Source organism: Aeromonas sp. 82P (genome assembly GCF_051919365.1).
Taxonomy (GTDB): Bacteria; Pseudomonadota; Gammaproteobacteria; order Enterobacterales; family Aeromonadaceae; genus Aeromonas; species Aeromonas veronii.
Genome location: NZ_JBQBEV010000001.1, coordinates 247501 through 304298 on the forward strand (window position 1 = coordinate 247501; position 56798 = coordinate 304298).

General features: G+C 60.1%; 50 protein-coding genes, 4 tRNA genes, 3 pseudogenes and 1 riboswitch (2 of these 58 only partly in view). Of the genes and pseudogenes, 34 read left to right on the forward strand and 23 right to left on the reverse strand.

Going from position 1 to position 56798, the window contains the following annotated elements:
- Positions 1-55, forward strand: the final stretch of a protein-coding gene (locus ACTG2S_RS01125) for an RNA recognition motif domain-containing protein (protein WP_005357072.1). The gene continues 437 nt to the left of window position 1, outside the view; 55 of the gene's 492 nt are visible here — the last part of the coding sequence; its start codon lies beyond the left edge, outside the window; the stop codon is at positions 53-55.
- Positions 56-62: 7 nt separating this feature from the next.
- Here ACTG2S_RS01125 and murI read toward each other — a convergent pair whose 3' ends face one another.
- The 3 genes from murI to ACTG2S_RS01140 all read right to left on the reverse strand — a co-directional run bounded on the left by murI (position 63) and on the right by ACTG2S_RS01140 (position 3973).
- Positions 63-866 carry a glutamate racemase gene (gene murI / locus ACTG2S_RS01130; protein WP_439981883.1) on the reverse strand — a complete coding sequence of 268 codons (804 nt, stop codon included), beginning with the start codon at positions 864-866 and terminating at the stop codon, positions 63-65.
- A 115-nt stretch (positions 867-981) separates the two neighbouring features.
- Complete coding sequence (locus ACTG2S_RS01135) at positions 982-2805, reverse strand: TonB-dependent receptor domain-containing protein (protein WP_307895914.1); 1824 nt, start codon at positions 2803-2805, stop codon at positions 982-984.
- Between the two features lie 52 nt (positions 2806-2857).
- Positions 2858-3035: riboswitch (cobalamin riboswitch) on the reverse strand.
- A 35-nt stretch (positions 3036-3070) separates the two neighbouring features.
- Positions 3071-3973 carry a LysR family transcriptional regulator gene (locus ACTG2S_RS01140; RefSeq protein ID WP_307895913.1) on the reverse strand — a complete coding sequence of 301 codons (903 nt, stop codon included), beginning with the start codon at positions 3971-3973 and terminating at the stop codon, positions 3071-3073.
- A gap of 109 nt (positions 3974-4082) precedes the next feature.
- Here ACTG2S_RS01140 and ACTG2S_RS01145 point away from each other — a divergent pair, with 109 nt between their 5' ends.
- The 4 genes from ACTG2S_RS01145 (at position 4083) to ACTG2S_RS01160 (ending at position 7010) form a co-directional block, all read left to right on the forward strand.
- Entirely contained in the window at positions 4083-5009 is a 927-nt protein-coding gene (locus tag ACTG2S_RS01145; protein WP_368166616.1) for a sodium-dependent bicarbonate transport family permease, read from the forward strand.
- A gap of 4 nt (positions 5010-5013) precedes the next feature.
- Positions 5014-5316 carry a P-II family nitrogen regulator gene (locus ACTG2S_RS01150; RefSeq protein ID WP_124928157.1) on the forward strand — a complete coding sequence of 101 codons (303 nt, stop codon included), beginning with the start codon at positions 5014-5016 and terminating at the stop codon, positions 5314-5316.
- Positions 5317-5379: 63 nt separating this feature from the next.
- A complete protein-coding gene (purE, locus tag ACTG2S_RS01155) occupies positions 5380-5889 on the forward strand; it encodes a 5-(carboxyamino)imidazole ribonucleotide mutase (RefSeq protein WP_429107138.1) in 510 nt (169 codons plus the stop codon).
- On the forward strand, positions 5886-7010 hold the full coding sequence (locus tag ACTG2S_RS01160) for a 5-(carboxyamino)imidazole ribonucleotide synthase (RefSeq protein WP_439981885.1): 1125 nt from the start codon (positions 5886-5888) through the stop codon (positions 7008-7010). Before purE ends, ACTG2S_RS01160 begins: the two co-directional genes overlap by 4 nt.
- Positions 7011-7083: 73 nt before the next feature.
- Here the strand turns inward: ACTG2S_RS01160 and ACTG2S_RS01165 are convergent, their stop codons facing one another.
- From ACTG2S_RS01165 to fabV, 6 genes are all read right to left on the reverse strand, one after another.
- Positions 7084-8274, reverse strand: a complete 1191-nt coding sequence (locus ACTG2S_RS01165) for an L-lactate MFS transporter (RefSeq protein WP_005339218.1) — start codon at positions 8272-8274, stop codon at positions 7084-7086.
- Between the two features lie 109 nt (positions 8275-8383).
- Positions 8384-9127: a LytR/AlgR family response regulator transcription factor gene (locus ACTG2S_RS01170; protein WP_307895910.1), complete on the reverse strand. Its 744-nt coding sequence runs from the start codon at positions 9125-9127 to the stop codon at positions 8384-8386.
- A 46-nt stretch (positions 9128-9173) separates the two neighbouring features.
- Positions 9174-10847 (reverse strand): sensor histidine kinase, encoded by a 1674-nt coding sequence (locus tag ACTG2S_RS01175; RefSeq protein ID WP_047439828.1) that lies wholly within the window; start codon positions 10845-10847, stop codon positions 9174-9176.
- 81 nt (positions 10848-10928) lie between these two features.
- Positions 10929-12113, reverse strand: coding sequence for an NAD(P)/FAD-dependent oxidoreductase (locus ACTG2S_RS01180; RefSeq protein WP_005339223.1), 1185 nt, complete (start codon positions 12111-12113; stop codon positions 10929-10931).
- A gap of 150 nt (positions 12114-12263) precedes the next feature.
- A complete protein-coding gene (gene ftnA / locus ACTG2S_RS01185; RefSeq protein ID WP_005339225.1) occupies positions 12264-12788 on the reverse strand; it encodes a non-heme ferritin in 525 nt (174 codons plus the stop codon).
- Positions 12789-12880: 92 nt separating this feature from the next.
- Positions 12881-14068 carry an enoyl-ACP reductase FabV gene (gene fabV, locus ACTG2S_RS01190; RefSeq protein WP_274161013.1) on the reverse strand — a complete coding sequence of 396 codons (1188 nt, stop codon included), beginning with the start codon at positions 14066-14068 and terminating at the stop codon, positions 12881-12883.
- Between the two features lie 401 nt (positions 14069-14469).
- Between fabV and ACTG2S_RS01195 the strand changes: the two genes are divergently transcribed.
- Positions 14470-14907 (forward strand): universal stress protein, encoded by a 438-nt coding sequence (locus ACTG2S_RS01195; protein ID WP_005339229.1) that lies wholly within the window; start codon positions 14470-14472, stop codon positions 14905-14907.
- A 192-nt stretch (positions 14908-15099) separates the two neighbouring features.
- On the forward strand, positions 15100-16113 hold the full coding sequence (gene trpS / locus ACTG2S_RS01200) for a tryptophan--tRNA ligase (RefSeq protein WP_274161014.1): 1014 nt from the start codon (positions 15100-15102) through the stop codon (positions 16111-16113).
- On the opposite strand, the gene ACTG2S_RS01205 is transcribed toward trpS, so the two are convergent.
- Positions 16092-17051, reverse strand: coding sequence for a LysR family transcriptional regulator (locus ACTG2S_RS01205; protein ID WP_005357110.1), 960 nt, complete (start codon positions 17049-17051; stop codon positions 16092-16094). The two genes, trpS and ACTG2S_RS01205, sit on opposite strands and share 22 nt — an antisense overlap.
- Before the next feature lie 91 nt (positions 17052-17142).
- Here ACTG2S_RS01205 and ACTG2S_RS01210 point away from each other — a divergent pair, with 91 nt between their 5' ends.
- The gene (locus tag ACTG2S_RS01210; protein ID WP_005357113.1) at positions 17143-18042 is read left to right on the forward strand and encodes a DMT family transporter; all 900 of its coding nucleotides are present in this window, start codon (positions 17143-17145) and stop codon (positions 18040-18042) included.
- On the forward strand, positions 18027-18188 hold the full coding sequence (locus ACTG2S_RS01215) for a hypothetical protein (protein ID WP_005339236.1): 162 nt from the start codon (positions 18027-18029) through the stop codon (positions 18186-18188). Before ACTG2S_RS01210 ends, ACTG2S_RS01215 begins: the two co-directional genes overlap by 16 nt.
- 123 nt (positions 18189-18311) lie before the next feature.
- On the opposite strand, the gene ACTG2S_RS01220 is transcribed toward ACTG2S_RS01215, so the two are convergent.
- Entirely contained in the window at positions 18312-18773 is a 462-nt protein-coding gene (locus tag ACTG2S_RS01220) for a DUF6314 family protein (protein WP_416015063.1), read from the reverse strand.
- 39 nt (positions 18774-18812) lie between these two features.
- Between ACTG2S_RS01220 and ACTG2S_RS01225 the strand changes: the two genes are divergently transcribed.
- Positions 18813-19667, forward strand: coding sequence for a carboxylate/amino acid/amine transporter (locus tag ACTG2S_RS01225; RefSeq protein ID WP_151286414.1), 855 nt, complete (start codon positions 18813-18815; stop codon positions 19665-19667).
- A gap of 6 nt (positions 19668-19673) precedes the next feature.
- On the opposite strand, the gene ACTG2S_RS01230 is transcribed toward ACTG2S_RS01225, so the two are convergent.
- Entirely contained in the window at positions 19674-20537 is an 864-nt protein-coding gene (locus tag ACTG2S_RS01230; RefSeq protein WP_368150857.1) for a GGDEF domain-containing protein, read from the reverse strand.
- A 70-nt stretch (positions 20538-20607) separates the two neighbouring features.
- Positions 20608-21321 (reverse strand): 3-deoxy-D-manno-octulosonic acid kinase, encoded by a 714-nt coding sequence (locus ACTG2S_RS01235; protein ID WP_151286415.1) that lies wholly within the window; start codon positions 21319-21321, stop codon positions 20608-20610.
- A 222-nt stretch (positions 21322-21543) separates the two neighbouring features.
- Here ACTG2S_RS01235 and ACTG2S_RS01240 point away from each other — a divergent pair, with 222 nt between their 5' ends.
- From ACTG2S_RS01240 to ACTG2S_RS01275, 8 genes are all read left to right on the forward strand, one after another.
- A complete protein-coding gene (locus tag ACTG2S_RS01240; RefSeq protein ID WP_439981887.1) occupies positions 21544-22596 on the forward strand; it encodes a glycosyltransferase family 9 protein in 1053 nt (350 codons plus the stop codon).
- 303 nt (positions 22597-22899) lie between these two features.
- Complete coding sequence (gene gmk / locus ACTG2S_RS01245) at positions 22900-23526, forward strand: guanylate kinase (RefSeq protein ID WP_139405247.1); 627 nt, start codon at positions 22900-22902, stop codon at positions 23524-23526.
- Positions 23527-23605: 79 nt separating this feature from the next.
- Complete coding sequence (gene rpoZ / locus ACTG2S_RS01250) at positions 23606-23881, forward strand: DNA-directed RNA polymerase subunit omega (RefSeq protein WP_005307060.1); 276 nt, start codon at positions 23606-23608, stop codon at positions 23879-23881.
- Between the two features lie 131 nt (positions 23882-24012).
- Positions 24013-26130, forward strand: a complete 2118-nt coding sequence (spoT, locus tag ACTG2S_RS01255; RefSeq protein WP_005339255.1) for a bifunctional GTP diphosphokinase/guanosine-3',5'-bis pyrophosphate 3'-pyrophosphohydrolase — start codon at positions 24013-24015, stop codon at positions 26128-26130.
- 44 nt (positions 26131-26174) lie between these two features.
- Positions 26175-26906: a tRNA (guanosine(18)-2'-O)-methyltransferase TrmH gene (gene trmH / locus ACTG2S_RS01260; protein ID WP_005339257.1), complete on the forward strand. Its 732-nt coding sequence runs from the start codon at positions 26175-26177 to the stop codon at positions 26904-26906.
- Positions 26906-27568 (forward strand): CatB-related O-acetyltransferase, encoded by a 663-nt coding sequence (locus ACTG2S_RS01265; RefSeq protein ID WP_201954397.1) that lies wholly within the window; start codon positions 26906-26908, stop codon positions 27566-27568. The genes trmH and ACTG2S_RS01265 overlap by 1 nt, the downstream gene beginning before the upstream one ends.
- The gene (locus ACTG2S_RS01270; protein WP_439981888.1) at positions 27565-28605 is read left to right on the forward strand and encodes an alpha/beta fold hydrolase; all 1041 of its coding nucleotides are present in this window, start codon (positions 27565-27567) and stop codon (positions 28603-28605) included. The genes ACTG2S_RS01265 and ACTG2S_RS01270 overlap by 4 nt, the downstream gene beginning before the upstream one ends.
- A gap of 89 nt (positions 28606-28694) precedes the next feature.
- Entirely contained in the window at positions 28695-29510 is an 816-nt protein-coding gene (locus tag ACTG2S_RS01275; RefSeq protein ID WP_005339262.1) for a Cof-type HAD-IIB family hydrolase, read from the forward strand.
- A gap of 34 nt (positions 29511-29544) precedes the next feature.
- On the opposite strand, the gene ACTG2S_RS01280 is transcribed toward ACTG2S_RS01275, so the two are convergent.
- The 5 genes from ACTG2S_RS01280 to ACTG2S_RS01300 form a co-directional block, all read right to left on the reverse strand.
- Entirely contained in the window at positions 29545-30060 is a 516-nt protein-coding gene (locus ACTG2S_RS01280) for a ricin-type beta-trefoil lectin domain protein (protein ID WP_113740712.1), read from the reverse strand.
- A 179-nt stretch (positions 30061-30239) separates the two neighbouring features.
- A tRNA-Pro gene (locus ACTG2S_RS01285) sits at positions 30240-30316 on the reverse strand.
- Positions 30317-30392: 76 nt separating this feature from the next.
- Positions 30393-30478: transfer RNA gene (locus ACTG2S_RS01290), tRNA-Leu, on the reverse strand.
- Between the two features lie 20 nt (positions 30479-30498).
- Positions 30499-30574: transfer RNA gene (locus ACTG2S_RS01295), tRNA-His, on the reverse strand.
- Between the two features lie 51 nt (positions 30575-30625).
- Positions 30626-30702 (reverse strand) — tRNA-Arg (locus ACTG2S_RS01300).
- A gap of 232 nt (positions 30703-30934) precedes the next feature.
- Between ACTG2S_RS01300 and ACTG2S_RS01305 the strand changes: the two genes are divergently transcribed.
- The 10 genes and pseudogenes from ACTG2S_RS01305 (at position 30935) to ACTG2S_RS01350 (ending at position 47492) form a co-directional block, all read left to right on the forward strand.
- The gene (locus tag ACTG2S_RS01305) at positions 30935-31531 is read left to right on the forward strand and encodes a TetR/AcrR family transcriptional regulator (RefSeq protein ID WP_439981889.1); all 597 of its coding nucleotides are present in this window, start codon (positions 30935-30937) and stop codon (positions 31529-31531) included.
- Complete coding sequence (locus tag ACTG2S_RS01310) at positions 31528-32661, forward strand: efflux RND transporter periplasmic adaptor subunit (RefSeq protein ID WP_005339268.1); 1134 nt, start codon at positions 31528-31530, stop codon at positions 32659-32661. Before ACTG2S_RS01305 ends, ACTG2S_RS01310 begins: the two co-directional genes overlap by 4 nt.
- A 15-nt stretch (positions 32662-32676) precedes the next feature.
- Positions 32677-35758 (forward strand): annotated as a pseudogene (locus ACTG2S_RS01315) (multidrug efflux RND transporter permease subunit).
- Positions 35759-35876: 118 nt separating this feature from the next.
- A complete protein-coding gene (locus ACTG2S_RS01320) occupies positions 35877-37844 on the forward strand; it encodes an ATP-binding protein (protein ID WP_279491501.1) in 1968 nt (655 codons plus the stop codon).
- A 76-nt stretch (positions 37845-37920) separates the two neighbouring features.
- Complete coding sequence (gene gorA, locus ACTG2S_RS01325) at positions 37921-39270, forward strand: glutathione-disulfide reductase (RefSeq protein ID WP_111900884.1); 1350 nt, start codon at positions 37921-37923, stop codon at positions 39268-39270.
- A gap of 358 nt (positions 39271-39628) precedes the next feature.
- Positions 39629-41323, forward strand: a complete 1695-nt coding sequence (kdpA, locus tag ACTG2S_RS01330) for a potassium-transporting ATPase subunit KdpA (protein WP_257700674.1) — start codon at positions 39629-39631, stop codon at positions 41321-41323.
- 67 nt (positions 41324-41390) lie between these two features.
- Complete coding sequence (gene kdpB, locus ACTG2S_RS01335; RefSeq protein WP_047439857.1) at positions 41391-43448, forward strand: potassium-transporting ATPase subunit KdpB; 2058 nt, start codon at positions 41391-41393, stop codon at positions 43446-43448.
- 59 nt (positions 43449-43507) lie between these two features.
- Positions 43508-44035 carry a potassium-transporting ATPase subunit C gene (locus ACTG2S_RS01340; RefSeq protein WP_257687317.1) on the forward strand — a complete coding sequence of 176 codons (528 nt, stop codon included), beginning with the start codon at positions 43508-43510 and terminating at the stop codon, positions 44033-44035.
- Between the two features lie 126 nt (positions 44036-44161).
- The gene (locus ACTG2S_RS01345; protein WP_005355773.1) at positions 44162-46750 is read left to right on the forward strand and encodes a sensor histidine kinase; all 2589 of its coding nucleotides are present in this window, start codon (positions 44162-44164) and stop codon (positions 46748-46750) included.
- A 58-nt stretch (positions 46751-46808) separates the two neighbouring features.
- The gene (locus ACTG2S_RS01350) at positions 46809-47492 is read left to right on the forward strand and encodes a response regulator (RefSeq protein WP_047439862.1); all 684 of its coding nucleotides are present in this window, start codon (positions 46809-46811) and stop codon (positions 47490-47492) included.
- A gap of 4 nt (positions 47493-47496) precedes the next feature.
- On the opposite strand, the gene ACTG2S_RS01355 is transcribed toward ACTG2S_RS01350, so the two are convergent.
- Positions 47497-48582, reverse strand: a complete 1086-nt coding sequence (locus ACTG2S_RS01355) for a multidrug effflux MFS transporter (protein ID WP_439981892.1) — start codon at positions 48580-48582, stop codon at positions 47497-47499.
- A 121-nt stretch (positions 48583-48703) separates the two neighbouring features.
- On the opposite strand from ACTG2S_RS01355, the gene ACTG2S_RS01360 reads away from it, so the two are divergent.
- On the forward strand, positions 48704-49528 hold the full coding sequence (locus ACTG2S_RS01360) for an AraC family transcriptional regulator (protein ID WP_274161023.1): 825 nt from the start codon (positions 48704-48706) through the stop codon (positions 49526-49528).
- On the opposite strand, the gene ACTG2S_RS01365 is transcribed toward ACTG2S_RS01360, so the two are convergent.
- Positions 49458-49691, reverse strand: coding sequence for a hypothetical protein (locus ACTG2S_RS01365; protein WP_069555107.1), 234 nt, complete (start codon positions 49689-49691; stop codon positions 49458-49460). The two genes, ACTG2S_RS01360 and ACTG2S_RS01365, sit on opposite strands and share 71 nt — an antisense overlap.
- 293 nt (positions 49692-49984) lie before the next feature.
- Here ACTG2S_RS01365 and ACTG2S_RS01370 point away from each other — a divergent pair, with 293 nt between their 5' ends.
- A complete protein-coding gene (locus ACTG2S_RS01370; protein WP_274161024.1) occupies positions 49985-51235 on the forward strand; it encodes a valine--pyruvate transaminase in 1251 nt (416 codons plus the stop codon).
- Positions 51236-51307: 72 nt separating this feature from the next.
- On the opposite strand, the gene ACTG2S_RS01375 is transcribed toward ACTG2S_RS01370, so the two are convergent.
- Together ACTG2S_RS01375 and ACTG2S_RS01380 are read right to left on the reverse strand one after the other, a co-directional pair.
- Positions 51308-51748: an Hsp20 family protein gene (locus tag ACTG2S_RS01375; RefSeq protein ID WP_274161025.1), complete on the reverse strand. Its 441-nt coding sequence runs from the start codon at positions 51746-51748 to the stop codon at positions 51308-51310.
- A 92-nt stretch (positions 51749-51840) separates the two neighbouring features.
- Complete coding sequence (locus ACTG2S_RS01380) at positions 51841-52254, reverse strand: Hsp20 family protein (RefSeq protein ID WP_005339298.1); 414 nt, start codon at positions 52252-52254, stop codon at positions 51841-51843.
- A 280-nt stretch (positions 52255-52534) separates the two neighbouring features.
- Here ACTG2S_RS01380 and ACTG2S_RS01385 point away from each other — a divergent pair, with 280 nt between their 5' ends.
- The 4 genes and pseudogenes from ACTG2S_RS01385 to ACTG2S_RS01400 all read left to right on the forward strand — a co-directional run bounded on the left by ACTG2S_RS01385 (position 52535) and on the right by ACTG2S_RS01400 (position 55570).
- Entirely contained in the window at positions 52535-53305 is a 771-nt protein-coding gene (locus ACTG2S_RS01385) for an MBL fold metallo-hydrolase (RefSeq protein WP_274161026.1), read from the forward strand.
- Between the two features lie 91 nt (positions 53306-53396).
- A pseudogene (locus ACTG2S_RS01390) lies at positions 53397-54356 on the forward strand (helix-turn-helix domain-containing protein).
- A gap of 65 nt (positions 54357-54421) precedes the next feature.
- Complete coding sequence (locus ACTG2S_RS01395) at positions 54422-55126, forward strand: helix-turn-helix transcriptional regulator (RefSeq protein WP_274161028.1); 705 nt, start codon at positions 54422-54424, stop codon at positions 55124-55126.
- A gap of 66 nt (positions 55127-55192) precedes the next feature.
- Positions 55193-55570 (forward strand): VOC family protein, encoded by a 378-nt coding sequence (locus ACTG2S_RS01400; protein WP_201906544.1) that lies wholly within the window; start codon positions 55193-55195, stop codon positions 55568-55570.
- A gap of 105 nt (positions 55571-55675) precedes the next feature.
- Here the strand turns inward: ACTG2S_RS01400 and gyrB are convergent.
- Positions 55676-56798: pseudogene (gene gyrB, locus ACTG2S_RS01405) on the reverse strand (DNA topoisomerase (ATP-hydrolyzing) subunit B); it runs 1288 nt beyond the window's last position.

Below are 56798 nucleotides of genomic sequence, written 5' to 3' on the forward strand. Positions count from 1 at the left end.
AGCAAATGACAAACGTGATAAAGAGGAAAGAGAAGGTAGCGAAACTGACGCCTAACCGCTCGTCAGTACTTCACCTCTTCCAATGATGACAGCCCCCATGCTTGCAAGGGGGCTGTCAGTTTTTGGGCCTCCCCATCCAGCCGGGTACAGTAAGCCCTGGCAATCACCTCTTCTATATGTACAGGCTGCACGGTGGCATGCCCGCCATTGCTCAGCAACCAGGCCACCCGTTTGGCAACGGCACTGCCCGAGTCAATAAGCTGGCATTGCGGCATCAGTTGCCCAATCTCTTCATTGAGTAGCGGGAAGTGAGTGCAACCGAGCACCAGCGTATCCGGCTGCTCTTCCCCCTCCAGCCAGTCGGCCAATACCTCGCGCAGCAACGCCATATTGACCGGCAGGCCCGCCAGCTTGTGTTCGGCTTCTATGACCAGCTCGATGGTGCCCTTGAGCAGCACATGCTTGCCGGGAGCAAACTGGGCGATCAGTTCGTGGGTATAGTCGCGACTCACCGTGCCTGGCGTAGCCAGCAGACCGATACAACCATTGCGAGTCTGTGCAGCGGCAGGCTTGATGGCTGGCACCACCCCCACCACAGGAATATCCAGTGCCTCACGCAGGGCTGGCAGCGCTATGGTGCTGGCCGTATTACAGGCAATCACCACCAGATCGATATGATGACGGGCCACCATGGTGGTCACCAAGCGAGTGCAGGCAGCAATCAGGGCGGGCTCGCTCAATTCACCATACGGGAAGTTGGCATTATCGAAGCAGTAGAAATAGTTGTGTGCCGGCAGAACGCGGCGGATCTCGCGGTAGATGGTCAGGCCACCCATACCGGAATCAAACACGAGAATATTGGCCACTTGAGCTCCCCTTTGGTGCAAGGCGGCGATCATACTCCCGCCTGCAGCCAATAGAAAAGGCCCTGCCAATGGCAGGGCCTCGGTTTTCTGCTGAAAACGACAGAGTACTTTAACCTTAAAAACGATAGTCTGCGGTCACCTTGGCTTCGGCTCCTGGTGCAGCATAGCCATACGCCCCCTCATAGTTACGATCAAAAAGGTTGTCGATTCGCCCCCCGAGGGTCAGGGCGTTGGTCACCGGATAGGTCGCAGCCAGATTGAACACGGTATAAGAAGGCAACTGCTTGGTTGCGCCCAGATCTGTTCGTTCCCCGGTATAAAGGATCTCGCCAGACCACAAAACGGAGCCAAGACTGACTTCAGTAATCAAGCTGCCTTTATGCTTGGCTACCCGGTCCAACTGGCGATCTTGCTTGCTTCTATCCTGAGCGCGAGTGTAATCGTAACTCACCTTGTGGTGGAACGGCCCGGTGTCCAATCCAATCGCCAACTCAACACCTTCCAGTCGCACCTCTCCGATGTTGTAAGGGCGATAGTCAGGACCGTAGTCGATCATTTCATTGATGTCGTTGCGATAAAGATTCGTTGACCAATCCCAAGCGCTATAGCGGCCAGATAAGCCCAGCTCAATATTCTTGCTCTCTTCTGGCTTGAGATAGTCGCTTTTGAGGGAGTATGGCGAGTAAAGATCCATAAAGGTCGGTGCTTTGAACGCCGTTCCATAGCTCAGTCGTAGATGATGAGACTCATCAACATCCAAACCACTCGCTGCAGACCAGGTGTTGTGGCGACCATATTGCTCGTTGTCATCAGTCCTGCCGGAAAGCTCAAACAGGAACGGATTCCAGCCATAACTACCTACAATAAAGAGCCCTGTATTATCACGGTCAGACGCAGTAAATGATTGACCACCCGAGCGGGAATCAGACTTCAGCTGTTCCCGCTGCCAGTCAGCCCCACCTGTGATATTTGCCCCTTTAATTGGGTTCCAATTATTGACCCAAGAGAGACGAGTCAAGCCTGTGTGAATAGGCTCGCCGCTAGCTTCCCCCTTGTTATCAAGCCAGGTTTTTAGCTTGTTTTCGCCATAGCTAGCTTCCAGGCGACTAGATATATGATCGCTTTTGAACAGCACTCCGCCATCTAGCTGGGCAGCCTGATTCCGATTCATATCGCTATAGTCACCGTCACTCTCGGTGATGTTATTAAAACCTTGAGCGTTAAAATCAGCGCTCCAAGCATCACTAAAGCTGTGGTTCAAGCCAATCTGACCGTTCAAACCGGCAAAGCCGTCCCGATCTGGCTGCAGCGACGTCCAGCCATCTTGTGCCCGAACGTCATAACCATCGGTACGCTCATAGCCGATCATCATATTCATATCGGTCTGCTGGCCAAGTGCCTGCACGGTTCTCAGCTCCCCAAGCCCATAACCATGTGATCCAACACCACCTTTAACGTGAGTCTCGTTGCCATTTTTTGCTGACGCTTTGGTGATGAGGTTGATAACACCACTGATGGCGTCAGAGCCATAGATGGCGGCGCGAGGCCCGCGGATATATTCAACACGCTCGATATTGCCTAGCGGAATCTGGCTAAGGTCATTATTACCGGTGACCAGAGTGGGGACGGGACGGCCATTTACCAGCAGCAGGGAGTGCTTGGTTTTAGCGCCCCTGATGTAAAGGCTGCTTTGATGACCTCTCCCGCCCAGTGTTGCCACTTGAACACCAGGCAGGGTTTTTAACAGATCGGGCAAATTGTCTATCTGACGAGATTCGATCTCGGCGCGATCAATAACCACTACGGGAGCCAGCACCGAACTGACTGGCTGCTCCACCCGATTGGCGGTGATCACCAGAGTGGGATTGACGGGAATGGTCAGCGGTTGAGCAAGCGCCGCCACTGGCAACAGGGCTGCTGCCAGAAATGTCTTCGACATGAGAGATCCTTAAGTTCGCGTAAGTATCTACTTCGTGGCCGGTTTCTCTCGGCCCGAAATACGAACTCTGGCAGGTCTTCGGGCTCAGGGGCTGATAGCCTACGGCGACGGCTTCCCGCCTGACGGCAGTGCCCTGATGTCGCTTCGTTCCCCCTTACCGCTGCGCGCCAGCTCCGGATTCTCACCGGATTCCCTATTAAGCATGATGCGCCAAAGCGGGAGGATTATAGGCAGAGCTAAGCTGGATGTATAGCCATCCAGATTTCTATTTATTGCCGGCCAGCGCCGCCAGCCGCTGCTGGGCGCCCTCCATCACCGCCTGTACCCCGGGATGAGAGAGATGGCGTCCTGCCGAGACCAGATAATAAGAGAGGGTAACGTCGGTGAGGGTCGCAATCCGCTCCACTCCGTAGAGACGGCCAATCTCGTCGGCCATCGCCAGCGGCGCCGGGAAGATCCCCATCCCCGCCTTGCCGAACGACTTCATCAGGGTGGAGTCATCAAACTGCCCCACCAGATGGGGATGAATGCCCTGCTGGCGATACCACTCCAGCAGCCGATCGTGGGTGGCAGACTTCTCTCCAGGGATCAGCAGCGGCAACCCCTCCAACGAGGCGGGAAAGCCATCCCGCGCCCGCGCCGCCAACTCGGGGCTGGCAAACAGCGCCAGCGGGCTGCGCCCCAGCTCGTGGTTGTAGCCGCGCACGCCGCTGTCGAGAGGGAGTGGGCGATCGATCAGCACCATATCAAGCTTGTGGCGGGCCAGCTCGCTGAACAGCTGCTCGGCCCGCTCCTCGTGACACACCAGCCGCAACGGGGTCGCCAGCGCCATGGCGGGGGCCAGCAACTCGAACGCCAGAGTACGGGGTACCGAATCGGCGATCCCCACCTGCATGGTCAGCTCCTGACTGGCGTGGCGCAGGGTGTGCTCCAGCTCGGCACCGAGCGAGAAAATGGCCCCTGCCTGCTCCTGCGCCTGCCGTCCGGCGGCAGTCAGCACCAGACGCCGCCCCACCCGGTTGAACAGCGCCACCCCGAGAGACTGCTCCAGCTCGGCGACCTGACCGCTGATGGTCTGCGGCGTTAAGTGCAGCTGTTCAGCTGCCTGCGTCACGCTGCCACTGCGCGCCACATGCCAGAAGTAGTAGAGCTGTTTGTAGTTGAGCATGCCGTTCCCTATCAGTTTTTACCGAACAACCATCAGCGAGAATCTGATTTTATCGAAACATTGCGGGCTCTAGCATGCAACCATTATCTGAACTGCCCTGCGAACCATCATGCTGGACGTTGTTGTACTCTTCTTTCTGTTTGGTCTGCTGGCCGGTCTGGTACGCTCCGAGCTCAAGCTGCCGCCTGCCCTCTACGACACCCTCTCCCTCTTTCTGCTGCTGGCCATAGGCCTCAAGGGCGGCGTCGGTCTGGCCCAGCAATCCCTGCAACCTCTGCTGCCGCAACTGGCGCTGGTGATCCTGCTCGGCGTGGTGCAGACCCTGCTCGGCTTTGCCGTGCTGCGCCTCAAGATGAACCGGGTCGATGCCGCTGCCACCGCCGCCCACTACGGCTCGGTCAGCGTCGCCACCTTTGCGGTCGGGGTGAACTGGCTCACCGAGCGGGGCATCAGCTTTGAATCCCAGCTCTCCATCTTTCTCGCGGTGATGGAGATCCCGGCCATTCTGGTGGGCATAGTGCTGGCCCGCGGCATCAGTCGCGAGACTCGCTGGCGCATGCTGGCCCACGAGACCTTCCTCAGCAAAGGGGTAACTCTGCTGCTGGGCGGCATGGCCATCGGCTATCTGGCCGGACCGGATGGGATTGCCCCGCTCAAACCGCTGTTTGTCGACCTGTTCAAGGGAGCGCTGGCGCTGTTCCTGCTGGAGATGGGCCTCATCGTCGCCCGCCAGTGTCAGGATCTGCGCCGCCACGGCCTGTTCCTGCTCGGCTTCGCCCTGTTGATGCCGCTCGCTTCCGCGGGACTGGGATTGGCAGCTGGCCAGCTGATGGGCCTCTCTCTCGGCGGCCTGACCCTGCTGGCTACCCTGGCGGCCAGCGCCTCCTATATTGCCGTGCCGGCTACCATGCGCATCGCCGTGCCTCAGGCCAACCCGGGGCTGTCCCTCAGCGCCGTGCTGGGGGTCACCTTCCCGTTCAACATCATGCTGGGGATCCCGCTCTACCACAGCTGGGCCCGCCACTTCACGGAGTAGCCACATGCAGACCGAGACCCGCACCCTGCTGACCGTCATCACGGAAGCCAATCTGGAGCCGACCCTGCTGCGCACCCTCACCCGCGAGGGGCTGCGCGGCTACACCATCACAGATGCCCGCGGCCGGGGGGATCATGGCGAGCGCAACGCCAGCTGGAGCGAGAGCGGCAACATCCGGCTGGAGACGATCTGCAGTCGGGAGCAGGCGGAGCGGCTGCTGGCCCACCTGCAGAGTCGCTACTACCCCGACTACGCCATGATCGCCTTTCTGCAACCGGTCGAAATCGTGCGACCCGAGAAATTCTGAGCCGGCTTGCCGGCTCTTTTTGTTCACAAAAAGCAAACGTTTAACAGCAAGGAACCAATACACATGAACACCCCTCCGCTGATCGGCCTGGTAATGGGCTCCGACTCCGACTGGCCCGTGCTGCAGACTGCCGCCCGCATCCTCAAGGAACACGGCGTGCCCTACGAGGCGCGGGTGGTCTCGGCCCATCGCACCCCGGATCTGCTGTTCGAGTATGCCGCCACTGCCCGCGAGCGCGGCCTGCGCGCCATCATCGCCGGAGCAGGTGGTGCCGCTCACCTGCCGGGCATGGTCGCCGCCAAGACCACATTGCCGGTGCTGGGGGTGCCCATTCCCTCCCGTCATCTCAAGGGGATGGACTCCCTGCTCTCCATCGTGCAGATGCCCAAGGGGGTCCCTGTCGCCACCTTCGCCATCGGCGAGGCGGGAGCGGCCAACGCCGCCCTGTTCGCGGTCTCTCTGCTCTCGGTCGCCCGGGATGACGACGCACCCCGTTACCGGCAGCAGCTCGACGACTTCCGCAACCACGAGCGAGATCGGGTGCTGGCACTGCAACTGGAGGAGCCGACATGATCCTGCCACCCGCCACCCTCGGCATGCTGGGGGGCGGTCAGCTTGGCCGCTACTTCGTGATGGCCGCCCACCGCCTCGGCTACAAGGTGGTGGTGCTGGATCCCGACCCGGCCAGCATCGCCGGTGCCGCAGCCGATCACCATATTGTCGCCCCCTATGACGACCAGACCGCCCTGCACGAGCTGGCCAGCCACTGCGAGGCCATCAGCTGCGAGTTCGAGAACGTGCCCGCCGCCACCCTCGCGCTGCTCGAAAAACAAAAGCCGGTACGCCCGGCCGCCAGCGCGGTGCGCATCTGTCAGGATCGCCGCGAGGAGAAAGCCTTTCTGCGCGGAGCTGACATCCCGGTCGCCCCCTATCTGGCGCTACTGCCGGAAGAGCCCATCCCCGCACAGGCCAGCGAAATCTTCCCCGCCATTCTCAAGACGGCCCGCGAGGGGTACGACGGCAAGGGGCAGTGGCAAGTGAGCAATCTGGATGAGCTGGCGACGGCGCTGGCAGGCAGTGGCGTGCCCTGCGTGCTGGAAAAACGGCTGGCACTGGAGGGGGAATTTGCCCTGACCCTGGCCCGCAGCCCGAGCGGCGCCATCAGCGCCCTGCCACTGGTGCAGAACTGGCACAGCGGCGGCATTCTCGATCAGACCCGCTCCCCGGCCAATGTGCCGGTGCTGGAGCGCGAGGCCAAAGGGATCGCCGAGCGGCTGATTGCCGCCCTCGATTACGTCGGGGTGCTGACGGTGGAGTTCTTTCTGGTGGAGGGGAGGCTATTGGTCAACGAGCTGGCGCCCCGCCCCCACAACTCGGGCCATCCCAGCCTCGACAACGTCGCATGCAGCCAGTTCGAGTTGCAGGTGCGGGCCCTGTGCAATCTGCCGCTGCCAGAGCAGATCGCCGTGCGCCCCGCCCTGTTAATCAACCTGCTGGGGGATCTCTGGCAAAACGGCACGCCAGACTGGTCTGCCCTGCTGACGCTGCCCGGCCTGCATCTGCACCTCTACGGCAAGGGCGAACCCCGCCCCGGCCGCAAGATGGGCCATATCACGGTAACCGGTGACGACTGGTCAACGGTGGAGGAAACCTGCTGCAAGGCCCGCCAGCTGCTGGGGCTGGCGCCACGCTGATCGAGCATCGGAAATGCAAAGACCCGGGCATGGCCCGGGTCTCTGTTTTTGCTTGCTGTGGCAGGGAGACTTGTCAGGCCCGCTCCACCGCTACCGGTGCCGGCAGGCGGATGGTGAGGGAGAGCACCAGCGCCACCACCAGCAACACCAGGATCAGGTGGAAGGTCGCCATAAAGCCGCCAAACAGAGAGGCCACGATGGAGCCAATGATGCTGCCCAGACCAAAGCCCAGATAGATGACGCCGTAGTTCTTGGTCAGGTTGTTGAGACCGAAGAAGTCGCTCACCAGCGAGGGGTAGACGGTGATGGTGCCACCGAAGCTGAATGCCACGCAGGCGACAGCCACAAAGAACAGGTTGGCATTGAGCGGCACGAACAGCAGCAGCGCCATGCCCGCCAGGGTAATCAACTGGGCGATGGTGATGACCCGGATGCGGGACATCTTGTCGGAGAGGATACCCAGCACCAGACGGCCACCCAGGTTGGCCATGGCGATGATGGCGACGGCATTGGCGGCGACGACAGCAGGCAGACCCACCATCTTCTCGCCGATATCCTTGGCCACGCCGATGACGTAGAGGCCGCTCATGCAGGCGGTGAGGAACATCAGCGCCAGCATCCAGTACTGCGGCTTGCGCATCGCCTCGGCCAGAGTGAAGTCACGGCTCTCGCTCTGCTGCACGGAAGCGGCCTGCTTGGGCGCATCCTTCATCAGCATGCCGCCCACCAGCACCATGGACATGGCAATCAGCCCCCACAGCTGGAAGGTGGTCTCAAGGCCGGAGCTGGAGAGCAGCAGCAGGTTGATGTATTTGAAACCGAGACTGCCGAGACCATAGGCCCCGATGGAACAGGCGGAGATCAGCCCCTTGCGCTCCGGGAACCACTTCACGCAGTTGGAGAGAGTCATCAGGTAACCAGTGCCGTCGGCAAAACCGACCAGAATGCCTGCGCAGAGGTAGAGCATCGCCAGATTGCTGGCGTGGGCGGTGAGGAAGAAGCCGATGCCGAGCAGCACGCCGGCGCCCAAGGTTACGTTGCGCACCCCGAATCGCTCCTGCAGCTTGCCCGCCATGGAGGAGGCGACCGCCAGCGAGAGGCTGAGCAGACCGAAAGCGAAAGCGACCTGACTCACCGGCTCGTCCAGCTTGTCGGAGAGCTGGGCGTTGAACAGGCTCCAGGTATAGACAGAACCCAGTGCAAACTGGGTGATGATGGTACCGATCAGTGTCAGGTACCGGGTGCGGTTCAGATCGATGGTCATGATGCGTCTCGGTCGATGGCCTTAAGGAAATTGAGGCCACTATAGGCAAGACGCAGCTCGCGCCGATCGATTAAGGCATGAAATGCAGATCGGCGGGAATGAATGACAATCAGAGCCGCATCAGCTGACGGAACGCCTTGATGTTGCTGCGACTGACCGGCACCTCGAACGGCAGATCATGGAGCCGGATGAGATAGGTGCTGTTGAACCAGGGGACTATTTCGCGGATCTTGTTGATGTTGACGCAGTAGGAGCGGTGACAGCGAAAGAACCCCTCGGCGGGCAGCCGGCTGACAAACTCGCTGATGGTCATGGTCATCACGTAGCGATCGTCGCGGGTGTAGACATAAGTGAGCTTCTCATCGGCTTCCGCGTAGTAGATCTGCTCACAGGGGGTGACGATGATACGCTCCCCCTTCACCAGATTGACGGTGCGATTGTGCGGGCTATTCCCCTCACCGTTCGCCTCCCCCGTGGTGGCTGGCTGCGACTTGCCCGCATGCTCGAGCTTTTGCAGCAGATTGATGATGCGGGGCTCGTTGTAGGGTTTGAGGATGTAATCGAACGCCTCCAGCTCGAACGCCTCCACCGCAAACTCCTTGTAGGCGGTGACGAAGACGATGTGGGGCGGATGGCTCGACTTGTGCAGGTTCTTGGCCAGCAGCAAGCCATCGATGGAGGGGATCTGGATATCCAGAAACACCACATCCACCTCGTGATCCTGCAGGTATTTGAACGCCTCCAGCCCATCCTCGAAGCTCGCCACTATCTCGATCTGGCTGTGCTGCCCCACCAGATAGGCCAGCTCTTCACGGGCCAGATACTCGTCTTCCACAATGATCGCTTTCAGCATGACAACACCTCTCGCGGCACACACTTATCCTCAACCATGATGGCTCTCAGCATGGCATCGACTCCTGATCCGGCAGATAGAAACTCACCTCGGTACCCGGTTCCAGCCGCTTGAGATGCAGGCCGTCGCCATAAAGCAGCTTGACCCTCTGATGCACGTTCATCAGGCCGATGCTGCGACTCTCCACCCGACCGGCGGCGACCCCGTCGATCACCGCCTGACTGATGCCGTAACCTGTGTCTCGTACCGATACCCGGATGCCGCCCGCCAGCTGCTTCACCTCGATGGTGACCCGACCCGGCGCGCTGCGGGGCTGAATGCCGTGCAGGATGGCGTTTTCCACCAGCGGCTGCAACAGCAGGCTCGGCACCTGAATGTGGACGTCGTCCACCTCGAACACCACCTCCAGCTTGTCGCCGAAGCGGGCCTGCTCGATGGCCACGTAGTCACGCACCTGCTGCAGCTCCTCCTGAATGTCGATGAGTTCATCCCCCTTGTTGAGGTTGTAGCGCAGGTAATCCGCCAGATTGGCAATGAGCTGGCGCGCCTGCTGGGGCCGGATGCGGATCAGCGACGAGATGGCGTTGAGGGCATTGAACAGGAAGTGCGGGTTGATCTTGCTCTGCAGCGCGGTGAACTCCGCCTTGCGGGTCATCTCCTTGAGTTGCTCGATGCGCGACACCTCCATCTGGGTGGAGATGAGCTGAGAGAGACCCACCGCCATCTCCCGCAGCGAACTGGTGATGCTGTGGGTGCGGCGGTAGTAGATCTTGAGGGTGCCGCTCACCGCGCCGTTTTCCCGCAGCGGAATAATGATGACCGAGTGGAAATCGGAGAGGTGATACTGGCGCAGATCGTTGTTGATGATGATCTGGTCGAGCAGCACCGCCTGCTGGGTCATGCCGCTGATGGCGTGGTGCTCGTCCAGCTCGTAATAGTCCTTGCCCACCCCGACATAGGCCAGCACGTCATGGGTATCTGTGATGGCCACCGCATCGGCGCTGATGTCCCGCCGGATCACATCGCACACCTGACTGAGGGAGTGGCGATCGATGTTCTGGAAGAAAGGCAGCGTCTTGTTGGCGATATCGAGCGCCAGCTTGGCCTGCTTGGCGGCAATCAGCTCCTTCTCGTCATCCAGATCCTGCACCAGCTTGATGATGAGACCGATGCAGAGCGCCCCGGCGATCATCGGATAGGCGATATGGTTGACGATCTCCACCCCGACTTCGTGGGGCTCGGTCAGCAGCCAGATAAGCAGCATGGTGAGCCCTTCGCAAAGCATCCCCGCCAGAATGCCGTAGAGCCAGAGCCGCGACTTGCGGCAGCGCAGGTGCAGCCAGGTGGCGAGCAGACCGGCAATGATGCTGGCGATAAGGCAAGGGATGGAGGTGTGACCATCCATATCGATGAGGTAGCGGTGCAGGCCGGAGATGACCCCGGCCGGAATGCCGACCCAGGGGCCGAACAGAATGCCGCCGGAGATGATGGCAATGATCCGCACGTTGATCAGCGCCCCCTCCACCGGAATGCCGGTGTAGGTACTGAACACCGCAAACAGGCCGAAGATGGAGGCCACCAGCACCAGCTCTGCCGGGGTGTGATCCCGCTTCTGGAACAGCCGCTGGAACGGCCGGGTACGGGTCAGGAAGAAGAGGGTCATCAGCATCAGCGCCGCCCGCTCGAACACCGCCAACAACATCATCTGATTCTCAAGCATCTGCGCCCCCTTGCGGCAACCCAACCGATCACCATAACCCTGACCAATAAATCGGGGCCGGATAAACCAGCCCCAGCGACATCAACAATATTGGCCAGCTACCCAACCGGAGGACCAGGCCCACTGGAAGTTGTAGCCACCGAGCCAGCCGGTCACGTCCACCACCTCGCCGATGAAGTAGAGGCCCGGCACCTTGCGTGCCTCCATGGTCTTGGAGGAGAGCTCATTGGTATCGACGCCGCCCAGGGTCACTTCGGCGGTGCGATACCCCTCGGTGCCGTTGGGCAGGATCTGCCAGTCACCCAGCAAATTGGCCACCGCTTCAAGCTCCCGCTCGTTGTATTGGCGCATCGGCTTGCTGACCAGCTGACCCAGCTCCACCAGCTTGTCGACGAAGCGCTTTGGCAGCTCGCGACCCAGCACGGTTTTCAGCTCCTGCGCCGGGTGCGCCTGCGCCCATTCACGCAGGGCGGCCGGAATATCCAGCTCCGGCAGCAGGTTGATGTGGATCTTCTCACCCGCATGCCAGTAAGAGGAGATCTGCAGGATGACGGGGCCGGAGAGGCCGCGGTGGGTGAACAGCATAGCCTCCTTGAAGCGAGTGCCATCCTCGGCGGTCACCGCTACCGGCAGGCTGATGCCCGCCAGATCGGCAAACGCCTCTTTCTCCGCCTGATGGAGGGTGAAGGGCACCAGACCGGCGCGGGTCGGCAGCACCTTGAGGCCGAACTGCTCCGCCAGCTTGAAGCCATACGGGGTAGCGCCCAGCTTGGGCATGGAGAGACCGCCGGTCGCCACCACCAACGAATGACAGCCGATCTCACCCTTGCTGGTGGTCAACACAAAGCCTTCGTCCTGCTTGCTGACGGTGAGGATCTCGGTCTGGAACTGCAGGGTCACCCCGGCCCAGTCACACTCGGTGAGCAGCACATCGACGATCTCCTTGGCGCTCTCGAGACAGAACAGCTGCCCCAAAGTGCGCTCGTGATAGTTGACCCCGTGGCGATCCACCAGATCGATAAAGTCCTGCTGGGTATAGCGAGCCAGCGCCGACTTGCTGAAGTGGGGATTCTCCGACAGGTAGGCGTGAGCGCCCGCCTGATGGTTGGTGAAGTTGCAGCGGCCACCGCCACTGATGAGGATCTTGCGGCCCGGCTTCTTGGCGTTGTCGAGCACCAGCACGGAGCGGCCACGGTAGCCCGCCTGCGCCGCACACATCAATCCGGCCGCACCGGCCCCGATCACCACCACATCGACCTGCTTCATCATCACTCACTTATCAAAATAGAAACGGCACCTGGCCAGAACCGAGATCGCCTTTGGCGGAACACAACCATAGTGGCTGCCCACCAGAATAAACAACGGCCCTTAAAAGGGCCGTTATTGTACTGGCTGAACACTAAGTGTCCACGACTATCAGGCGTTGCTGTCCATGATGCTGGCCGGGGCGCCCTTGGCCAGTTCGGCCAGCTCCTTGTCGATGAAGTAGAGCCCTTTGCCATCTTCACCCACCAGACCAAGACGGTCGACGATGCTCTTGAACAGCTTCTCCTCTTCATGCTGCTCGGCCACATACCACTGCAGGAAGTTGAAAGTGGAGTAGTCCTGAGTGGTGAAGGCCACGTGAGCCAGTCCATTGATGCACTTGGTGATGTGGTACTCGTGCTCCAGGGTGGTACGGAACACGTCGCCCAGCGACTTGAACTCGTGGGGAGGGGCATCGATGGCACCCAGCTTGGGCATGGCGCCGGTCTCGCTCACGTAGGTGAACAGACGCTCCATGTGCTGGCGCTCCTCAACCGCGTGCTGGCGCAGGAAGGTCGCCGCCCCTTCAAAGCCCTTGTCTTCGCACCAGGCGCTCATCTGCAGATAGAGATTGGAGGAGTAGAACTCCAAGTTAATCTGCTCGTTCAACTTCTCGATCATGGCTTGGGCCAGCATCTTGTTTCTCCTCAGTGATTTGGTATCGATTGTCGCCACACTCCCGCCGCGAATCAACCCGCCAACGAGAGGGAGATCCCGTTTCTTTCAGCTCAGGGGGTCAGCTCCCTAAGGGAGGCGACATCCACCGGCGCAGCATAATCGACGCCCGGCAGCTCGAAGCCGTTGAGCTGCATGAAGTCCTGCCGCAGCCCGGCAAAGTCCCCCAGCCCGTGGAAATTGTCCGGCGTCACCTTGGGCCAGAGCGCCGAAACGGCGGCCTGAATGGCCGGGTCCAGCTCATGATCATCCATCCGGATCAGCCGGTTGCCATCGGCCACCACCCCATTGGCCCCATACATCTTGGCGGCAAACAGTCGCAGCATCTGCTCGATGCAGCCCTCATGGACGCCGCGCTCCTTCATCACCCCCATCAACAAGCCCAGATAGACCGGCAACACAGGAATATAGGCGCTCGCCTTGGTTACCAGCGCCTTGCAGACTGACACCCAGGCATGGCCACCAATCTCGGCCAGCTGCAGGTTGATGGTCTCGGCGGTGGCGTGCAGATGCTCCTTGGCATAACCGATGGTGCCATCCCGATAGAGGGGATAGGTGGATTCCGGGCCGATGTAGGAGTAGGCGACGGTCTGCGCGCCGGGCGCGAGACAATCGGCCTGCTGCAATGCCTGCATCCAGAGCTGCCAATCCTCGCCGCCCATCACGGTGACGGTATCGCGGATCTCCTCCGGCGTGGCAGGTGCCAGCGACTGCTGCACCAGCGTATTGCGCTCCAGATCCAGCCCCCAGCCGCTGAACGGCTGGCCGGTAGTCTTGAGCACCGAACGCACCTGCGTGCCATCTGGCAGCACCCGGATGCCGCTCGCCAGCGAATAGATCACCAGATCCACCTGCCCCAGCTGCTGGCGGATGGTGTCGATGGCCTGCTGGCGCATGCCATCAGAGAAGGCATCACCGATCAGGTTGATGGCGATACGCCCCTCCTGCTCCGCCTCCTTGCGAAACCAGATGTTGTTGTACCAACCGGCGCTGCCCAATCCTTTGTCGGAAGGGCCGCGCTCAAACGAGATGCCGATGGTGTCGGCACCAGCCCCGAAGGCGAGCGCAATGCGCGACGCCAGCCCGAAACCGGAGGAGGCCCCCAGCACCAGCACCCGCTTGGGGCCGTTGAACGGGCCAGCGGCCTTGATCCGTTCGATCTGCTGCTGCACGGCGGCGCGGCAGCCGATGGGGTGACAGTTGCGGGCAACACAACCTTGAATCTGGGGATGAATGATCATGGGAAGGCCTCCAAAGAAACTGGCTACAGCATAACCAAATCGAAAGAGATTAACTTGATGCCGGATCGCTATCAGTCAGAAAAGCCGCGGGAATTGAGGCAGAAAAACAAAAGGGAGCACGTGGCTCCCCAAAGCGGTATTCAGATGCTTTTTGTTGTTTTGTGTTCATTGCGAAGCACGGGCACATCCTATGCCTCTCCCCCCTGATCGGCAAGCCGAGGGGTGTGACCTGCATCAAACTCTTGTTTAATTTATAGGCAAACAGTGGTTAATAACTGAGTGGCTGACCCTGTGTCACACGTCATTAAACTCATTTAAATCCCAAAACTGTGCCTGAGGCACCATTTTAGTTTCAGCAGAGATTGGTATAGTGGGCTGAAGGATCGGTAAGGAGAACCCCCATGAGTGGAACAACCTATTACAAGCATATTCTGGCCGCGATCGACCTCTCTGAAGACAACCGCAAGGTGATCGACAAGGCGGTGGACAGAGCCCGCTCCAACGGCGCCAAGCTGTCGGTTATCCATGTCGATGTGGACCTCAAGGATCTCTACACCGAGATGATCGATATCGACATCGACAACGTGCAGGATCAGGTGATCGCCGAAGCGAAAGAGAAGCTGGAGGCATTTCTGGCCTCGGTGGACTATCCCATCGAGAAGAAGCTGGTGATCTGCGGCGATCTGAGCGAGCGGGTCAATCAGGCGGTCAAGGAGTACGAGATCGACCTGCTGGTGTGCGGCCATCGCCAGAGCTTCTGGAGCCTGCTCACCTCCAGCGCCCGTCAGCTGATGAATACGGTGCCCTGCGATCTGCTGGTCGTCCCCTTGCAGAAGTAATGAAACCGGCGTAGTTTGATTTGCTATGAATATGACCGCATTCAATCACAACTACTGGTGGTGCTGCTCCTAAACAGGCGGCACCGCGTTTCTATTGTAAATTTCCCAAAGAAAACACCGTGACCGCCGAGAGGCGGTCAACTGTTTTTATCCCTTTGTCGCCTCCCGGCTCACCCAACTGGAGAGAGTGACATGCACAACCCCGTAATCCTGACTGGCGATCGTCCCACCGGCAAACTGCACATCGGCCATTATGTCGGCTCCCTGCGCCAGCGTGTCGAAGCCCAGCACCACTATCGTCAATTCGTGATGATCGCCGACCTGCAGGCGCTGACCGACAACGGCCACAATCCGGCCAAGGTGACCGACAACGTGCTGGAGGTGATGGCCGACTATCTGGCAGTCGGTCTCGACCCGGCCAAGACTACCTTCTGCCTGCAGAGCGCCCTGCCCGCCCTCGCCGAGCTCACCTGCTACTACCTCAATCTGGTCAGCGTCGCCCGGCTGGAGCGCAACCCCACCGTCAAGGCGGAGATCCAGCAAAAAGGGTTCGAACGCACGCTGCCGGCCGGTTTTCTGGTCTATCCGGTCAGTCAGGCCGCCGACATCACCGCCTTTCGCGCCAGCCATGTGCCGGTCGGGGAAGATCAGCTGCCGATGCTGGAGCAGACCAACGAGATCGTCCGCCGCTTCAACTCTCTGGTAGGCAAAGAGGTGCTGACCGAATGCCAACCGATCCTGAGTGACACCGGCCGCCTGCCCGGCATCGACGGCAAGGCCAAGATGTCCAAGTCTCTCGGCAACACCATAGAGCTCGGCATGTCGGCGGAAGAGGTCAAACAGGCGGTGTTCGCCATGTATACCGACCCCAACCACCTCAAGGTGAGCGATCCCGGTCAGGTGGAGGGAAATACGGTGTTCGCCTATCTCGATGCCTTCCACCCCGACAAGGCGCTGGTCGCCGAGATGAAGGCGCACTACCGGCGCGGCGGACTGGGGGACATGCGCTGCAAGCAGGTGCTCAATGACTGCCTGCAGACCCTGCTCGCCCCGATGCGGGGGCGCCGTGCCGCGGCCATCGCCGACAAGAAGATGCTGCTGGAGCTGCTCTATCAGGGCACCGAGCAGGCTCGCATCATCACCGATGAGGTATTGGCGGAGGTGAAAAGCGCCATGGGGCTGAATTACTTCGCCAGCATCCGCTGAGCGGGAGTACCGAGCGCATCGTCGCCGTAGAGGTCGAACACCAGCTGGTGCAACAGGCTCTTGAACCAGCCTATCGCCTCGTCGTGGGCGGTGAGCGGGTGCCCCGCCATCAGGTAGACGATGGGGATGGCGGGGTCGAGCTGGTGCATCCGCAGCGGGTAGTAGCGGCAGAAGTGGCGTCCGATCATCTCGGGCACCACCACCAGATAGCGGCCGGTCGCCATCAGCGGCGGCACCGCCATAAAGCTTGGCAACCGCACGCCCAGCTCCCGCTCCACCCCGAAACGGGCCAGCCAGAGCTCCACCATCGCCTGACTGTGACCCCAGCTGGAGGTATGTATGTGGGGGCGGCTCACCAGCTCGACCGGGGTCAGCACATCGGGCAACTCGCTACCGAGTGGCGACAGGCAGACCAGCGGGTTGTTGAACCACTCCTCCCGCCACAAACGGGGTGAGAGATGATTCGCCCCGGCGAAACCGATCACCAGATCCAGCTCCCCCTTCTCAAGCTCCCGCTCGTAGTCGCTGTCGGCCAGCTCGCACACCTCCAGCCGACAGTGAGGAGCCTGCCGATGGAGCCTCTCCACCAGCACCGGCACCAGCCCGTGCTCCACCGAGCCCGGGGTGGCGATACGGAAAATCCGCCGTGCGGTAGCGGGATCAAACCCCTTGGCCTGCCGCAATCCCTGCTCCAGCATCGCCAGCGCCTGGCGCACCGGACCGGCCAGCGCCTTGGCTCGCTCGGTCGGCATCATCTCGCGCCGACTCATCACGAACAGCGGGTCATCCAGCGCCACCCGCAGCCGCCCCAAGGCGTGACTGACAGTGGATTGGGACAAATGCAGCCGTTCGGCGGCACGGGTGACATTGCGCTCCTGCATCAGCATGTCGAATACGGCGAGCAGGTTGAGGTCGAGACGGGCGAGCGAGCTATCCATCGATATTAGCCATAGTTAAATGCCAACAATTCATTTTTACCATAGTAACAGATTGCCTAGAATGCGCTGGCTTAATACATCGGAGATTCAAATGCGTAGCTATCTGTTATTGCTGGCCATTGGCCTGCTGTGGGGTTCCCAATTCATTTTCATGCACCAGGCCGTTGCCGAGTTGCCCCCCATTCTGGTGGCTGCCGGTCGTGCCCTGTGCGGCAGCCTGACCCTGGGTCTGCTCTGCCTGTTCATGCGGCTCAAGAGTGAGCACACCCCGTGGCGCACCTATATGCTGATCGCCCTGCTGGATGCCACCATTCCCTTCATCATGGTCGCCTGGGGCCAACAGTATGTGGATAGCGCCATCGCCGCCGTGGTCATGGGTTGTATCCCGTTTGTGACCATTCTGGCTGCACCGCTGTTTATTTCTGGTGAAAGAATCACCAAAACCGGTCTGCTTTCCGTGATCATCGGCTTTGCCGGTGTGCTCACCCTGTTCTGGCCGAAACTCTCCCAGGGCATGAACGCCGGTCTGCTCGGTGCCATGGCCATCCTGCTGGGTGCCAGCTGCTTCGCCATCGGCCTGCTGATGATCAAGCGCTTCGCCAAGGACCATCCGGTCGTGGTCGCCCGCAATATCCTGATCTCCTCGGCAATCCAGTTGCTGCTGGTCGCCCCCTTCATGGTTGATCTCGGCAGCCTGACCCTGCCGAGTACCCAGGCCCTGAGCGCGATCACTGTACTGGGTACCCTCTGTACCGGTCTGGTCTACTTCCTCTACATGGCGCTGATCCAGAAGGCCGGCCCGACGTTCGCCTCCTTCAGCAACTATCTGGTGCCGCTGTTCGGCGTGATGCTGGGCGCCCTGTTCCTCGGCGAGCAGATCCACCCCACCACCGGCGTGGCCCTGGCCCTGATCCTCGGCTCGGTCGCCATGAACCAGTGGGCGCAGCAGCGTCGCATGCAGCGCGAGGTCTCCCTATGTCAGGCATCCTGACCACACTGTGCGGTGGTCTGGTACTGATTGCCGGCTGGCAGTATCGCCAGCGACTGGCCGGGATCCTGGGCCTGCTGATGGTACTGCTGCCCTGGTTCTTCGATAGCAAGCTGCAAGCCATGTTGAGCTATGCCCTGAATGCCTGAAGTCAATCTCTGAATGTGTGACGAGAGTCTATCTCTCCTGTTTTGGGACTGTTTTAAAAAACCTCCGATTTGTCCCCCGCTACCGGCGCTCTGCGCCGGTTTTTTTATGCCTGCCAGCCGGCGTCAGATCAGATAGCGATAGCTGAGTCGCTCGTTTTTGCGCGGCCCGGTGATCTGCCAGCTCAGCAGAAAACCACCGTCGATCTCGGTCAACTCGGCGCTGTAGTGATCCGCCCCGCACAGATGGGGCTCGGCGGTCAGCCAGTGGCCATCCCCCTGCGGCAGCAGCTCGAACAGCTCAACCGGCGCTTCATAACGCAGGTGAGAAAGGCGGATCCCCCGCTCGCTGCGTTGCCACCAGAAGCGGTTGTGCATGGCGAGTTCCCTGCCATGAGGCGTGATGTAACGGCCCTGCTCGTTAAACAGCCAGCCCCCCTGATGATCGGTCACCTGCACACGCCCCTCGCCCCGACCATTCCAGTCGGTCGCCGACCCCTCGCTATTGCTGGCGGTAAAGGAAAATGCTCCGACCTGTGGCAATCGCGCCCATAAACGCTGGATTGCCGCTTCCATCTCGGCCATCATAGCCCCCTTAAAATTGACAACTGATGATAAATCAAACACATGAACTACTTGATAGGGGTCACCCTGCTCTGGTCATTCTCCTTCAGCCTGATCGGGGTCTACCTCGCTGGCCAGGTCGATGCCTACTTCTCGGTGCTGACCCGCATCGCCCTCGCCAGTCTGGTGTTTCTCCCCTTCCTGCGCCGCCGCTGGCTGCGCCCCGATCTGGCGGCCAAGCTGATGGCGCTGGGCGCCATCCAGCTCGGCATCATGTATCTCTTCTACTACCACTCCTTTCTGCTGCTGACGGTGCCGGAAGTGCTGGTCTTTACCATCTTCACCCCCATCTACGTCACCCTGCTCCACGACCTGCTGGAAGGGCGCTTCAAGCCCACCTATCTGTGGGGCGCCCTGCTGGCGGTGCTCGGGGCTGCCGTCATCCGCTTCGACGGCCTGACCGAAAGCTATGTGCTGGGATTTATGGTGGTGCAGGGGGCCAACCTCTGTTTCGCCCTGGGTCAAGTGGGCTACAAGGTACTGCTGGCACGGGAGGCGGAGCAACCGCCGCAACTGGCGGTGTTCGGCTGCTTCTATCTGGGAGCGCTGGTGATCGCACTGCCCGCCTGGTGGCTGCTGGGCAAGCCGCAATATCCGACGTCAGGGTTGCAGTGGGGCATTCTGCTCTGGCTGGGGGTGGGTGCCTCCGGCCTCGGCTACTTCCTCTGGAACAAGGGGGCGACGCTGGTCACCAGCGGAGTGCTGGCCATTATGAACAATGCGCTCATTCCGGCCGGCTTGCTGGTCAATCTGCTGCTCTGGGGCAAGGATACCGACCTGACCCGACTGACCATCGGCGGCCTGCTGATGCTGGCCTCGCTCTGGGTCTGCCAGCGTGACAAAAGCGGCCAGCCCTGACCTCACTCAGCCGACGACGGTGTTGTGCTGCCGTCTGGCCTGACTGTGACAGCTGGCCAGCCGGGCCAGCAGATGATCGAGCTGCTCGCCAGCCTGACTCTGCACCAGCCCGATGCTGACGGTGACCGGCCGCTGTGACAGCAGGCTGGCATCGGCAATCTCGAGGCGCAGCCGCTCGGCGATCTCCAGCGCACTCATCCGCTCGGTCTGGGAGAGCATCAAAATAAAACCGTCCTCATCCCAGCGGGCGAAGGGATCTTCCCGCCGCAGCTCGTGGCGCACGATACGCGCCAGCTTGGCCAGCATGGCGTCGCAAGCCGCTTCGCCAAACAATTGCTGGATTTTGGCCATGTGATCGACCGAAAACTGCAGCAGACTGAAAGTGCCGCTCTCGGTCGCCAGCCGCTCTTCAAGCAGTTGCTCGAAACGGCCACGGCTCTCCAGACCGGTCAGCGGATCGGTGCCATGTCGCTCCTCCACCAGCACGGCAGCGGGATCGAGGTGACGGACAACCCCCAGCAGATAACCCCGCTCATCGCGACGCATCCGCTCTTCCAGCCGGATGTAGTGACCGTGATGATGCAGAATGCGGTATTCGAGGCGCAGACCGCTGCTGCGGCCGCTCTGGCAGGCGAGCAGGGCATCCTCCAGCCGGGCAACATCGTCGGGATGAACCCGATCCAGCCAGCCGAGATCATCCGGCCAGCACTCTCCCAATCCCAACAGGCGCAGGCAGGAGGGATCACGCTGCAGTCCATGTTGGGCTGACCAGCTCCAGATCCCCGCCTCCAGCAGCGCCATGGCATCAGACAGCAGACCCGGATCAAGCCGGGCAGTCACATCGACCAAAGGTGTCTTGAGCATTTCCATGGGGCGCCTCGAAACAGGATCTGAATACCTGCTCAATAAGTAACATTGGCGTTCACGCCGAGCAACAGGGTCAGAGTGCTTTTCCCTGATACCCGTTCATCAAGGTCTGCCAGTTCTCCGGTACGAAGTGGAAACTGGTATGCAGTTGAGACTCTTTATTGAATGAACGGAGCAAGCGTTCCAGATTGGCCTTCTGCCATTCGCCGGGGGAGCGGATCGCACCCTTGTCAAAATCGATCACCCACACATTGCCCTCTTTATCGAGCAGCAGGTTGTGGCTGTTGAGATCGGCGTGATAGACCCCGGCATCGTGCAGCTGGCGCACCGTCTGGCCTATCTTGTGCCACACCTCGGTCGCCACCGGCCCCTGCTTGAGCAGCGCCACCATATCCTTGGCACCGCGAATTCGCTCAATCAGGATATCGGCACGATAGAATGGGCCCTGTTTGACCATGCGGGCACCAAACGGACGCGGCACCGGCAGCCCCAGCTCGCACAGCTTGGCCAGCAGGGTGTATTCGGCCATGGCACGGCTCGACTCGACCCCTTCGAACCAGAAGCGATCCCGCACCACCTTGCCCACCATACCGCCGCGATAGTAGTGGCGCAGCACCAGATGGCGGGACTCATCCTTGACGAACCAGGTCACCCCCCGCCCGATGGAGGTTCCCACCACCTGACGGTTGTTCTGCCACCAGGCAGGATCGAATAACTGGGGAGAGGGGTCGCGAAAGGCCCCTTCGGCATACCAGCAGATCTGGTTGTGTTCGGTCTGTACTCGCATCGTGGAGATCCCGCTCGGTGGGTCATGGATCGCAATTTTTCAATTGGCGATGAGGCTGCCGTTCTGGCATGCCCGCAATAGTGGCCTTTAATCAACGACGTGCAGAGACAGGTCATGGCGCTGGGCCCGGCCTATCCTGGCTGACGATTGTGCGCAATTTTACAATCCAGAGGGGAGTTTGCATAATGCCATCCACCCTTTTTGCCAGCCGTGCGCCACAACATGCCGCTATTTCAAACACCCCCCTCCTCCATCTGCATCCTGCGGCTCTCCGCCATCGGGGATTGCTGCCACGCACTGGCGCTGGTGCGCGTCATCCAGCGGGAGTGGCCACAAACCCGCATCACCTGGATCACCGGCAAAATCGAGGCAACCCTGTTTGCCGATCTGCCCGGCGTCGAGGTAATCCACTTCGACAAGAGCAAGGGGTGGCGCGGCTATCGCGATCTCTGGCAGACCCTCAAGGGGCGCAAATTCGATGCCCTGCTCCACCTGCAGGCGGCGATGCGGGCTAGCATCGCCACCCTCGGCATCAAGGCCAAGGTCAAACTAGGGTTTGATCGGGAACGGGCCAACGACGGCCAGTGGCTGTTCACCAACCACAAGGTGCCTTCGCCTGCCTCCCCCCATGTGCTGGACGGTTTCCTCGCTTTCGCCAAAGAGCTCGGCATCAAGGATCTGACCCCGGCCTGGCAACTGCCCATCAGCGCCGAACATCAGGCGTGGGCAAAGGAGAAGATTGGCGGTAAACCGACCCTGCTGATCTGCGCTGCCGCCAGCAAGGCCTTCAAGAACTGGACGGCCGCAGGCTATGCCGCGCTGGCGGATCACGCCGCCAACAAGGGCTTTCAAGTTTATCTCTGTGGCGGGCCGGCCAAGCTGGAGCGGGATCTGGCTGCCGAGATCCAGCGCTTAAGCCAGAGCAAGCCGGTCGATCTGGTGGGGCAGACCAACCTCAAGCAGCTGCTGGCGCTGATTGGCGAGGCGAGTCTGGTACTGGCCCCCGATACCGGCCCCACCCATATGGCCACCATAGTGGGCACGCCGGTGATCGGTCTCTATGCCCACCATAATCCGGCCCGCACCGGCCCATATCTGTGCCGCGACTACGTGGTCAGCGTCTATCAGGAGCTGGTCGAGCAGGAGACCGGCAAGCCGCTGGCCGAATTGAGCTGGCGCACCCGTCTCAAAGACCCGGAGGCCATGCGAAACATCACCAGCGAGCAGGTGATCGCCGCCTTCGATCGGCTCTGTGCCGATCGTCAGCTGCCGTAGTGACAGGGCACCTCGGGAATTCCGAGCCATCAGGCAGGGATAACCTGATAGCCTCTGCCCTCAGCCAAAGGCACAATTCAGGCTGATGTGGGTTACGCTCCCGCAGCAAGCTACGAATACTTTGATCGGCTGGAATATGATTCCGGCCGTTTTTTTATTCGCCGCATTCTGGTAAAATTCGCCGCCTTTACATCCTCCTGACTCAAGAATTTTCCGCGTTTTGCGTTTGGCTGTCTCCCTTTCGGGCACAAGACGGCGGTCTCTGCTACAACCAAAACAGCGGTTTCGATTAAAGGTAATAATATGGCGCAACAAGGCACTCTCTATATCATCTCTTCTCCGAGCGGCGCTGGTAAATCCAGTCTGCTCAATGCCTTGCTGACCAACCACAATCAAGCTGGCAAGATGCAGCTGTCGGTTTCCCACACCACTCGCGCCACCCGCCCGGGCGAAGAGCACGGCGTCCACTACCACTTCGTCCAGGTGGAAGAGTTCAAGGCGCTGATCGAACGCGGTGATTTTCTGGAGTGGGCCGAAGTGTTCGGCAACTACTACGGCACCTCCCGCGCCACCATCGAAGCCTGTCTGGCCAAGGGGATCGACGTATTCCTCGACATCGACTGGCAAGGTGCCCGCCAGATCCGCGAGCAGATGCCGACCAAATCCATTTTCATCCTGCCCCCCAGCCGCGAAGAGCTGGAACGCCGCCTGATTGGGCGCGGTCAGGACAGCGCCGAAGTGATTGCCGGCCGGATGGCGAAAGCCATTGCCGAAATGGTGCACTACGACGAGTATGACTATGTCATTATCAATGAAGACTTCGAGCAGGCGCTGTTCCAGCTCAGGTCCATTATTGAGTGCCAACGGCTGGAGATGCGTCACCAGCAACAGGCTCAAAAAAACTTGCTGCAACAGCTACTGGCAGAGTAAGCCAAAAACAAGTAAACTTTTGCGTCATTTTTAAACACTGCTTTTCTAAATACAGAAAGCCCAAACACTGGAGTCCTGCATGGCACGCGTTACTGTAGAAGATGCTGTAAAACAGGTAGGTAACCGTTTTGACCTGGTGCTGGTCGCCGCGCGCCGCGCTCGTCAAATCGCGGTACAAGGCAAAGATCCCCTGGTCGACGAAGAGAACGACAAGCCGACTGTGATCGCCCTGCGTGAGATCGAGCTGGGTCTGGTGAACAATCAAGTGATGGACACCCAGGACCGCTACGAACAGCAAGAGCAGGAAGCCGCCGAGCTGGCTGCCGTTGCTGCCATCGCCGAAGGCCGCGGTTAAGTTATTCCTCCGGTTGGCACCCGCCCGGGTGCCGACTGTTCATCCCCATTTACAACCGCTCGAAAACCTCGCAAACTCAGGGCTATACCCTCAATTCCACGAATTGCCGTTTCACCGCTGCGGGGACTGTCTTGTATTTATTTGAAAACCTTAAAGAAATAGCCAGTTCCTACCTGCCACCAGAGCAGGTTGAGAAGCTCAAGCAAGCCTATGTGGTGGCCCGTGATGCCCACCAGGGCCAGATGCGTTCCAGTGGCGAACCCTATATCACCCACCCTGTTGCCGTTGCCCGAATCCTGGGTGACATGCGCCTCGATCATGAAACCCTGATGGCCGCCGTGTTGCACGACGTCATCGAAGACACCTCTGTCACCAAGGCCGATCTGGCCGAACAATTCGGCAATGCGGTTGCAGAACTGGTGGCCGGGGTCTCCAAGCTCGACAAGCTGAAGTTTCGCGATCGCAAAGAGGCGCAGGCCGAGAACTTCCGCAAGATGGTGATGGCAATGACCCAGGATATCCGGGTCATTCTGATCAAGCTGGCCGACCGCACCCACAACATGCGCACCCTGGGCTCCCTGCGCCCTGACAAACGCCGCCGCATCGCCCGGGAAACCCTCGAAATCTTCGCCCCCATCGCCAACCGCCTCGGTATTCACACCATGAAGAACGAGCTGGAAGAGCTGGGTTTCGAGGCGCTCTATCCCATGCGATCCCGCGTGCTGCGCGAATCGGTGCGCCGCGCCCGTGGCAATCGCCGCGAGATCATCGACTCCATCCAGAGCGAAATCAGCGGTCGCCTGAAAGAGGCGGGGATCGAGCATCAGGTCAGTGGCCGCGAGAAGAATCTTTTCTCCATCTACAACAAGATGGAGAAAAAAGAGCTGCAATTTCATGAGGTAATGGATATCTACGCCTTTCGGGTCAAGGTGAAGGACATAGATACCTGTTACCGGGTGCTGGGGCAGATGCACAGCCTCTACAAACCGCGCCCCGGCCGCTTCAAGGATTACATCGCCATCCCCAAGACCAACGGCTACCAGTCGCTGCACACCTCGCTGGTGGGGCCGCACGGGGTACCGGTCGAGGTGCAAATTCGCACCGAGTTCATGGATCAGATGGCCGACAAAGGGGTTGCCGCCCACTGGGCCTACAAGCAGGATGGCGACAGCTCGGGCACCACAGCCCAGATCCGCGCCCAGCGCTGGATGCAGAGCCTGCTGGAATTGCAGCAGAGCGCTGGCAGCTCCTTTGAATTTATCGAAGGGGTCAAAACCGACCTCTTCCCCGACGAAATCTACGTGTTCACGCCGGAAGGACGCATCATGGAGCTGCCCGCTGGCGCCACGCCGGTGGACTTCGCCTACACGGTGCACACCGACATCGGCCACGCCTGCGTTGGTTCACGGGTCGACCGCCACCCCTACCCGCTCAGCAGCCCGCTGCACTCGGGTCAGACGGTGGAGATCATCACGGCACCGGGGGCTCGCCCCAACGCGGCCTGGCTCAACTTCGTGGTGACCACCAAGGCGCGCTCCAAGATCCGCCAGTTCCTCAAGAACCTGCGCACCGAAGAGTCGGTGGTGCTGGGTCGCCGCCTGCTCAACCATGCGCTGGGCGCCAAGAATATCGAAGACATCCCCGAGCCGCGCATCAAGCAGGTGCTGGCCGATACCAAGCATGAGAACCTGCAGGGGCTGCTGGCCGATGTGGGCCTCGGCAACGCCATGAGTGTCATGGTAGCGCGCCGCATGCTGGGAGATGAACTGCCGCCGGAAGAGCAGCCCAAAACCAGCAGCAAGAAGATGCCGATCAAGGGTGCCGACGGCATGCTGGTCACCTTCGCCAACTGCTGCCGTCCGATCCCGGGGGATGCCATTATCGCCCACATCAGCCCGGGCAAGGGTCTGGTGATCCACCAGGAAGCCTGCCGCAACATCAAGGGCTACAGCAAGGAACCGGACAAGTACCTGCCGGTGCAGTGGGAAGTGGACAAGGAGCAGGAACAGGAGTTCCGCACCGGTATCAGCATCGAGATCGTCAACCATCAGGGTGCGCTGGCCGAGCTGGCCAACGTGATTGCCGCCACCGGCGCCAATATTCACGCCATCAGCACCGAAGAGAAGGATGGCCGGGTCTATCAGGTCAGCCTGCTCATCACCACCAAGAGCCGCATCCACCTGGCCAACATCATGCGCAAGATCCGCGTGATGCCCAACGTGCTCAAGGTGAGCCGACAGAAGAACTGAACACAGGCGGCGCAAGCCGCCTGCTGCTTTTATAGAGACAAGCCATGACCCCCGAACGCTTCAAGCGCATCACCGATATGCTGGCCCAGCGTCAGCTCGATTTGACCGTCTGTATGGAAGAGGTACACAAACCTCACAATCTGGCCGCCATCGTGCGTACCGCCGATGCCATCGGCATCCACCGGGTACACGCGGTCTGGCCCAAAACCTGGATCCACAAGCGCAAGGGCACCGCCCGCGGCAGCCAGAACTGGGTGGATGTAAAACTGCACCCGGATATCGGCACAGCCGTTGCCGAGCTGAAAGCTTCAGGCATGCAGATCCTGGCAACCCACCTCTCCGACAGCTCCGTCGATTTTCGCGCTATCGACTACACCAAACCGACCGCCATTCTGGTGGGTCAGGAGAAACACGGCATCGGTGAAGAGGCGCTGGCGCTGGCCGACCACCATATCGTCATTCCCATGGTGGGCATGGTGCAGTCCCTCAACGTCTCGGTGGCCGCTGCCGCCATCCTCTACGAGGCGCAGCGCCAGCGCGAGCTGGCCGGTTGCTATCAGCGCGGCTGCCCACTCACGCAGGAGGAGCAGAACAGCATCCTGTTCGAGGGGGGTTATCCTATCTATGCCCAGCTCTGCAAAGAGAAAGAGATGCCCTACCCCCAGCTCGGCCCGGCCGGTGAAATTCTGGCGGACGAAGAGTGGTGGCAGCGGATGCAACTGACCCGCAAAGGGTGGGCACAGCAGAGCGAACAGGACGATCCGCAGGAGGAGTGATGGAGAACCCTTTTGGCAGCTGGCTGGAATCGCAAATAATCCGGGATCACCTGACCAACCCGAACATAGAGGCCGGCGACTACAGCTACTACTCCGGCTACTACCACGGCAAACCGTTCGAGGATCACTGCGTCCGTTACCTGCTCGGCGATGGCTCGACCCGCGACACCTGGGAGAGCGGCCTCTGGGGCGAGGTGGATCGGCTGATCATCGGCAAATTCTGCTCCATCGGCTCGGGCGCCACCTTCATGCTGGCGGGCAATCAGGGCCACCGGCTGGATTGGGTCTCCACCTTCCCGTTCAACCCCGACACCTTTGGCGAAGGGGCCCGCAGCGGCTTTCTGCGCAAGGGAGACACACGGATTGGCAACGATGTCTGGATCGGCTCGGAAGCGATGATCATGCCCGGCATCACCATAGGTGACGGCGCCGTCATCGCCACCCGCGCCGTGGTGACCAAGGATGTGGCCCCTTACACCATAGTCGGCGGCAACCCGGCCCAACCGATCCGCCGCCGTTTCAGCGATGAGCAGATCCTCATGCTGCAAGAGATGCAGTGGTGGGACTGGCCCCTGCCTCGCTTGCAAGCCTGCATGGCGCTGCTCTGCTCGGGGGATATCGCCGCCCTTTATCACCATTGGCAACAGGAGTGTGCCCGATGAAACCCCTCTCTCTTTCCCTGTTGGCCCTGACCCTGTTTTCTGCCGGAGCCCTTGCCGTGACCAATACCTATCAGCTCACCAGCGAAGCCGATGTACCCAGCCTCTACCAGCAAACCCTGCCCGACTTCTGGCGCCAGCATGCGGTGGAAGGAGAGTTCCAGGGCAAGGATGGGGTGACCATCCGCTATGCTGCGCTGCGGCAGGAGAAGGTTGATCGCGCCATCCTCATCGTCAATGGCCGGGTCGAGAGTTACCTCAAGTATCAGGAGCTGGCGTGGGATCTCTGGCGTCAGGGCTACAGCCTCTATCTCATCGACCATCGTGGTCAGGGGATGTCCGATCGGATGCTGAATGACCCGCAGAAGGGATATGTCGACCATTTCGACGATTATGTGGTCGATCTCAAGCAGTTTCATGACCAGATCATCATGACGGACCAACCTGCCAAGCTGTTCCTGCTGGCCCACTCCATGGGCGGTGCCATCTCGGCCCGCTATCTGGAGCGCTGGCCCGATGATATCAAAGCAGCCGTACTCTCCTCCCCCATGCTGGGCATCAATCTCGGCGGTCTGCCCAAGTGGCTGGCCAAGGGATTGGCGAGCACCATAGGCACGGTCGGCGGTTGGATTGGTGAGCCTCCCTACGGCCCCGGTCAGGGAGCCTATCAGGATCACGGTTTTGCCGATAACGAACTGACTCACAGCCAGCCCCGCTATCAAGCCTTCCGCCAAATCTACGAACAGCACCCGCAGATCAAGCTGGGTGGCGCGACCGCCCACTGGATTTATCAGGGGATCACCGGTGCAGATGCCGCCATCGCCGATGCGGGCGCCATCAAAACCCCGCTGCTGGTGCTGCAGGCTGGCAACGACAGCGTGGTGGACAATGCCGCTCAGGATCGCTTCTGCACCATTGCCAAGTGCGAAGGGGGCAAGCCACTGCGCATCGAGGGTGCCTGGCACGAGCTGTTTATCGAATCCGATGACAAGCGCCAGCCCGCTCTGACCGCGACGGTCGACTTTTTCGCCCGCTTCTGAGCTGGCTATTTTTTGTAACCCTAAATAAATGGGGTGACAGTGCGGGCTAAGGTAAACTGCCCCTGTTTTCAATCGATGCCGAGGTAATGATGTTCAAGGTAGTTGTATCCGATCTCGATGGCACTCTGCTCAACAAGCAGCACCAGATCTCTCCCCGTACCCGGGATACCCTGCACCGCCTGGTAGAACAAGGTGTGAAATTCGTGGTCGCCACCGGCCGTCATCATGTTGACGTTCGCAGCTTCCGCGATGCGCTGGGGATGGACATCTACCTCATTACCTCCAATGGCGCCGTGGTCCATGACAAACAGGATCAGCTGATTTTCAACCAGCCGCTGCCGACCGAGATCGCCGCCGAACTGATTGCACTGGAGCGCGACCCCTCTATCCACCTCAATGTCTATCAGGGTGATGACTGGGTGGTGGAAGAGGAGCTGCCCTGGCTGCTGCAGTTCCACGACGAGTCAGGGTTCACCTACCGTCTGGTCGATGACCTGAAGCAGGAACCGAAAGAGCAGATCAACAAGGTGTTCTACATCGGCGACCACGAGAAGCTGCTGAAGATCGAGGCGCACCTCAACCAGCGCTATGGCGATCAGCTCAACGTCACCTTCTCCCTGCCGGACTGCCTCGAAGTGATGCACGCCGGGGTGCACAAGGGCAATGCTGTGCGGGCCGTGCTGGAGCAGAACGGGTTCGATATGTCGGAGGCGATCGCCTTCGGCGATGGCATGAACGACTTCGAGATGTTGACCATGGTGGGACGCGGCATCGTGATGGGCAACGCCCATGACCGCCTGAAAATGGCGCTGCCGGAGTATGAGCAGACCCTCACCTCCGATGAAGATGGCGTCGCCGTCTATCTGGAGAAGCTGTTCGAGCTGGAGAGCGTCAGCGCTGCCTGATCCTCTTCATCCCGACATCCGATTCAGCAAAGCCTCACCATGTGAGGCTTTGTTTTTTCAGGGTTTCCAGCCAGGGATTGGGCCGCTGCCAGCTGAAGCTCTGGTTCGCTCCACCGTAGCATTCGGCCAGCCGCAGCGGCGTGCCGGGGGTATGGCGTCGCCCGGCCACATCGAGGCAGCGGGAAACCTTGCTGTTGAACAGCTTGTCTTTCTGCCACTCCCACTGTGCCTGACCGTCACAGGGTGCCAGCATCAACTCGCTGTCGTTTTTGGCTTGCAAACAGAGATCCTGCAGGCGCAACTCACCCAGATCCCACTCGAACAGTTGATCGTCTTTTCCGCTGCAAGGTTGTGCCAACACCTTCTGTTGGGACACCGCAACGCAAAAATCACCGCTGGTCAGCAAGGGGGAGAGAGAGCGCTCCTCCTGCGGTTGTGATGCAATGGAGCCCATCATCACATCGGTGGATGGCGGCTTGATGGTACAGCCACCCAGCAGCAAGGCAGCCAGCAGGGCGGGAGAGCAAGCAAAGGAAATTTTGTTATTCATGGAAAAATGCCTGAAATGGGCCGATGACATCCGGTTGTCAGTGACTCGAGGCTGAAGCATAACCGAAAGGCGGGGCGCGCTGCCCAAATAGAGTGTAAACAGACGTAACAGGGAGAGAGTACTGGCACGGCGGAGGCCGGAAAGCAAAAAACCCCGCCTAAGCGAGGTTTTTCTAAATGTGGTCGGTGATAAAGGATTCGAACCTTTGACCCTCTGGTCCCAAACCAGATGCGCTACCGGACTGCGCTAATCACCGAGGCTATTTCTTTCAAAATAGTTTACTTCAAAAAAACAAAGACGACCTTATGGTCATCCTCGTCATACAGCAAGTATGGTGCGAAGAGAGGGACTCGAACCCTCACACCCGGGGGGCACTAACACCTGAAGCTAGCGCGTCTACCAATTCCGCCACCTTCGCGTACCTGACAAGCTGTAAAATGGGGTGGCTGATGGGGCTCGAACCCACGACAACCGGAATCACAATCCGGGACTCTACCAACTGAGCTACAGCCACCACAGCTGTTTTCGTTCCACAACAACGCCCGTTTAACCGACGCACTTTTGATGGTGCGCCCGACAGGATTCGAACCTGTGACCTCTGCCTCCGGAGGGCAGCGCTCTATCCAGCTGAGCTACGGGCGCCACGCTGTCGAACGGGGCGCATTATTAATGATGGTTGCTGGTTTGTCTACACTTTTCTGTCACCGAAACACTGTTCGTTGTTTTTTCAAGCACATTGCGCACTTTTCTTCCACTATTCCCCTGCTGACAGCCGAAAAGGGGCAGATCGCAGTCGCAAATCACCTTGCTGCCTTGACTTGATTTGATGCCAATCTAGAATGAATGAACGTTCATTCAATCGAAAGTCACACTGATGATTCTGGATAAAAAAGAGAGCATCTTCAACGCGGCCCATGAGGTGCTGGGTGAACGGGGTTTTCATGGTCTGTCGATTGCGGAAGTCGCCAAGAAGGCCAATGTTGCCACCGGCACCATCTATCGTTACTTCGGCGACAAGGATGATCTGATCCGGCAACTGCACCAGCACACTATCTTGCAGTGTGTGCCCATGGTCATGGCCGATGTAGCAATCGATAAAGTTTCATTTCAACAATTTCGCCAATTATGGCTCAATATTCATGCCATTTTTGTTAACGAACCCAACGCTATCCGGTGCAAATTGCAGTACGAGAGCTCTTCGCTAGGGGCAGAATTGGAGACCAATCCTGTCATTCTGGCTGCCTGGGAGCCTCTGGACCGATTTTTTGAACAGGGCGTTGAACAAGGATTGTTTATTGATTTACCGATACGGGCACTCCAGGTGTTGAGTCTGGACAGTGTCATGCATCTGGCCCTGCAGTGCAGGGTGCACAACATCACGCTGACCGAATCGCAGTTGGAAACCGCGATCCGGGCCAGCTGGAATGCCATTTTATCCCCCATTCTTTCCACCTCAGGAGCCTGTTCATGAAAAAGTGGATGGCCATTATGTTGCTGATAGCGATCGCCTTGTTTGGCAGCGTCATCGGCTTCAATTTGTTCAAACAGAAGATGATTGCCCAATACATGGCCAACCGGCCGGAACCCGAATTCCCCGTCACCGCCATGGTGACCAAGGCGCAGGATTGGGTACCGACCATCGAAGCGATCGGCTTCATCGAGCCGAATCAGGGGGTGACCCTCTCCACCGAACTGGCAGGTACCATTGACGCCATCACCTTCGAATCAGGCAAACCGGTCAAGGCTGACCAGCTGCTGCTGAGCCTGGACTCCACCGTGGAGCGGGCCAATCTGCGCGCCTCCCAGGCCAAGCTGCCAGCGGCAAAAGCCAAGTTCGATCGTTTCCAGAACCTCTACAAGACCAGCTCCATCTCCAAAGAGCAGCTGGATGAAGCCGAAGCGGCCTATCGCTCGCTGGAAGCAGATATCGAGAGTCTGAAGGCGACCATTGCCCGTCGTGAAGTCCGTGCGCCCTTTAGCGGCGTGGTCGGCCTGCGCAATGTGTTCCTCGGTCAGTATCTGCAGCCGGGCACAGATATCGTGCGCCTGGAAGATACCAGCGTGATGCGCCTGCGCTTCACCGTGCCCCAGACCGATATCTCCAAAATCAAGCTGGGCCAGACCATCAAGATCAATGTGGATGCCTATCCGCAAACCCAGTTTGACGGTCATATCACCGCCATCGAACCTGCGGTCAACTTCCAGAGCGGCCTGATCCAGGTACAGGCAGACATTCCGAACAACGACGGTCAGCTGCGTTCCGGTATGTTCGCCCGCGCCAGCATCATTCTGCCGACGGTGAAAGATCAGATCGTGATCCCGCAGAGCGCTATCTCCTTCACCCTTTACGGTCAGAACGTCTACGTGCTCAAAGAGGGCGAAGAGACCGACAAAGAGGGTAACAAGGTGAAAGTGCTGCGAGCCAAGCAGGTTGTGGTCAAGGCCGGTGAGCGCCGTGGCAACGATGTGCATGTGCTCTCCGGCATCCAGGCCGGTGACCAGATCGTACTGTCGGGTCAGGTTCGCCTGAGCAACGACACCAAGGTGCATGTGGTCGAGAACGACGCCCTGGCCGTTCCGGCACAAACCCCGATGCTGTAAGCGCGGAGATCTGCGATGCGATTTACTGACATATTTATAAAACGGCCTGTGCTGGCGATCTCGCTCAGCTTCCTGATCGCCTTGCTGGGCTTTCAGGCCATCTTCAAGATGCAGGTACGGGAATACCCCGAGGTGACCAACACGGTGATCACCGTCAGCACTGGCTACTATGGCGCCAGTTCTTCATCTGATCCAGGGGTTCATCACCCAGCCGCTGGAACAGGCGGTCGCGCAAGCCGACAACATCGACTTCATGACCTCCTCCAGCCAGCTGGGCAGCTCCACCATCACTGCGTACATGAAGCTCAACACCGACCCCAACGCCGCGCTGTCCGACATCCTGGCGAAGGTGAACTCGGTGCGATCCCAGTTGCCGAAAGAGGCGGAAGACCCGTCGGTCACCTCCTCCACCGGTTCAACCACGGCGGTGCTCTACCTCGGCTTTACCAGCCCGGAGCTCAATTCCAGCCAGATCACCGACTATCTGGAGCGGGTTATCAAGCCGCAGCTCTTTACTGTCGGCGGGGTCTCCAAGGTTGACCTCTACGGCGGTGTCGAGTTTGCCCTGCGGGTATGGCTGGATCCGGCCAAGATGGCGGCCTTCAACCTGACTGCCAGTGACGTGATGACGGTGCTCAACAGCAACAACTATCAGTCCGCGACAGGTCAGGCGACCGGTTACTTTACCCTGTTCAACGGCAACGCCGAGACCCAGGTCAAGGACGTCGACGAGCTGAAGCGTCTGGTCGTTGCTACCCGTGACGGCAAGGTGATCCGCCTTTCCGACATTGCCAAGGTGACCCTCGAGAAGAGCCACGACATCTATCGCGCCAGCGCCAACGGACGCGAAGCCGTGGTCATGGCGGTCAACGCCGCGCCGACAGCCAACCCCATCAACATCGCCCACGATGTGCTGGCGTTGCTGCCGAGCCTTGAGCGCAATATGCCGAGCACCATGCGTCTCAACGTGATGTATGACTCAACAGTGGCGATCAACGAGTCCATCCACGAGGTTATCAAGACCATCCTGGAGGCAGCCGCAATCGTTTTGGTGGTCATCACCCTGTTCCTCGGTTCGTTCCGCGCGGTCATCATCCCGATCATCACCATTCCGCTCAGTCTTATCGGCGTAGTGATGATGATGGATATGTTCGGCTTCTCGATAAACCTGATGACCCTGCTGGCGATGGTGCTGGCGATCGGTCTGGTGGTGGATGACGCCATCGTGGTGCTGGAGAACGTCGACCGTCATATCAAGGAGGGGGAAGAACCGTTCCGGGCAGCCATTATCGGTACCCGCGAGATCGCGGTACCGGTTATCGCCATGACGGTCACCCTGGCGGCGGTATACGCCCCTATCGCCCTGATGGGGGGTATCACAGGCTCCCTGTTCAAGGAGTTTGCCCTGACGCTGGCTGGCGCCGTGTTCGTCTCGGGCATCATCGCCCTGACTCTGTCACCGATGATGTGTTCCAAGATGCTCAAGGCCAACGAGCAGCCGGGCAAGTTCGAGAGCACAGTCCACCACCTGCTGGAACGGATGACCGATCGCTACGACAGCATGCTGCACGCCGTGATGAAAAAGCGCCCCGTCATCGTGGTGTTCGCCGTCATCGTCTTCGCCAGCCTGCCGCTGCTGTTCAAGTTCATCCCGAGCGAACTGGCACCGTCAGAGGACAAGGGGGTAATGGCCGTGCTGGGTACCGCACCGTCCAACGCCAACCTGGACTACATCGAAAACACCATGGCGGATGTGAACAAGATCTTGGACGACCAGCCCGAAATCGCCTTCTCCCAGGTCTTCTCCGGGGTGTTCAATGCCAACCAGGCGTTCGGTATCGCCTCCATGGTGCCCTGGAGCCAGCGTGAAGCGAGCCAGAAAGAGGTGCTGGACCGGGTCGCCAATCTGGTGAAAGACATCCCGGGTATGGCCATCACCACCTTCCAGTTCCCGGAACTGCCGGGTGCATCGAGTGGTCTGCCGATCCAGTTCGTCATCACCACCCCGAACAGCTTCGAAAGCCTGTTCCTGGTGGCCGGGGAAATTCTGGCAGCGGCGCAGAGTAACGGTCAGTTCGTCTATTCGGATCTCGATCTGAACTACGACTCCGCCACCATGAAGATCCGCATCGACAAGGACAAGGCAGGTGCCTACGGCATCACCATGCAGGATATCGGAATCACCATGGGCACCATGATGGCGGACGGTTACGTCAACCGTATCGACCTGGATGGCCGCTCCTACGAGGTGATCCCGCAGGTCGAGCGCAAGTACCGTCTCAATCCGGAGTCCATCAAGGGCTACTACGTGCGGGCCGCCGACGGCAAGTCGATCCCGCTCGGCAGCCTGATCAGCATTGAAGTGGTTGGCGAGCCCCGCGCCCTGCCCCACTTCAACCAGCTGAACTCCGCCACCATAGGCGCCGTTCCGGCTCCGGGCGTGGCCATGGGTGATGCGATCAACTGGTTCCAGACCACCGCTGACGAGAAGCTGCCGCAAGGCTATCGTTACGACTTCATGGGTGAAGCCCGTCAGTTCGTCACCGAAGGCAATGCGCTCTATGCCACCTTCGCGCTGGCACTGGCCATCATCTTCCTGGTGCTGGCAATCCAGTTCGAGTCGGTGCGTGACCCGCTGGTCATCATGGTCTCTGTACCGCTCGCCATCAGCGGGGCCTTGATTGCCCTGGCATGGGGTATGGCGACCATGAACATCTACTCCCAGGTGGGCCTCATTACCCTGGTGGGTCTGATTACCAAGCACGGTATCCTGATCTGTGAAGTAGCTAAGGAAGAGCAGCTGCTGCGCGGCATGAACCGGATGGAAGCAGTAATGCAGGCCGCCAAGGTGCGTCTGCGTCCGATCCTGATGACCACGGCGGCCATGATTGCCGGTCTGATCCCGCTGCTCTACGCCGCAGGTGCCGGTGCGGCACAGCGTTTCAGTATCGGTATCGTCATCGTGGCTGGTCTTGCCATCGGTACCCTGTTTACCCTGTTCGTACTGCCGGTGATCTACACCTATCTGGCTTCCGAGCACAAACCCTTGCCGGTATTCGATGAAACCATTCCGCCCAAAGCAAACGGTGGACATTAATCATCAATCACATGCAAAGGCCCCGATACGGGGCCTTTTTTATGCTGCGCAGGAAAGACGACATAAGTGCATGAAGCAGTTAAACTAAAAAACACCACATCCAGACCGCAAGGACGCCATGTCAGGACTCTTCACCAAGACCGCCAGGGCCGTAGGCCGCAACGGACTCTCATATCGCCTGCTCTCCTACATTCTGGTCTGCAGTACCGTATTGGCGATGATCATTACGGCGCTGCAACTCGCCTGGGATTACCGCAAGGATGTCGCCGTTATCGAAGACAGCATCGGCCAGATCGAGGCCTCGTTCCTGCAACCCATCGCCGCCAGCTTGTGGAACCTGGATGAAGAGCAGGTCAAAGTGCAAATTGAAGGGATCATGAACCTGCCCAACATGCAGTTCGTGATGGTCAAGGAGATGCTCGGCAACTCCGAAGTCCCGCTGCTGACCCAGGGGGTCGAGCGGGAAAGCTATGATATCTCCCGCGAATTCAACCTCACCTATCAGGGTGAAATCGTTGGCAAGCTGTTCGTTGCCGCCTCTCTCGAGCAGATCTACCAGCGCCTCATCGAAAAATCGGTGCTGATCATGGTCAGCCAGACCATCAAGACCCTGGTGGTCTCATTTTGCATCCTGATCATCATTTACTATCTGGTGGTCAGGCACATCAACCGCATCGCCAACTACGCCCAGAAGTTCAACCTCGATCGGCTCGACATGGCGCTGGAGCTGGAAGGCCGCCCGCAGCCACGCAAGAAACCCGATGAGCTGGATACCCTGGTCTCCACCCTCAACCAGATGCGTACCCGACTGCGTGACGAGCTGGTTGCCCGCCATCAGGCGGTGGAACAGCTGCAACAGGAGCGGGATTTCTCCGCCACCCTGATCAACTCCGCCAACATGGTCATCTGCTGCATGGAACCAGACTTGACCATCGCCAGCATCAACCCGGCAGCCATACTGCTGACCGGCTACCACCAGCAGGAGCTGTTGCAACACAACTGGCTGGATCTTTTTGTCAGCCCGGCGCAACGGGAAGAGCTGAACGATATTCTGGCGGCGGAGGGTTCACTGTCAGACAAAGAGGTCATCATGCATGACCAGCAGGCCCATGAGCTGGTACTGCAGTGGACCTTCGTACCCTTCTACGATGGTCCCAACCTCAAGTACCAGATCGGCTTCGGCTACGACATCACCCAACTGAAAAAGGTCGAGCGGGAGATTATCCAGCTCAACGAACAGCTGGAAGGCAAGGTGGTGGAGCGTACCCGCAGCCTGAGCGAAGCCAACAACCAGCTCGGCAAGGCGTACGACGACCTGAAACAGGCCCAGCAGACCCTTGTGGAGTCCGAGAAGATGGCCTCCCTCGGCTCGCTGGTAGCCGGGGTGGCACACGAGATCAACACTCCGATCGGCATCAGCGTGACCGCCTCCTCCTACCTGCAAGAGCGGGTCGCCGACTTCAAGTCCCATATCGACTCCAAGCAGCTGTCGCGCTCCTATCTCAACGAGTTCACCGTCAACCTCGACGAATCGATGCAGCTGCTGCAGAGCAACCTGCGGCGCGCCTCCGAGCTGATTGCCAGCTTCAAACAGGTAGCGGTCGATCAGTCATCGGAAGCGCGCTACAACTTCAGTCTCGCCGACAACCTCCATCAGGTAGTGGTCTCGCTTGGCCACAAACTGAAGAAGAGCCAGTGCGAAGTGGATATCCAGTGCGATCCCAAGCTGTCGATCTTCTCCTTCCCGGGCAGTTTTACCCAAATCTACTCGAACCTGATCCTCAACTCCATCAACCACGGGTTCGACAACTGGGACAAACCGAAGAAGATCACCATCAAGGTGGAACAGCAGGGAGAAGAGCTGTTTATCGACTACTCGGACAACGGCCGCGGCATCCCGCCCGAAATCTTGCCGCGCATCTTCGATCCCTTCGTCACCTCCAAGCGGGGTCAGGGCGGCAGCGGTCTGGGCACACACATCATCTACAACCTGGTGGTGCAACTGCTGAAAGGCCGTATCAGCTGTGCCAGCGAACCGGGCCAGGGCGCCCAGTTCCATATTCGCCTGCCGATCCAACATAACTGAGCGCTGGCTCTTGTGAGCCAGCCGCTTTATCCCCATCATGCTGTGATTGCATTCTTAATGAGCGGAGAACCTCGCAATGGCACAGCATTTTGACTATATCGCCATCGGCGGTGGCAGCGGCGGTATCGCCTCAGCCAACCGGGCTGCCATGTACGGTAAGAAAGTTGCCCTGATTGAAGCCAAAGAGTTGGGTGGAACCTGCGTCAACGTAGGCTGCGTACCGAAGAAGGCCATGTGGTATGCCGGCCAGATCGCCGATGCCCTGAAATATGGCGCCGACTACGGCTTTGACACCACCCTCAACCACTTCAACTGGGCCAAGCTGGTCGAGTCCCGCCAGGCCTACATAAGCCGCATCCACCAGTCCTACCAGAACGTGCTGGGCAAGAACCAGATCACCGTCATCAAGGGCTTCGCCCGCTTCGTCAGCAGCAACACCATCGAGGTCAATGGCGAGCGCTACACGGCCGATCACATTCTGATCGCTACCGGTGGCCGCCCGGAAATTCCGGCGATCCCGGGAGCCGAGCTGGGTATCGACTCCGACGGTTTCTTTGACCTGCAAAGCCAACCCAAGCGGGTTGCCGTAGTGGGTGCGGGCTACATCGCAGTCGAGATCGCCGGCGTGATGCAGGCACTCGGCTCAGAGACCCATCTGGTGGTGCGCAAGCACGCGCCGCTGCGCAACTTCGACCCCATGATCAACGAGACACTGGTGGAAATCATGGCGCAGGAAGGGCCCAAGCTGCACACCCACGCCATTCCCAAAGCCGTGCTCAAAAACGCTGACAACAGCCTGACCCTGCAACTGGAAGATGGTCGCCACCTCACCGTTGACTGCCTGATCTGGGCCATCGGCCGAGTACCGGCTACTGAAAACCTGAATCTTGCCGCCGCAGGCATAGCGCTGGACGAGAAGGGCTTTATCCCGACCGACAAGTTCCAGAACACCGCCGTCGCCAACATCTATGCAGTGGGTGACAACACGGGTCGCATCCAGCTCACACCTGTAGCCGTCGCGGCAGGCCGCCGCCTCTCCGAGCGGCTGTTCAACAACAAGCCGAACGAACACCTCAACTACGATCTGGTGCCGACCGTGGTGTTCAGCCACCCGCCCATCGGCACCATAGGCCTGACCGAACCTGAAGCCATCGCCGAATACGGCGAGGACCAGGTGAAGGTCTACCGCAGCCAGTTCACCGCCATGTACTCTGCACTGACCCAGCATCGCCAGCCCACCCGGATGAAGCTGGTCTGTGTCGGCCCGGAAGAGAAGGTGGTCGGTTTGCACGGTATCGGCTTTGCGATGGATGAGATCCTGCAAGGCTTCGGCGTCGCCATGAAGATGGGAGCCACCAAGGCTGATTTCGACAACTGCGTTGCTATCCATCCGACCAGCGCGGAAGAGTTCGTCACTATGCGCTAAGGGCAGATGAAGTTGGCCTGTCACGAGCAGCCGGCGTCTACAGCCATGTAACCCCTTCACCCAAACCCGGCTCAGGCCGGGTTTTTTGATCACTCCTCGCCATTTCTCTCGCAAATCCGTCGTTCTTTACGCCGATTTTACGCCTGCCACATGGCGCTTTATGGCGCCTTTACGCCTGTTTTACATACCCTTTCCAGCGTCAATGACACCAACAGAGTCGATATGGTCTTACATCGGCTCTCGCAGCTAATTATCTCAATGGAGTCGATATGAATTGGCTATATCTGCTGCTCGTCCTCGCCTTGATGGCCTATCTGATGCGCGCACTCACGCGCAGTCACGAGTGAGGAACTAGAACATGTGGCAAGAAATAATCTATCCGGTGGCCTTCGTGCTGCTGGTTCTGCTACCGGCACCGCTGCTGGGCAACTACATCTATCGGGTATTTGAAGGCAAAATCCGCTGGCTGGCACCGGTCGAGCGCGCCACACTGGCTTGCTGTGGCACCGATGGACGGGAGCAGGACTGGAAGTCCTACGCCCTCAGCTTGCTGGCCTTCAACGGCGCCGGTTTCGGTCTGCTGTTCCTGATCCTGATGGCGCAGGGGTTGCTGCCCCTCAACCCGCAGCAACTGCCGGGTCTGAGTTGGCAACTGGCATTCAACACCGCGGTCAGCTTTATGACCAACACCAACTGGCAAGCCTATTCCGGTGAGGCCAGCCTCTCCTACTTCAGCCAGATGGTGGGGCTGACCACCCAGAACTTCGTCTCCGCAGGGACGGGCGCAGCCGTCGCCATTGCCCTGTTCCGCGGTATAGCCCGTCAGCAGACCATCAACCTTGGCAACTTCTGGCAGGATCTGGTGCGTTTCTGCCTCTATGTGCTGCTACCCATCGCGCTGATCATGGCGCTGGTGCTGGTATGGCAAGGTGTTCCGCAAAGCCTCTCCGCCTATCTGTCGTTCCACGGTGTGGAAGGTCAGGAGCAGCTGCTGCCTCTCGGCCCGGCGGCCTCGCAGATCGCCATCAAGCAACTGGGCTCCAACGGCGGCGGCTTCTTCGGCATCAACTCGGCACATCCGTTCGAGAACCCGACCGCCCTCTCCAACTGGCTGGAGATGGTCGCCCTGCTCACCATCGCCGCAGCCATGGTCTTTACTCTGGGCCGCTATGTGAAGAACATGGCCCACAGTCGCGCCATTCTCGGCGCAATGACCCTCATGCTGGTGCTGGGGCTCTTCGTCTCCCTCTCCCAGGAGCTGAAACCGGATCACGCCCTCGCCCAGCTCACCACTGACGCCAGCAATATGACTGGCAACTGGGAAGGCAAGGAGAGCCGCTTCGGCCCTGTGCTCTCCAGCATCTGGGAAGTAGCGACCACTGCCGCCTCCAACGGTGCCGTCAACGCCATGCACGACAGCTTTACTCCGCTCGGCGGCATGGTGGGCATGATCAACATGCTGCTGGGTGAGGTCATCTTCGGCGGGGTCGGCTCCGGTATCTACGGCATGATGCTATTCGTACTGCTGACCGTGTTCCTGTGCGGTCTGATGGTGGGTCGCACCCCGACCTATCTGGGCAAACGGCTCGGTATCACCGAGATGAAGTGGGTGGTTGCCAGCATGCTGGTCATGCCGGTGGGGGTTTTGGTGATCGGCGGCGTCACCCTGCTGATGCCGGATGCCAGCACCATCATCGGCCATGATGGCCCGCACGGTCTGTCACGCCTCATCTATGCCTACGCCTCGGCTGCCGGCAACAACGGCTCCGCCTTCGCCGGTTTTGCCGCCGGTGACAACTGGCAGTGCATCGCCATCGGTCTGGCCATGCTGCTCGGTCGCTTCGGCTACATCATTCCGGTACTGGCCATCGCCGGTCAGCTGGCCCGTGCGCCCCGTCAGGAGACGAGCGAAGGGGACTTCCCCATCAGCGGCCCGCTGTTCGTTACCCTGCTGATCATCACCGTCCTGCTGATAGGTGGCCTCTCCTTCCTGCCGGTGCTGGCACTGGGCCCTGTGGCCGAACATCTGAGTCTGATCGGAGGGGCACTCTGATGAACCTGACCCTGTCGATCACCATCCGGATGCCAATCGCCAACTATCTGATGCTGGGAGCTTTCCAATGAGCAAGTCCACTGCAATGAGCACCGACACCATGTTGGTGAAGGGCAAAAAACAGAAATCACAGATCATCCAGGCAATGGTTGAGGCCCTTTATCGCTTCAATCCCAAGGCGCTGTTTGGCAGCCCCATCCTGTTCACCCTCTGGCTGGCCGCAGTCATGGCGACCGTGGAGTCCCTGCTGGGGCAGCCTTTCTCCGGCGTCGCCCCCTCGCTGGCCTGGCAGCTGACCGCCTGGCTCTGGCTCACCCTCTGGTTTGCCAACTTCGCGGAAACCCTGGCCGAGGGGCGCGGCAAGGCTCGCGCCGACAGCCTGAAGGCGGGCATGAGCCAGCTCAAGGCCCGTCGGGTGGCGAATGCCAAAGATGGTCAGGGCGAGTGGGTACCCGCCACCAGCCTGATGAAGGGGGACCTGGTGCTGGTACGCAGCGGCGAGATGATCCCGGCCGACGGCGAAGTGGTCGCCGGTATCGCCTCGGTCAACGAAGCCGCCATCACCGGCGAATCCGCCCCCGTCATCCGCGAGTCGGGCACCGACCGCAGCGGCGTGACCGGCAACACGACGGTCGTCTCCGACGAGATCTGGGTGCGCGTCAGCAACAATCCGGGCGAGAGCACGCTGGATCGCATGATTGCACTGGTGGAAGGGGCCAAGCGCCAGAAGACCCCCAACGAGATGGCGCTGGATGCCCTGCTGGTCGGGCTGACCCTCATCTTCCTACTGGTGGTCGCCACCCTGCCCTGGTTCCTCGACTACAACGGCACCCAGGTCCCGCGTCTCTACCTGATCGCGCTCTTTATCACCCTGATCCCGACCACCATCGGCGGCCTGCTCTCCGCCATCGGCATTGCCGGTATGGATCGATTGGTGAAGCTGAACGTCATCGCCAAGTCTGGCCGTGCCGTCGAAGCGGCCGGTGACGTGCGCACCCTGCTGCTGGACAAGACCGGCACCATCACCTTCGGCAACCGGATGGCGGATGAGCTGATCCCGGCCCCCGGAGTCGACCCCGCCCTGCTGGCACAAGCCGCCATGCTGGCCTCGCTGGGTGACAACACCCCGGAGGGCAAATCCATCCTGACTCTGGCCAGCAAGAGCATGGCCAAGCCGAGCCAGCTGGAGAGCGACAAGGTGATCCCCTTCAGCGCCGAAACCCGGCTGAGCGGACTGGATCGCAACGGTCATCAATATCGCAAGGGGGCGGTAGATGCCGTGCTGAACTACCTCAGCCTCGACCGCAAGGCGGTACCTGAGCTGGTGCTCAAGTCAGTCGACAGCATCGCCCGCCAGGGTGGGACTCCGCTGCTGGTCTGCACGCAGGAGAAACTGCTGGGGGTGGTCTACCTCAAGGACATCATCAAGCCCGGTATCAAGGCTCGCTTCCAGATCCTGCGCCACATGGGGATCCGCACCGTGATGATCACCGGCGACAACCCGAAAACCGCCGCCGCCATCGCCGCCGAAGCCGGGGTGGATGACTTCATCGCCGAAGCGACACCGGAGAAGAAGCTCGCCTATATCCGTCAGGAGCAGGCCGATGGTCGTCTGGTTGCCATGTGCGGCGACGGTGCCAACGATGCACCGGCACTGGCACAGGCTGATGTGGGTCTGGCCATGAACGAGGGTACCCAGGCAGCCAAGGAGGCGGGCAACTTGGTGGATCTCGACTCCAACCCCACCAAGCTGCTGGATGTGGTGCTGGTCGGCAAACAGCTGCTGGTGACCCGTGGTGCCCTGACCACCTTCTCCATCGCCAACGACGTGGCCAAGTACTTTGCCATCCTGCCAGCCCTGTTCATCGCCGCCTACCCGCAACTGGGGGCACTGAACCTGATGCAGCTGGGCAGCCCGCAGAGCGCCATCCTGTCGGCCATCATCTTCAACGCCCTGATCATCGTAGCGCTGGTGCCGCTGGCACTGCGTGGTGTCGACCTGAAAGGCTCGGCCGCCAGTCTGCTGCGCCGCAACCTGCTGATCTACGGTGTCGGCGGCCTGCTGGTGCCGTTTATCGGTATCAAGCTGATCGATCTGGTCATTACCGGCCTGGGTCTGGTGTAACGACATAACCGGGATGCGGTCAGCCCGCATCCACACAACGAATTCGGAGCATATCCATCATGATCGCAATCAGAACCCTGCTGACCCTGACCCTGCTGCTGGGCGTAGGTTATCCGCTGGCCGTCACCGGACTGGCCCAGCTGTTCTTCCCCTGGCAAGCCAACGGCAGCCAGCTGACCGACAGCAAGCAGCAACTGATCGGTAGCGTCCTGCTGGCACAGAAATTCGAGCGGGCTGACTACTTCCACCCCCGCCCCTCCGCCTGTGATTTCAACACCATTGGCGGTAGTGCCAGCAATCTGGGCATGAGTTCACCGCTGCGGGCAGAGTTCGCCGAACAGGCCGCCAAGGCACAGCCGGGAACCCGCTCCCCCGCCATGCTGACCCGCTCCGCTTCCGGCCTCGATCCCCACCTGCCGCTGGATGCGGTGCTGGCTCAGGTTGACCGCGTCGCCAAAGAACGTGGACTGGATCCCGCCCAACTGACGGAGCAGGTCAAGTCGGCCACACAAGCTGGTATCCTTGGCCCGCAGGTGGTCAACATTCTCCAGCTGAATCTGCAACTGGATCATAAAAAGGGCGCCTGATGGCGCCCATTCCGGTTTGGTGATGACCTCGATTTTCGAAACGGGCGGTTGGCTCGATAGGGATAACAATGGCTGATGTAGCAAGCGCTGACGCCCTGCTGACGAGTCTGATGCAGGAGCATGGGGATGCGTGATGAGGTAAGGGCCGACGCCCTGCTGGCGAGCCTGGAACAGGAGCACAAGGGCAAGCTGAAGGTGTTTCTCGGGGCCGCTCCCGGCGTGGGCAAGACCTACGCCATGTTGCAGGCGGTGCGGGAACAGGCCAAAGAGGGGGTAGACATCCTGATCGGCGTGGTGGAGACCCACGGCCGGCAGGAGACGCTGGCTCTGCTCGACAAGCTCGCCATCATGCCGCGCAAAATCCACATGCACCGCCAGCAGCGACTGGAAGAGATGGATCTCGACGGCCTGCTCGCCCGCAAACCGGCCATCGCCGTGGTGGACGAGCTGGCACACAGCAACGCCCCCGGCAGCCGCCACGAGAAGCGCTGGCAGGATGTGGAGGAGCTGCTCAACGCCGGGATTGACGTCTACACCACCCTCAACGTGCAGCATCTGGAGAGTCTCAACGATCTGGTGTGGCAGCTGACCGGGGTCAGGGTGAAAGAGACCCTGCCAGATCAGGTGCTGCTGGAAGCCGACAGTCTGGTGCTGATCGACCTGCCCCCCAAGGAGCTGCTCGGCCGCCTCAAGGAGGGCAAGGTCTATGTGCCCCATCAGGCCAAGGCGGCGCTGCAATCCTTCTTCTCCCTCAACAACCTCACCGCATTGCGGGAGCTGGCGATGCAGACCGCCGCCAGCCATGTGGAGGGCGATCTGCAACTGCAGTGGCAAGCAGCAGGCAAGAGCACCTTGCCGCTGCGGGGCAAGCTGATGGTGTGCCTCGGTGACCTGCACGGCTCGGCGCTGGTGCGCTACGGCCACCGCTTTGCCCAGCGCCGTCAGCTCCCGTGGCTGGTGGTGCATGTCGACAGCAATGGTCGCCGCTCGGCCGATGTGGAGCAGGCGCTGGCGCTCGCCTCCCACCTCGGTGCCAAGGTGCTGACGCTATCCAGCCCGGCGGTCGCCAACACCCTGCTGGAGACCGCTGAACAGCAGCAGGTCTCCCAACTGCTGCTCGGCAAACCCCACAAGGCGCCGTGGCGTCGCTCGCTGGTGCAACACCTGCTCAAGCAGGCTCAGGGGCTCGAAATCACGCTGGTCGATACCGAGAAGCAGAAGCCCGAAGTGGGGATGCGCGTCCCGACCCCGAAGGATATTCACCACAGCCTGCTGGCGGTGACCATCATGGGGATCACCTCGGCCGCCGCCTGGGGGCTCTCCTACTGGCTGCCGCCCGCGGCGTTGCCGCTCATCTTTGTACTGGGGGTGCTGGCGACTGCCCTCACCACCAGTCTGGTGCCCGCCACACTGGCAGCAGTGCTGGGCTTTATCGCCCACAATCTGCTGTTCACCGCCCCCTACTTCTCCCTGAGCGTCGCCAACCACAGCGACCTGCTCACCCTGTTTGTGCTGCTTATCGTCGGCATGACGGCGGGACGGCTCGCCTCCCGCCAGCGGCAACAGCTGATCGGTCTGCGCGAGACCCAGCAGCTGGGCAATGCCCTGCTCTCCCTCAGTCAGGGGCTGGCCACTGCCAGCAGCCCGGAGGAGGTGCTCAGACAAGGGGCACAAGCGATCTCGCTGGCACTGGGCCAGCCGACCGTGGTGATCGACAAGGAGTTCAACGATCGGCTCGGCAACGAGAAGCACAGGCCCGGCCAGACCGACAAGGCGGCCATCGACTGGTGTCTGGCCCAGAAGCAGAGCGCCGGAGCCCACACCGCAACTCTCAATGCCGCCGAGGCCCAGTATCACCACCTCAGCGATGATCTGGTGATCGGCATAACGCTGGCCAATCCGCTCTCCTCCTCTGCCGAACACCAGCTGCAGGCGCTGCTCACCGACATTCGCGCCGCGCTGGCGCGGATCGACCTCAACGAGCGGCTGGCCGACAGCCAGCTACAGGCGGAGACCGACCGGATGCGTGCCGCTCTGCTCTCCTCGGTCTCCCACGATTTGAAGACGCCATTGGCGACCATCATGGGGGCAGGCAGCACTCTGCTGGAATATGGTGACCGGATCCCCGCCGAAGACCGTGACGAACTGCTCCACTCGGTGCAGGAGGAGGCTCGCCGCCTACACAGCTATGTGCAGAATCTGCTGGATATGACCCGCATCGGCTCCCCCGACTTCCAGCTGAAACGGGACTGGGTCGATCTGGCAGATCTGGTGGAGAGCGCCCGCAAGCGGCTCGACTCCTCCTGGCGCCAGCACAAGCTGCTGGTCCATTTCGATCAGCATGTGCCCCAGCTCTATGTCCATGGCGCCCTGATCGAGCAGGTGCTGGTCAACATCCTCGACAACGCCTCCCGCTACTCGCCGGCAGGCACCCCCATCGAGTTCAAGGTGATGGTGGCCGAGCCCGACCTCATCATCGACATCATCGATATCGGGGTCGGTATCGCCGAGTCGGATCGGGAGAAGATCTTCAACCTCTTCTACACCCAGCCAGTTGGCGATTGCGGCAGCCGTGGCACCGGACTTGGCCTCGCCATTTCCCGCGCTATGATAGAGGCCCACGGCGGCAAGATTTGGGCCTTCTCCGGCCCCAATGGCAACGGCACCTGCATGCGTATCTCCCTGCCGCTCGCTCTCAATTCACCGGAGGTCTGATGGCTGACCGCCAGCTCAGGTCACTCAGCCCCTCCCACCATTCGCCTCTGGAGGTTCGATGGCGCACATTCTGGTCATAGATGATGAAGCGGCGATCCGTCGCTTTCTGCGGATCAGCCTGATTGCCGAGGGGCATCAGGTGAGTGAGGCGGTGGGGGTCAATGAAGGGCTGGAGCAGTATCGCCACCTCAACCCCGATCTGGTGATCCTCGATCTCGGTCTGCCGGATGGCGATGGCATTCAGGTGTTGCAGGCCATTCGCGAACACCACCCCAATCCTGTGCTGGTGCTGTCGGCCCGCGATTCGGAGCAGGAGAAGGTGCGCCTGCTGGATGCCGGTGCCAACGACTACATGAGCAAGCCGTTCGGCATTGGCGAGATGATGGCCCGCATCCGTGTGCTCTTGCGCCAACGGGCTGGCGTCAGCAGCGGCGAGCGGCGCCACTTCCCCCAATGCGGCCTGACGCTTGATGTCAGCAGCCACAAGGTGACCATGAAGGAGGAGGAGATCCCCCTCTCCCGCAAGGAGTTCGCCCTGTTGCAGGCGCTGGTGTGCCACCCAGGCAAGCTGGTGATGCAGACCCAGCTGCTCAATGACATCTGGGGGCCGAGCCACAAGGAGGACACCCACTACCTGCGCATCGTCATCGCCAGCCTGCGCAAAAAGCTGGGGGATAACCCCCAGCAACCGACGCTTATCGAGACCGAATCAGGTATCGGCTACCGCTTTATCGGCAACTGATGTTTCACGTGGAACGACGCCCACTGCAAATCAGCGCCAATAGACCGCAGCCACTCAGCAACAGGCCGAGATCCTGCAATCCGGCCGCTACTGCCAACCCCAGACTGAGCATCAGGTAATAACCAAGCCCGAACAGGGCGCCAGCACTGCCTGCCACTTCGCGATAGGCCAACAGCGCCTGACTCAGCACATTGGGGATAGCCAGCCCGAAGGCCACCACCACACCCATCATGGGCAACAGGAACCAGAGGCTGGCCTGAGTCGCCCATACCAGCAGCCCGGCAACTAGCGCCAGAACGCAAGCCAACCTGACCAGAGATGACGGCAGCCACCCCCTCCCCAGCAGATGCTTGTTGAGCAGACTGCCGAGCAGAGTCGCCAAGGCCAGCAAGATCCCCGAATAGCCAAACTCGCCAGTGCTCAATCCCAATCCGGCAAACAGGAATGGGGCCAGACTGTAGTAGCCAAACAGCATAGTGTTAAACAGGGCGACCAGCATGGCACTGCGCCAGAGTCCGCCATCCTTCATCATCCGGCGCGCCAGCGGCCAGAGTGCGACTTGCCGGGTGGTGGCCGGACGGGTTTCCGGCAGTTGCCAGCAGGTCACCAGCAGCAAGCCTACCGCCAGTACCAGCAGACCGCTGAACACCCCGAGATAGCCTAACCCGCTCGCCAGCTGCCCACCACTGAGCAACCCCAACACTGGGCTGAGTGAGAGCGCTATACCCATCACCGAGAAGACCCGCGCCAGATCGCTGCCCTGATAGCTGTCGCGCAGCATGGTCTGGGTCACCACGGAGCCCACGGCTGCACCAAAGGCCGCGATAACCCGGGCGAGCAGCAGGGTTTCAAACTGATTGGCCAGCAGCGCCAGCAGGGTGCCGACACCATAGGTGAGCAGACCCGCCAGCATGGCGGGACGCCGCCCGATCAGATCGCATAGCCGCCCCCAGCAGACCACGCCCACCGCAAACGCCAGAAAATAGACCGACAGTGTCTGGGATGCCTGCCCTTCGCTCACCTGAAACTGGGTAGCGATGTGGGTCAGGACCGGGCTGTAGATGGTCTCCACAATTTGGGGAAACATCATCAATCCCACCACTAGCCAGAGCGGTGGCAACTTGACCTCCTTCACAAGAGGTTGCCATTCTAGAGAGATGCCATTTGTCTGATTACAATAAGCGGGACTATAAACATCAAAAATCGGACATATGGCCTTTATTCTTCCCGATCACCCTTTTGACCCCGACCAGCTGATGGGCAGTGTGATCGGCATCGCCTCCGCCCTCGGCTGGCACGACTCGGGTCTGCATCAACATCAACGCCATCAGCTGCTGTTCGCCCAATCCGGCTGCATGACCATGGAGCTGGAAGGTCGGGTCTGCCTGCTGCCGCCCACCCGCGCCGCCTGGCTGCCAGCGGGCACTGCCCACCGGGTACTGATGCGCGGTGTGGTGGCCTACCGCTCACTCTACTTCCAGCCGCATCCCGAGTTGCCCGGCACGGTGGAGGTGCTGGCGGTCAATCCACTGCTGCACGAACTGATCGAGCGGATGGCGCTCTGGCCGTGGGACAAACCGCAAGAGCAGCAACAGCGGACGGTGGCACTGTTTATGGAAGAATTGAGGCTGGCGCCGCGGGAGTCGTGGCAGTTGCCGCTGCCGACCGATCCCAGACTAGGCGACTGGCTACAGCAGTTGAAACGGGGGGATGCCCTGCCCGATCGGCTCAACCGGCTGGCCGAGCGGGTGGGTGCCAGTGACAAGACCATTGGCCGCATCTTCATGCGGGAGACCGGCATGAGCTATCAGGCGTGGCGTCAGCAGTGGCGGCTGTTGCGCGCCATGGAGCTGCTGGCAGAAAGCGAGCCCATCAGCCGGATTGCCGCTGCGCTGGAGTTCTCCAGCGACAGCGCCTTCATCAGCTTCTTCAAACAACATACGGGACAGACCCCCCTGCGCTACCTCAACTCTCGGGGTGAGTCGCCACAGCCTGGCTCGCCTCCACCACCAGGGTATCCAGCGCCAGCGGCTTGAGATTGTGCAGCGCATCCTGCATCACGGCGTGGGATGCCTGTTGCAACTCGCTCTGCACATCTTGCTCCAGCTGGGCACTCTCCAGCTCGGGCCGCGGGTTTTCGTTGGCCATCACGTTCAGGCTCAGGACACTCACAATCAGGGTAGCGATCAGGCTTTTCATCTGGTTTGCTCCGGTATGGTTGAGATGACCAGATAGCTATTCCAATAGTTGTGCCAATCCTCACGCAATTCATAACATGATGATTTTGTTTAAATTAACTATATCTCGATACCAAATTGAGTCGCAAAACGCATCCCGCTCGGTCATTTTTAAACCAACAGTTGGTGCTTTTAACCACGCTTGATTTTTGCACCATGTTCCACGTGGAACGTCCCATCTTTTTGATCGACACCCGCTTTTAAACTGAGCTATGGTGCTACATCCCCGTAACTCAAATCTGGATCTGTCACTGAATGGAATTTTCCTTGTTCGGCGAGAAGTTCACTCGCCACGCCGGTATTACCCAACTCATGGATGACCTCAATCAGGGGCTGACCAATCCGGACGCCATCATGCTGGGTGGGGGCAATCCGGCCCCCATCCCCGCCATGCTGGAACGCTTTCAAGCCGAGGCCAAGAGCCTGCTCGACAACGGCGAGCTGGTCAAAGCGATGGCCAACTACGACGGCCCACAGGGCAAAGACAGGTTCACCAAAGCGCTGGCAGCCCTGCTCAGCAAGGAGCTGGGCTGGGATATCTCGGCCCGCAATATCGCCCTGACCAACGGCAGTCAGAATGCCTTCTTCTACCTGTTCAACCTGCTGGCTGGCGAATTTGCCGATGGCCGCAAGAAGAAGGTGCTGTTCCCGCTCGCTCCCGAATACATCGGCTATGCCGACTCAACGCTGGCCGACGACTACTTCGTGGCCTACAAGCCCACCATCGAGAAGCTGCCCGATGGCCAGTTCAAATACCACGTGGATTTCGAGAGCCTGCAGGTAGGTGACGATATCGGGGTGATCTGCGTCTCCCGCCCGACCAACCCGACCGGCAACGTGCTGACCGACGAAGAGATCGAACACCTCGACCAGATCGCCCGCGACAAGGGAATCCCGCTGCTGATCGACAACGCCTACGGCGTTCCCTTCCCGGGCATCATCTTCAGCGAAGCCAAGCCGTTCTGGAACGCCAACACCATCCTCTGCATGAGCCTCTCCAAGCTCGGCTTGCCGGGCACCCGCTGCGGCATCGTCATCGCCGACGAGAAGATCATTCAGGCCATCACCAACCTGAGCGGCATCATCAATCTGGCGCCGGGCAGTCTGGGCCCCGCCATCACCATTCCGATGATCGAGAGCGGCGAGATCATCGCCCTCAGCGAACAGGTGGTGAAGCCCTTCTATCAGCAGAAGGCGGAGCTGGCGGTGCAGCTGCTGCGCGAAGCGATCCCTGACCCGCGCTTCCATATTCACAAACCGGAAGGTGCCCTCTTCCTCTGGCTCTGGTTTGAAGGCTTACCGATCCACTGTCAGGAGCTGTACGAGCGACTGAAGGCGAAGAACCTGCTGATCGTGCCGGGTCACTACTTCTTCCCCGGCATTGATGACCCCGAGTGGCGCCACAGTCAGGAGTGTATCCGCCTCAACTACTCCCAGAGCGAAGAGCTGGTGCGTCGCGGCATCGCCATTCTGGCCGACGAGATAAACGCCCTCTACGCCGGCTAAGTCAGTCCGGCCAGCCAAAAACAGAAAGGCCTGCAGATGCAGGCCTTTGTCGTTTATCGCGATCCGGTTTACTTAGCCGGGCAGCGCCAGCTGCTCGGGTTTGCCGATGGGGATGGCACGGGGCTTGAGCGCATCCGGCAGCTCGCGCGCCAGCTCGATGGTCAGCAGACCATGCTCCAGCTTGGCGCCCTGCACTTCCACGTGCTGGCTCAGCTTGAAGGCAAGCTCGAAGTCGCGCTCGGCAATCCCCTGATGGAGGAACTGACGCTCACCGGCCGCAGCCCCTTTGCGCCCCTTCACCTTGAGGGTGCCGTTTTCGGTTTCCAGCTCCAGCTCTTCGCGCTCGAAGCCAGCCACGGCGACCGTGATGCGATAGCCATCCTGATCGCGCTTTTCAATGTTGTACGGAGGGTAAGCAGCGGTCTTCTGCTCGAACAGACCTTCCAGCTCACGGGCCATCCGCTCGAAGCCGACGGCGTTGGAATAGAGATGAGAAAAATCGAGGTTACGCATAATCCTATCCTTCTAATAAGCAACAGGTTCAACTCTCCACAGGCCCGTCATTGGCACCCGGGAAATTTTAAAATTTCAGTGAATTCAGGCTATCAGCCGTTGATCTCAATCTTGCGCGGCTTCATCGCCTCGGGCACTTCACGCACCAGCTCGATGTGCAGCAAGCCGTTTTTCAGGTCGGCCCCTTTCACCCGCACATAGTCGGCCAACTGGAAGCGACGCTCGAAACCACGTTCGGCAATCCCCTGATAGAGATAGTTGCGCCCGGTGTCGGCCTGCTTGTTGCCCTTCACAGTCAGCAGATTTTCCTGAAAGCTCAGCTCCAGCTCTTCCTGAGTAAAGCCCGCCACCGCCATGCTGATGCGGTAGTCGTTGTCACCCAGCTGCTCGATGTTGTAGGGGGGATAACCAGCATTGCCATTGCTGGCCGCAGATTCGATGAGATTGGCCAGACGATCGAAACCGATGGCAGAACGATAGAGCGGAGAAAAGTCGATAGAACGCATAGTATTACCCTCTTATGAGCGATAACGGATTATTTGCCCTCCTTATGGACGGGCGCCAGGTCGAAACCTCTGTCGAGCGTTCCGGCCTTGTTACCTATATAGGGGCTCACTTTTTCCTTTCAAGGGGATTTTTTCAAATTTTTTAAATGGCCGCGCCGACCTATAGAACATCAACCAGTTGGCCCGATAGTGATGATAATCGACCCATGGGCCACTGATGGCAACTCGCTCCGCCCCCCATAATTGGTTGCATATCCACCAGCCAACATGGAGCCATCCCATGAAGATTACCCAGGTTCGCAACGCCACCTTGCTGCTCGACTATGCCGGCACCCGCTTTCTGATCGACCCCATGCTCTCGGCCAAGGGAGCCTTCCCCGGCTTTGAGGGCACCGCCAACAGCCATCTGCGCAATCCGCTGGTCGAGCTGCCGCTACCGCTCGATGAGCTGGTCGATGTGGACGCCGTGATCGTCACTCACGACCACCCCGACCACTGGGATGACGCCGCCAGAGCCCTGATCCCCAAGCATCTGCCGCTCTTGGTGCAACATCAGAAGGATGCCGATGCCATTCGTGCCAGTGGCTTTGAGGATGTGCGGCTGCTGAGCGACCAGCCCGAGTTTGCCGGCATTCGCCTGCAGCAGACCGGTGGCCAACACGGCAGCGACCAGTTGATGGCGGTACTGGGCGAGCGCATGGGAGAGGTATGCGGCGTGGTCTTCTCCCACCCCGATGAGCAGTGCCTCTATCTGGCCGGTGATACCATCTGGCATCCCACGGTCGAACAAGCCCTGCAACAGCATCAGCCTGAGGTCATCATCCTCAACTGCGGCGATGCACAGGTGCCCGGACTCGGTTCCATCATCATGGGCAAGGAGGATGTCGCCGCCGTTTATCAGGCCGCACCGCAAGCCACGCTGATCGCCAGCCATATGGAGGCGGTCAACCACGCCGTGCTGTCACGCCAGGAGCTGCGCGACTATCTGATGGACCGGGGCATGACGGATCGGGTACGGGTGCCGCAAGATGGCGAGGCGATATCGCTGTGATCCGCAGGGGGGCTATGCCAGACATGGCCCTTCGGCTTTCACTGTCAGACGCTTATGATGAGTGGTCTGCGCACAGAGAGGAGCCAACATAATGCCCACCCCGATCGTTGCCGTGGTGACCTTCGATCACTTCAGCCCTTTTCACTGCGCCGTCCCCTGCCTCATCTTCGGCGACATCCTGCCGGGCCAGCCGCTGTTCGAGCTCATGATCTGCTGCGGTGATGGCAACCACCACTCACACTCGGCGCAAGGCTTCACCATTCAGGCGCCCCATGGGCTGGAGATGCTGGCCGAGGCGGAGATCATCGTCATCCCCTTCTGGCACGACCCGGCAGCACGGCCACCCGCTGCGTTGCTCGATGCCCTGATAGCCGCCAGAGCCAGAGGCGCCCGACTGGTCGGGCTCTGTCTTGGCACCTATGTGCTCGCCTACGCCGGACTACTTAATGGTCGCAAGGCATCGACCCACTGGGAGTACGAACAGGATTTCTGCCGCCGCTTTCCCTGCGTGCAGCTAGATACCAACGCCCTCTATGTGGATGACGATGGGCTGGTCACCTCGGCAGGCACCGCTGCCGGGCTGGACTGCTGCCTCTATCTGGTGCGCCAGTACCACGGCTCGGCCATCGCCAACAAGGTGGCGCGGCGGCTGGTGATCCCGCCCCACCGGGAAGGGGGTCAGGCCCAGTTTATCGAGCAGCCGGTGCCCACCTCCACCCGCGATGTCCGGATGAACCAGTTGCTCGACCACCTGCGTGCCCATCTGGCCGAGCCTCACACCCTGGACTCTCTGGCAGCCCACACCCTGATGAGTCGGCGCACCTTTACCCGCCGTTTTTATCAGGCAACCGGCCTCTCGGTGGGGGAATAGCTGCTGGCGGAACGGCTCAGACGCAGTCAGGAGCTGCTGGAGGTAAGCGGCCATTCCATCGATCGCATCGCCGAGCTGGTTGGCTTCAAGAGTGCCACCTCCCTGCGCAATCACTTCCGTGCCCGCTTTGCCATCTCCCCCAGCGAGTGGCGACGATCTTTTCGTGGCCAGAACTCCTGATGATGCCCGCTGTACCTGCTCACCTCGCTATGGCAGGCTAACCAGAGATCCCGAGGAGTCATTCCATGTCCCGTTCCGAACGCCTATTGGCCCTGCTCCAGCTGCTACGCGGCCACCGCTACGCCATCACAGGCGCGGAACTGGCCAGCCAGCTTGGCATCAGCCTGCGCACCCTCTATCGGGATATCGCCACCCTGCAGGCGCAAGGTGCCCATATCGAGGGCGAACCGGGGATCGGCTATGTGCTGCGTCCCGGCTTCATGCTGCCGCCATTGATGTTCAGTGAAGAGGAGCTGGATGCGCTGGTGCTGGGGTCACGCTGGGTAGTCGCCCATGGTGACGGATCCTTGAGTGCATCGGCCAGCAGTGCGCTGGCCAAAATAGAAGCCGTGCTGCCCGCCGACTATCGCCTGCAGCTCCAGAGCAATGCCCTGCTGATCGGCACCTCCCGCAGCGACAGCCTCACCGATGAAGCCCCCCTGCGCAGTGCCATCCGCCAGCAACGCAAGGTGATCCTGGGCTATCGCGATCTCAAGGATGAGGCCTCTGAGCGCACCGTCTGGCCCTTTGCCCTCGGCTACTTCGAACAGGTGCGGGTACTGGTAGCCTGGTGCGAACTGCGTCAGGGCTTTCGCCACTTTCGGGTCGATCGCATTACCCGGATGCAGCCGCAAGATTGCCGCTATCCAAAAAGCAGAGAGAGTCTGCTGAAGGAGTGGCGCGCCACCCAGCAGATCCCGCAGCCGAAATTCATTGCTGACAGAAACTGACAGCAGGTAGCGCCATGCTGACGGGGTCGGCGCCGATGCGCCATCTCATCAGCAAGGAGCATCACCATGTTAGTCCCCCAGTTCGCCATCCTCTACGTTACCAATCCGACCCGCAGCGCGCTCTTCTACCGCGAGTTGTTCGGGCGTGAACCGGTGGAGGAGTCACCTACCTTTGCCATGTTCGTATTCGAGTCAGGCGCCAGACTGGCGCTCTGGTCCAGCGCCACTGTTGAACCTGCCGTGACCCAAACGGCCGGAGCGATGGAGCTGGCCTTCGCCCTCCCCGATGATGATGCCGTCGATCGCCTGTCTGCCGAATGGCTGGCACGCGGGCTCACCCTGATCCAGGCGCCGACCAATATGGAGTTTGGCTACACCTGCATGGCCCTCGATCCGGATGGCCATCGTCTGCGACTCTACTGCCTAGCACCAGAACTGGGCTGAGTTAGAACCATCAACACCAAGCGGTTTCATGTTTCACGTGGAACGTGGCCAGAAAAACAAAAAGCCGCTCACAAGGAGCGGCTTTTTGCTGTCTGACAGCGTCGATTAGACGTCGAGGTTGGCTACGCGCAGGGCGTTGGTCTCGATAAAGTCACGACGGGGCTCAACGGCATCACCCATCAGGGTGGAGAAGAGCTGGTCAGCACCGACGGCGTCGTCGATGGTGACGCGTAGCATGCGGCGGGCTTCCGGATCCATGGTGGTTTCCCACAGCTGGTCCGGGTTCATCTCACCCAGCCCTTTATAACGCTGGATGTAGATGCCGCGCTTGCCTTCGCCCATAAGCCACTCGACGGCTTCCACGAAGTTGGCAACCGGCTTCACCTTCTCGCCACGCTTGATGAAACCACCTTCCTCGATCAGGTTGGCGATCTCCTTGCCCAGCGAGACCAGTTGACGGTACTCACCGGACTGCAGGAAGTCGTAGCTGAGCGGATATTCGCGATCGACACCGTGCTGACGAACCACGGCGTGCGGCACGTACAGGCTGCGCTCTTCGTCACGACGAACCTGGATCTGGTACTGGATACCGTGGTTGCTCTCGTTGAGCACGGCTTCCATACCCTGACACCAGGCCAGCAGATCGCTCTCGCTGTTCAGCAGCACTTCGTTCAACTCCGGCTGATAGATCAGCTGGGTCAGCACGGCTTCCGGCGCACGACGAGACATGCGGGTGATCAGGTGAGTCACCGAGCGGTGCTGGTTGACCAGGCGCTCCAGTGCCTCGCCACCGATGGCCGGAGCAGACTCGTTGACGTGCAGGGTAGCACCATCCAGCGCCATGGCGGTCTGGTACTGCAGCAGCGCGTCTTCGTCTTTCAGATACTGCTCCTGCTTGCCCTTCTTCACTTTGTAGAGCGGCGGCTGGGCAATGTAGACGTAGCCACGTTCGATAATTTCCGGCATCTGACGATAGAAGAAGGTCAGCAGCAAAGTTCGGATGTGCGCACCATCGACGTCCGCATCGGTCATGATGATGATGTTGTGATAACGCAGCTTGTCCGGGTTGTACTCGTCGCGACCGATACCGCAACCCAGTGCGGTGATCAGGGTGCCCACCTCTTGCGAGGAGATCATCTTGTCGAAACGGGCCTTCTCCACGTTCAGGATTTTACCCTTGAGCGGCAGGATGGCCTGGTTCTTCCGGTTGCGGCCCTGCTTGGCAGAA

Bases quoted from the DNA above. Each gene is read 5' to 3' on its own strand.
- ACTG2S_RS01310 (WP_005339268.1), top strand. From the start codon at position 31,528: ATGAAAAAGTGGATGGCCATTATGTTGCTGATAGCGATCGCCTTGTTT.
- trpS (WP_274161014.1), top strand. From the start codon at position 15,100: ATGCACAACCCCGTAATCCTGACTGGCGATCGTCCCACCGGCAAACTG.
- ACTG2S_RS01400 (WP_201906544.1), top strand. From the start codon at position 55,193: ATGTTAGTCCCCCAGTTCGCCATCCTCTACGTTACCAATCCGACCCGC.
- ACTG2S_RS01225 (WP_151286414.1), top strand. From the start codon at position 18,813: ATGAACTACTTGATAGGGGTCACCCTGCTCTGGTCATTCTCCTTCAGC.
- ACTG2S_RS01145 (WP_368166616.1), top strand. From the start codon at position 4,083: ATGCTGGACGTTGTTGTACTCTTCTTTCTGTTTGGTCTGCTGGCCGGT.
- ACTG2S_RS01280 (WP_113740712.1), bottom strand. From the start codon at position 30,060: ATGAATAACAAAATTTCCTTTGCTTGCTCTCCCGCCCTGCTGGCTGCC.
- ACTG2S_RS01345 (WP_005355773.1), top strand. From the start codon at position 44,162: ATGCGTGATGAGGTAAGGGCCGACGCCCTGCTGGCGAGCCTGGAACAG.
- ACTG2S_RS01365 (WP_069555107.1), bottom strand. From the start codon at position 49,691: ATGAAAAGCCTGATCGCTACCCTGATTGTGAGTGTCCTGAGCCTGAAC.
- ACTG2S_RS01175 (WP_047439828.1), bottom strand. From the start codon at position 10,847: ATGCTTGAGAATCAGATGATGTTGTTGGCGGTGTTCGAGCGGGCGGCG.
- ftnA (WP_005339225.1), bottom strand. From the start codon at position 12,788: ATGCTGGCCCAAGCCATGATCGAGAAGTTGAACGAGCAGATTAACTTG.
- ACTG2S_RS01150 (WP_124928157.1), top strand. From the start codon at position 5,014: ATGCAGACCGAGACCCGCACCCTGCTGACCGTCATCACGGAAGCCAAT.
- ACTG2S_RS01340 (WP_257687317.1), top strand. From the start codon at position 43,508: ATGATCGCAATCAGAACCCTGCTGACCCTGACCCTGCTGCTGGGCGTA.
- ACTG2S_RS01395 (WP_274161028.1), top strand. From the start codon at position 54,422: ATGTCCCGTTCCGAACGCCTATTGGCCCTGCTCCAGCTGCTACGCGGC.
- gmk (WP_139405247.1), top strand. From the start codon at position 22,900: ATGGCGCAACAAGGCACTCTCTATATCATCTCTTCTCCGAGCGGCGCT.
- ACTG2S_RS01220 (WP_416015063.1), bottom strand. From the start codon at position 18,773: ATGATGGCCGAGATGGAAGCGGCAATCCAGCGTTTATGGGCGCGATTG.
- ACTG2S_RS01170 (WP_307895910.1), bottom strand. From the start codon at position 9,127: ATGCTGAAAGCGATCATTGTGGAAGACGAGTATCTGGCCCGTGAAGAG.
- ACTG2S_RS01180 (WP_005339223.1), bottom strand. From the start codon at position 12,113: ATGAAGCAGGTCGATGTGGTGGTGATCGGGGCCGGTGCGGCCGGATTG.
- purE (WP_429107138.1), top strand. From the start codon at position 5,380: ATGAACACCCCTCCGCTGATCGGCCTGGTAATGGGCTCCGACTCCGAC.
- ACTG2S_RS01380 (WP_005339298.1), bottom strand. From the start codon at position 52,254: ATGCGTTCTATCGACTTTTCTCCGCTCTATCGTTCTGCCATCGGTTTC.
- trmH (WP_005339257.1), top strand. From the start codon at position 26,175: ATGACCCCCGAACGCTTCAAGCGCATCACCGATATGCTGGCCCAGCGT.
- ACTG2S_RS01305 (WP_439981889.1), top strand. From the start codon at position 30,935: ATGATTCTGGATAAAAAAGAGAGCATCTTCAACGCGGCCCATGAGGTG.
- fabV (WP_274161013.1), bottom strand. From the start codon at position 14,068: ATGATCATTCATCCCCAGATTCAAGGTTGTGTTGCCCGCAACTGTCAC.
- ACTG2S_RS01350 (WP_047439862.1), top strand. From the start codon at position 46,809: ATGGCGCACATTCTGGTCATAGATGATGAAGCGGCGATCCGTCGCTTT.
- ACTG2S_RS01370 (WP_274161024.1), top strand. From the start codon at position 49,985: ATGGAATTTTCCTTGTTCGGCGAGAAGTTCACTCGCCACGCCGGTATT.
- kdpB (WP_047439857.1), top strand. From the start codon at position 41,391: ATGAGCAAGTCCACTGCAATGAGCACCGACACCATGTTGGTGAAGGGC.
- ACTG2S_RS01140 (WP_307895913.1), bottom strand. From the start codon at position 3,973: ATGCTCAACTACAAACAGCTCTACTACTTCTGGCATGTGGCGCGCAGT.
- ACTG2S_RS01165 (WP_005339218.1), bottom strand. From the start codon at position 8,274: ATGACCATCGATCTGAACCGCACCCGGTACCTGACACTGATCGGTACC.
- ACTG2S_RS01205 (WP_005357110.1), bottom strand. From the start codon at position 17,051: ATGGATAGCTCGCTCGCCCGTCTCGACCTCAACCTGCTCGCCGTATTC.
- ACTG2S_RS01265 (WP_201954397.1), top strand. From the start codon at position 26,906: ATGGAGAACCCTTTTGGCAGCTGGCTGGAATCGCAAATAATCCGGGAT.
- ACTG2S_RS01385 (WP_274161026.1), top strand. From the start codon at position 52,535: ATGAAGATTACCCAGGTTCGCAACGCCACCTTGCTGCTCGACTATGCC.
- ACTG2S_RS01235 (WP_151286415.1), bottom strand. From the start codon at position 21,321: ATGCGAGTACAGACCGAACACAACCAGATCTGCTGGTATGCCGAAGGG.
- rpoZ (WP_005307060.1), top strand. From the start codon at position 23,606: ATGGCACGCGTTACTGTAGAAGATGCTGTAAAACAGGTAGGTAACCGT.
- ACTG2S_RS01240 (WP_439981887.1), top strand. From the start codon at position 21,544: ATGCCGCTATTTCAAACACCCCCCTCCTCCATCTGCATCCTGCGGCTC.
- ACTG2S_RS01135 (WP_307895914.1), bottom strand. From the start codon at position 2,805: ATGTCGAAGACATTTCTGGCAGCAGCCCTGTTGCCAGTGGCGGCGCTT.
- ACTG2S_RS01215 (WP_005339236.1), top strand. From the start codon at position 18,027: ATGTCAGGCATCCTGACCACACTGTGCGGTGGTCTGGTACTGATTGCC.
- ACTG2S_RS01210 (WP_005357113.1), top strand. From the start codon at position 17,143: ATGCGTAGCTATCTGTTATTGCTGGCCATTGGCCTGCTGTGGGGTTCC.
- ACTG2S_RS01320 (WP_279491501.1), top strand. From the start codon at position 35,877: ATGTCAGGACTCTTCACCAAGACCGCCAGGGCCGTAGGCCGCAACGGA.
- ACTG2S_RS01375 (WP_274161025.1), bottom strand. From the start codon at position 51,748: ATGCGTAACCTCGATTTTTCTCATCTCTATTCCAACGCCGTCGGCTTC.
- ACTG2S_RS01195 (WP_005339229.1), top strand. From the start codon at position 14,470: ATGAGTGGAACAACCTATTACAAGCATATTCTGGCCGCGATCGACCTC.
- gorA (WP_111900884.1), top strand. From the start codon at position 37,921: ATGGCACAGCATTTTGACTATATCGCCATCGGCGGTGGCAGCGGCGGT.
- ACTG2S_RS01230 (WP_368150857.1), bottom strand. From the start codon at position 20,537: ATGGAAATGCTCAAGACACCTTTGGTCGATGTGACTGCCCGGCTTGAT.
- ACTG2S_RS01355 (WP_439981892.1), bottom strand. From the start codon at position 48,582: ATGATGTTTCCCCAAATTGTGGAGACCATCTACAGCCCGGTCCTGACC.
- ACTG2S_RS01360 (WP_274161023.1), top strand. From the start codon at position 48,704: ATGGCCTTTATTCTTCCCGATCACCCTTTTGACCCCGACCAGCTGATG.
- ACTG2S_RS01275 (WP_005339262.1), top strand. From the start codon at position 28,695: ATGTTCAAGGTAGTTGTATCCGATCTCGATGGCACTCTGCTCAACAAG.
- kdpA (WP_257700674.1), top strand. From the start codon at position 39,629: ATGTGGCAAGAAATAATCTATCCGGTGGCCTTCGTGCTGCTGGTTCTG.
- ACTG2S_RS01160 (WP_439981885.1), top strand. From the start codon at position 5,886: ATGATCCTGCCACCCGCCACCCTCGGCATGCTGGGGGGCGGTCAGCTT.
- ACTG2S_RS01270 (WP_439981888.1), top strand. From the start codon at position 27,565: ATGAAACCCCTCTCTCTTTCCCTGTTGGCCCTGACCCTGTTTTCTGCC.